Consider the following 56,772-nt stretch of genomic DNA (forward strand, 5'->3'; position numbering starts at 1 on the left):
CCGGCGGCCCGGCCGCCAACCGGTCCAGGATCGCCCGGGCCGAGGGAGGCGCGGCGAGCAGCGTCCGCCGGAGCTTCGCCGGGTCCGCGCAGAGCGCGGCCGTGCGCGGGTCCAGCTCCGCGGCCGGCCGGCCCAGCCCGGCGGGGTACGGAGCCACCTCGTCGACCGCGGCCACCACCTGGAGCGCGTGCTCCGGGCCGTACAGCAGGAAGAGCGCGCGTAGCCGGCCGACAGCGGCCCGGACGGCCGTCGGCGCCGGGGGCCGGGGCCCTGCGGTCGCCATGGCGAGCACGGCCTCGGTGGCCGTGGTGCGCTCGTCCGGGTTCCGGGTCAGCCGGGCGGCGTCGAGGATCTGAAGGGTGAACTGGTCCAGCCCGTCCAGCGCGCGGGCCACCGAGACCCGGGACTGGGCCCGGATGGCCAGGGCGGAGATGTCGGCCGGCACGGGCACGACGAGGTCCGGCCGCAGCTGAAGGAGCGCGGCCAGCGACTCATCGGGCAGCGACCGCAGATGGTCGGCGAGTGAGGTGGTCATCGTCTTACCACGCTAGCCCGGCACCGGGCCGTCGCGCCCCTCGGACGTCCGCCCGGCCGGGAGTCGCCTGTACGTTTCTCGGCATGCCCGCACTGACCGTCGGATTCGACCTCGATATGACGCTGGTGGACTCCCGCCCTGGCATCGCCGCGACCTACCGGGCTCTGACCGCCAGGACCGGCGTGCCGGTGGACGCCGATCTGGCGGTGTCCCGGCTGGGTCCGCCCCTGCGCACCGAGATCGCGCACTGGTTTCCGCCGGAGCAGGTCGAGTCGGCCGTGCACGTGTACCGCGAGCTGTACCCGGCGTACGCGATCACCCCGACGGTGCCGCTGCCCGGCGCGCGGGCGGCGATCGACGCGATCCGTGCTCGGGGCGGTCGGGTGCTGGTCGTTACGTCCAAGATCGGCCGGCTTGCCCGGCTGCACCTGGACCACCTCGGCCTCACGGTCGACGAGCTGGCCGGCGACCTGTTCGCCGAGGAGAAGGCGACCGCCCTGCGGGAGCACGGTGCGACGCACTATGTCGGGGATCACGTGGCGGACATGGTGGCGGCTAGGGTGGCCGGGGTGCCCGGAATCGGCGTCGCGACCGGGCCGTGCTCCCCGGACGAGCTGCGCGCCTCCGGGGCGGAAGTGGTGTTGGACGACCTCACCGGATTCCCAGCGGCGCTCGACGGCATGATCCAGCTAGCCTTGGAGCAGTAGCGGCTCAAGTGAAGCAGGGGTTTTCAGGTGCCTACGGGTCGAGTGAAGTGGTACGACACGGCCAAGGGATACGGCTTCGTCACGAGTGACGAGGGCGGCGACGTGTTCCTGCCCAAGGGCGCGCTGCCGGCGGGCGTCACCGACCTCAAGGGTGGTCAGCGGGTCGACTTCAGCGTGGTCGACAGCCGCCGGGGCGCGCAGGCCATGGGCGTCAAGCTGCTGGACGCGCCGCCGTCGATGGCGGAGCTGCGGCGCCGGCCGGCCGAGGAACTGCACGGCCTCGTCGAGGACATGATCAAGGTGCTGGAGGCGAAGGTCCAGCCGGACCTGCGCCGGGGCCGGTATCCGGACAAGAAGGCCGCGCAGAAGATCGCTCAGCTGGTCCACGCGGTCGCGCGTGAGCTGGAGGTCTGAGGCACCAGCCCGGCGTCGACGGCCCGGTCGAGCAGCGCCGTGACCGCGGCGAGACCGGCCTCGCCCAGGTCGGCGGTGAACTCGTTGACGTAGAGGCCGATGTGCCGGTCCACCACGTCGAGTTCCATCTCTTGGGCGTGCGCGAGCACGTACTCCCGGCTGGCCGCCGGGTCCGCCCAGGCCTGCCGGACCGACTCGCGGACCCAGCCGGCCGCGGCCTCCGGGTCCACCGCGCCGCGCCGGGCCAGGATCGCGCCGAGGGGGATGGGCAGGCCGGTGTCAGCCTCCCACCATTCGCCGAGGTCGACCAGCGCGGTCAGACCGTGCCGGTGGTAGGTGAACCGGGCCTCGTGGATGACCAGCCCGGCGTCGTAGCGGCCGGCCGCGACGCCCGGCATGATCTCGTGGAACGGAACCACCTCGATCCGGGCCGGCGGCCGCCCCGCCGACCAGAGCCGGAACAACAGGTACGCGGTGGTCCGGTCGCCCGGCACCGCCACCGTGGCGCCGGCCAGGTCGGTGCGGTCCGGCCCGCCGGTGCGGTCGCCCCGGGTGAGCACCAGCGGCCCGCACCCGCGGCCGAGGGCACCGCCGCAGGGCATCAGGTGGTAGTCGTCGAGCAGCCACGGCAACGCCGCGAAGCTCACCTTCACCAGGTCGAACGCGCCCCGCTCGGCCGCCGTGTTGGTGACGTCCACGTCGGCGTACGTCACCTCGACGGGCGGCGCGCCCGGCACCCGGCCGTGCACCAGAGCGTGGAAGACGAACGTGTCGTTGGGGCAGGGCGAGATCGCCAGGGAGAGCGCCACGCCCCCACGTTAGCCCTGCCCCCGCACTCTCACCCGCGCCCACCCCGCCCACTGTGACCCGCGCACCCCGGCGGGGTGCGGACGGTCACGTCGGACTCCCTTTGGAGCTGATGTCGTAAACGATTCAGGTGCAGGTCATCTTTCTTCGACCCGCTACGAGCGGGACACGGCCACCGGCCACCGGCCACCGGCTCGTGGCGATGTCGCAAACGGTTCAGCTCGAAAGGAACCGCGGGAGGCATCGTCCACCGGCCCGATGGGTTTTCCACAGCGTCATCCACAGCTTCACCCGGGGTGTTGATGATCCGCCGGGCCGCCCGGGAGCATCTGCCTGTGACAGAGGCGACCCATGCGACCGAGTCAACCGACGCGACCGAGTCAACCGACGGGCACGAGGCGGGTGACGCCACCGATCTCACCACCGGCGGCGGCGAGGTGGACCTCGGCAGGATGCTCCGAGCCCTCCGCCGCCGGGCCGACCTGAGTCAGCGGGAGCTGGCCGAGAAAGCCGGGGTTCCGCAGGCGACGCTGGCCCGCATCGAGTCGGGGCGAGCAGCCAATCCCCGGTTCCGGACGGTGGAGCGGCTGGTCCGGGCGGCGGGTGGGGAGGTGGCGATTGACCCGTCATCGCCGACTTCCGTTCCCACCGGGCCGGTGCCGCTGGTCCCGCATGACGACATGCGGGACGAGGCGGGTCGGCGGTACCCGGCGCACCTGGACGTCTGGCCGGTCCACGAGCCCCGGGACTGGCCGGGTGCCTGGTGGGCGGAGTGGTACCGGCTGCCGCCCGAACGGTATCCGCTCCCGTTGCCACCGGCCGCGTACGAGCTGAACCGGCGCTACCGGGACAACCGGCGCTGGTGCGAGGAGGTGCGCCGGACAGCCCGGGTACGCCGGGTCATCGACGCCGACCTGGCGGACACCTGCTGGCGGTTCGTCGCCGAACTGCCCAGCGGGGAGCTCGTCGGTGAGCTGCGGGCCCACGAGCGGAGCCCTCACCTCGACTACGGCGAGTGGTACCCGGGTCAGCCGGAGCGGGAGATGGTTCTCGACGGGGTGCTCGTCTCTGCCCGGCACCGACGGCTGGGGCTCGGGCGTCGGCTGGTGACGGCACTGGTCACCGAGATGCGCCAGGCGGGGATCGACGCGGCGGTCGCGCTCGCCGAGAACTACGGGATCGAGCTGCTGCTCGCCTGCGGTTTCGAGATTGAGGCCCGCCGTCCGGCCGCCCTGCGGCTGAGCCCCGATCAGCGGCGTTGCCGATAACCTCCCGCCCGGGGTCAGCGCAGCGCCTGGGCCGCCGTGGTCAGGGCGGTGAGGGCCTCGCGTAGCCGCCAGGCATCCCGGTCACGGGGGCCGATCGGGTTGGAGATGGTGCGCAGCTCGGCGAAGGGCACCCCGGCCTGCGCCGCGGCCACCGCCACCCCGTACCCCTCCATGGCCTCGGCGACCGCCCCCGGATGCCGACGGCGCAGCTCCTCGGTGCTGGCGGCGGTGCCGGTGACCGTGCTGACGGTGAGCACCGGGCCGGTCGTGGCGGACGGCAGGGCCACCCGCAGCGCCGCCAGCAGCCGCGGATCGGCCGGCACCACACTGCCGCCGCCGAGCAGCGCGGGCGGCATGCCCAGCTCGTCGACGGGGATGAAGCCGTCCGGTGACTCGGCACCCAGGTCGGCGGCGATGCTGGCGGTGCCGAGCACGGTGCCGCCGACCGCGACCCGCCCGACGAAGCCGCCGGCCACGCCGGCGCTGACCACCGCGCGGTACGGGCGCCCGGCCGCCTCGGCCAGCGCCAGCAGTCGGGCGGTGGCGGCGCCGGCCACGGCCGGGCCCACCCCGACCGGGGCCACGGTGACGGTGGCGTCGGTAAGCCCCGCGCGGACCGCGTCCGCCTCGGCCGGCACCGCGGTCACCACCAGCAGGCCGTCGGTCACGACAGCGGCCCGGGGGACTCCCGGCGGGTCTCGTCGTCCGCGCCGCTACCCGGTCCGCCGACCGCTGAGGAGGGGCGGTAGATGTGGTAGCCCGGTGGGGCGAGCCCCGGGTCGTCGTACTGCGGCAAGCCGGCCTGGGTCGGTGCCGGCGAGGTGGGCGCCGGGTCCCCGGATTCGTCCGTCGACTCGTCCCCGGCCAGCTCGTCGTCGCCCAGCGGCCGGCCGGCCAGCTTCTCGCCGCGCAGCCGTGCCGCGACCAGCACACCCCGGGCCGCAGCCAGGACGCCCACCCCCGCGGCGACCGCGATGCCGGTGCGACCGTCGAACGGGACCAGCCCGAGCCCGCCGCCGGCCACGAAGGCGAGCATCAGCACCGTCTCCGAGTGAGCGAAGGAGCTGGCCCGCAGCCGCTCCGGGATGCGCTCCTGGATCGAGGCGTCCACGGCGAGCTTGGCCACCCCACTGACCAGCGCGGTGACCAGGCAGAGCAGGGCCACCATCGGCAGTGAGAAGCGGATGACGGTGAGCACGGCCACCCCGGCCACGATGATCATGCTGCTGGACTGGATGGCGGTCGGCCGGTGGATGCGCAGACCGGTGCCGACGGCGGTGGCCAGGAAGCTGCCGACCGCCAGCGCGCCGCCGACCAGCCCCAGCGCCCACTCGGCGCCCAGGTCCCGGCCGAACACCACCGTCGTCAGGTCGCCCTTCTTGATGGCGAAGGCGAGGAACAGCAGCAGGAAGCCGTAGATCGCGCGCAGGGTCGCGGAGCCGATCAGGGTGGCGATCACCAGCCGGCCGGCGGGTCGGCCCCGGCCCAGCGGGCGGTCGCCCCTGCGGCGGCCCAGCGCGCGCAGCGGCCGTGGGACCCGTTCCGGTGGCTCCGAATCCGCCTTCGGAGGCAGGCGCAGCGAGATCACCATGCCGATCAGGAAGATCACCGACGCGACCCGCAGCGGCCACTGCGGCCCGAACCAGAACGCCGCCAGCCCGATCGGGGCCACCAGCGCGCCCGCCACCGTGCCGTAGACGCTGGCCCGCGCGCCCACCTGAGAGAGGCCGAGCCCCTCCGGCAGGAGCCGGGGCACCGCCGCCGACCGGGCCACGCCGTACGCCCGGGACAACGCGAGCACCCCGAACGCGGCCGGATACAGCCCGAAGCCGTGGATGTAGTCGGAGATCAACCAGGCCAGGAACGCTCGGCCGAGCATGGTGGCGGCCAGGGCGTACCGCCGGCCGTGCCGGAAGTGGTCCAGCAGCGGGCCCACCACGGGGGCGAGCATCGCGAACGGCACCATGGTCACCAGCAGGTAGAGCGCGACCTTGCTGCGGGCCTCGCCCAGCGGCACGTTGAAGAAGATCGTCCCGGCCAAGCCGATGGCGATCAGCGTGTCCCCTGCGCAGGACACCGCGTGCAGGTCGAACAGGCGGACCATGCCGACCTCGCCGCCGGCGCCCCTGGCCCGGGCCCGGCCGGCCCGGCGCGTCACCCAGCGGCCGCTGCCCACCGAACCACGCAACAGCAGCCGGATGGTGCGGATGCCGGTGCCGACGGTGCGCCCGAGGACGGAACGCCCGGAGCGGGAGTACGACGGCATGTGCACCATCCTCGCCCATCTGATCCAGGTACGCCGCAGCACCGCGGTGAAAGGTTCCCCGGGAGTCCCTGTCACCCCTGTCGGGCGCATGGGGAACAATGGTGAGGTGACCAGGCCCGCATCCACCCGCGCAGCCCGTCTCGACCAGGTCTGCGCCGCTGCCGTCGAGGTGGCCCGCGCCGGCATCACCGAGGTGGACGCCGACGACGTCGGCGACCACCTGCAGGTCGTTGCCGAAGGCGACCGGCTGGTCACCCACTACTTTGAATGCCGACTCGCCGGCTACCGCGGCTGGCGCTGGGCCGTCACCGTCACCCGGGTGCCGCGCAGCCGCACGGTGACCATCTGCGAGACGGTGCTGCTGCCCGGCCCCGACGCGCTGCTCGCGCCCGGTTGGTTGCCCTGGCAGGAGCGGCTCAAGCCCGGCGACCTCGGCCCGGGTGACCTGCTGCCGACCCCGCCGGACGACGAGCGGCTGGCCCCCGCCTACCTGCTCTCCGACGACCCGGCGGTCGAGGAGACGGCCTGGGAGCTGGGCCTCGGTCGGGCCCGGGTGCTCTCCCGGGAGGGCCGCGCCGACGCGGCGCAGCGTTGGTACGACGGCGACCACGGCCCGGCCGCGGCGATCTCCGCCGCTGCCCCGGCCGCCGCTCGCTGCGGCACCTGCGGCTTCTACCTGCCACTGGCCGGCGCGATGCGGCAGGCCTTCGGCGCGTGCGGCAACTTCTACGCCCCCGACGACGGCCGGGTGGTGAGCGCCGACCACGGCTGCGGCGCCCACTCCGAGACGCTGATCGAGGCGACCGAGACCGCGGTGGAGGAGCTGCCCACGGTCTACGACGACAGCGCGGTGGAGGCCATGTCGGTGAGTCGCGCCCCGGGTTCGGTGGAGGCCGCCGAGCCGGCGGAGCCGTACGGGCACCCCTGACGGTTCAACACCCGGTGTGCCGGTGCGTCCGGCAGGGTCAGTTCGCTCGACGGCGGCGTCGGTTGGCGTCGTGCCGCATCATCACGGCGAGGCCGGGGAAGCCCCACAGGAATCCGGCCAGGCAGGTCCAGAGCCAGTTCTCGTGATCGTGCTCGGTCAGCCAACCCCGGAAAAAGATCAACAGGACCAGTCCGGCCACTGCCCACCCGATCAGCCCGGCGACGGCGAACGGCACCATCGGCGGGTCCAGCGGCGCGGGCCGCGGAGGCTGCTCGTTCGGCACCCGGCAAGCGTACGCGATCTACTTCCCCTGCCCGCCGGTGATCTGGGACGATGCGCGCGACAACTGGAAGATCACCTGCGAGGACCTGATGGCAGTAACGCCGCCCGAGAACGGCACACCACCCGACCCCGCTCATCCGCGTAACGGCTTCGACCGGTTCTTCGAGATCTCCGCCCGTGGCTCGACGTTGAGCCGCGAGGTACGCGGTGGCCTGGCGACCTTCTTCACGATGGCGTACATCGTGGTGCTCAACCCGCTGATCCTGGGCGGCGCCGTCGATGGCGACGGCCAGACCCTCCCGATCCCCGCGCTGGCCGCGGCGACCGCGCTGGTCGCCGGCCTGATGACGATCCTGATGGGTGTGGTGGGCCGGTTCCCGCTGGCGCTCGCCGCCGGTCTGGGCGTGAACGCGCTGGTGGCGTACGAGATCGCACCGGAGATGACCTGGGCCGACGCGATGGGCCTGGTGGTGATCGAAGGTCTGATCATCGCAGTGCTGGTGCTGACCGGCCTGCGGACCGCGGTGTTCCGCTCGGTGCCCACCCAGATGAAGACCGCGATCGGGGTGGGCATCGGCCTCTTCCTGACCATCATCGGTCTGGTGGACGCCGGCTTCGTCCGGCGGATTCCGGACGCCGCCAACACCACCGTCCCGGTCGGCCTGGGCATCGGCGGCAAGCTGGTGAGCTGGCCGATGCTGGTCTTCGTGGTGGGTCTGCTGCTCACCCTGGTGCTGGTGGTCCGCCGGGTGAAGGGCGCGATCCTGATCGGCATCCTCGCCTCGACCGTGCTGGCCGTGATCGTGGAGGCGATCGGCAACATCGGCCCGTCCTTCGTCAACGGTCAGCCCAACCCCAAGGGCTGGTCGCTGAACGTGCCCGAGCTGCCGAAGACGGTGGTGGACCTGCCGGACCTGTCGTTGCTCGGCAAGTTCAACGTGCTGGACTCATGGGGCCGGGCCGGCTGGCTGGTCGTGCTGATGTTCGTCTTCACCCTGCTGATCACGGACTTCTTCGACACCATGGGCACGATGGTGGCGGTCGGCCAGGAGGGCGGCCTGCTCGACGAGCGGGGCACCCCGCCTAAGGCCAAGGAGATCCTGCTGGTCGACTCGATCGCCGCTGCGGCCGGCGGCGCGGCCAGCACCTCCAGCAACACGTCGTACATCGAGAGCGCCGCCGGTGTCGCGGAGGGCGCCCGGACCGGCGCGGCCAACCTGGTCACCGGCGTGCTCTTCCTGCTGGCGATGTTCCTGGCGCCGCTGGTGGTGGTCGTGCCGTTCGAGGCGGCCTCGACGGCCCTGGTGGTGGTCGGCTTCCTGATGATGACCGCGGTGCGGACGATCGACTGGTCCGACTACGAGATCGCCATCCCGGCGTTCCTCACGATCGTGCTGATGCCGTTCACCTACTCGATCTCCAACGGGATCGGCGCCGGCCTGATCACCTTCGTGGTGGTCAAGCTGGCCAGGGGTAAGGCCCGGGAGATCCACCCGCTGCTGTACGGGGTCGCCGCGCTGTTCGTGCTGTACTTCCTGCGCGGGCCGATCGAGTCCCTGGTGCTCTGACGCACGTCCGGGCGGGGGGATCCGAACCGGATTCCCCCGCCGGAAACAGCACGAACGTCCTCGTGAGCCTGGTCATATCGGATGTCGTTAGCCAGGCTCATTAGTTAAGCTAACTATCGTGACGGAGCGGACGGTGACGGCGGAACGCGTGCCACCGGCGCAACTGGCTCCCCAGTTGCGTGATGCGATCACCCGACTCAACCGGCGGGTCCGCCAGGCCCGACCGGTCGGCGACCTCACGGTCACCCAGGTCTCCGCGCTCACCAGCCTGCGGCTGGCGGGCGCGCTGACGCCCCGGGAACTGGCCGACGTGGAGCGGGTGCAGCCACCGACGATGACCAAGATCGTCGCGAAGTTGGAGGACCGCGGCCTCGTGCAGCGGACCCCCCATCCGACCGACGGACGGCAGGTCATCCTCGCGGCGACCGAAGGAGGGCAGGTCGTGCTCGACCAGTTCGAGCGGGCCCGCGATGAGTGGCTGGCCCACCGGCTGGCCGCGCTCGACGAGGACGAACGGGAGACCCTGCAGAGGGCCGCTCAGCTTCTTCAGCAGCTCGCTCGCGCCTGAGCCGCGCCCGCGCCACCGGGCCGTGCCGTCACCTGTCGATGACGCGTACGTCCCGGAGGAGGCGCACCAAGAGTGCGGGCCAAGTTGAGCACGATGTTCCAGTCCCTGCAGGTTCGCAACTACCGGCTATTCGCATCCGGCCAGCTGATCAAGCTGATCGGCGTCTGGATGATGTTCATCGCCCAGGACTGGCTCGTTCTCGAGCTCTCCGACAACTCGGCCACCGCGCTCGGCGTGGTCACCGCGCTCCAGTTCACCCCCGTGCTGCTGCTCACGCTGCTCTCCGGCCGGCTCGCCGACCGGTACGACAAGCGGGTGCTGCTCTTCGTCGCCAACGCCTTCTGGACCGTGCTGGCGCTCGGCATGTCCCTGCTGGTCCTCACCGACCTGGTGCAGCTCTGGCACGTGTTCGCCTTCGCCGCGCTGCTCGGCACTGCCAACGCCGTGGAAACCCCGGTCCGCCAGGCGTTCGTCTCCGAGCTGGTCGGCACGCCACTGCTGCCCAACGCGCTGTCGCTGAACGCGGCCGTGTTCAATTCCGCCCGGATCGTCGGCCCGGCCGTCGCGGGCCTGGCCATCGCCGCCTTCGACGTGGGGCCGGTCTTCCTCTTCACCGCGCTCAGCTCGATCGCGCCGTTGGTCAACGTGGTGCGGATGCGGACGGCCGAGCTGCACCGCGACGCCCTGCTGCCGCGGGACGAGCGGGCCTCCGCCCGGGTGGTCGACGGGCTGCGGTACGTGTGGCGCCGTCCGGACCTCCTGCTGCCGATGGCGGTGATGTCGGTGATCGGCATGTCGCTGTTCAACTTCCAGCTCACCTTGGCCGCGCTGGCCAAGACGGTCTTCCACACCGGTGCCGCCTCCTTCGGCCTGTTCAGCACCGCGCTGGCGGTCGGCGCGCTGGGCGGCGCGCTCAGCGGCACCGGCCGGCGTAGCCGCCCGTCGGTCTGGCTGGTGCTCGGTGCCGCGATCGGTTGCGCCAGCTTCGGCACCCTGGTCGGCTTCGCGTCGACGTACTGGCTGGTCGTGACCCTGCTGGTGCCGACCGGCTTCTTCATGGTCTTCTTCGCCCAGGCCGCCAACCAGCGGGTCCAGTTGGGCGTGGACGCGGCCTTCCGGGGCCGGGTGATGGCCCTGTGGGTCCTGGTGTTCCTGGGCACCAACCCGGTCGGCGCGCCGTTGATCGGCTGGGTCGCCGAGCACTTCGGCGCCGGCGCCAGCATCTGGATGGGCGGGCTGATCTCGCTGGCCACCGCGCTGATCGCGCTCACCTGGCAGCTGCGCCGCTCCGGCGCCCGGCTGCGCTTCCGGGTGCTGCCGATGCCCCGCTTCTACGTAACCTCCACCGACTGCTGAGGTGTAAGGAAGGGCCCCTTTTTATCGGATTTTGCATAACAAGGGGCCCTTCCTAACTGCCGTCGCGCCGGGCCCGAGCCGGGTGCGTCGTGTTGAGCGGATGGCGCGGATGCGGCCAATTCGGTGGCGGGCCGGCACGACGGGGCTTAGCGTCGATACGTGGACGTCGGACGCGCGCTCATGCTGGCCTTGGCGTTCCTCGCCGTGGCCAGCCTGCCGGCGGCCTTCGCCCTGCTCTTCTGCGCCGACGAGATCCTGGATCGGGTGGTCTGCGGCTGGTCCGAGTGGCGTGACCGTCGACGGGAACGACGGACCATCGCCCGTCTCGACCGCGCCATCGAGGCCGACGCCCTGACCCGGGACATCGACCTCAGCGAGTTCGACCGGACCGACCGGCGGCCCCTGGAACAGCTGGCCGCCGACCTGCGGCGCCTCGGCGGCCAGCGAATCGGCGGCACCGGCCGATCGATGGTCTGGCACGGCGCGGTGGTCCAGGCGTACGACGACCGGCTCCGACTGGCCTGCCGCGCCCTCGGCATCACCGAACACCTCGCCGAACTGAGCGGCGTCGACCAGGAGATCGAGCGAGTCCGGGTGGAAGGTGTGCTGCACGCCGCCGGGCTGGCTCTGCCGGCGGCCCGAGCCGGGCACCGGCAGCGGCACCGCTGAGCGGTCGACTGTTGCGGCTCTTCGTCGCGGTCTATCCGCCCATCGAGGCGGTCACCCACCTCGGCGCGCAGGTCGCCAGGCTGCGGATCGGGGCGGCAGCAGCCGCCGGTACCAACGTCCGGCTCGCCGACCCGGCCCACCTGCACCTCACCCTGGCCTTCCTCGGTGACGTCGAGGCGGCCCGGCTGGTCGAGGTGGAGAGCGCGCTCGGGCTGGCGGCCGAGTGGTTCCGCGACGTCCGGGACATTTCGCCCCGGTTGAGCCTCGGCGGGGGCGGCCGGTTCGGCCAGGGGCGGTTCACCGTGCTCTGGGTGGACCTGCGGGGGGACGTCGAGGCGCTGCACGTGCTGGCGCGACTGATCCGGTCCCGGCTGCGGCACGCCCGGCTGCCGCACGACGACAAGCCGTTCCGCCCACACCTGACCGTCGCTCGGCCCGGCGACCGGGTGGACCCGGCCGACGTTGAGGCCGACCGGGCCACCCTGGACGACTATCAGGGTCCGCTGTGGGCGGCGACCGAACTGCTGCTGGTGCGCAGCCACGTCGGCCCCCAGCCACGCTACGACCGGCTCGCCGCCTGGCCACTCTGACTCGGCTCGCAACCGGCGGTGGCGCCACCGCCACCCCGCCGAAGCGCCGCACGATGACCGGACAGCCGACGATCACCAGATCCACGCCTCCGGGCCGGGGCCGCCGCGCCACCCTGCCACGGGGCACGTCGAGTGCCTCGCGCTGACGGGTGGCGAACCGCCACCCGCCAACGCGAAGCGTCAGGAGGACTCGCGCGCGGCCGGACCGCTGCCGAAGAGCACGTCGTCCCAGCTCGGCAGCCGCTTGCGCGGCTTGCCGTTGGCATCGGTGGACTCGCCGCCGGCAGCCGCAGCGGCGCCCGTCCGGCGGGGCCGCAGCACCGCCAGCGACGGCACGGCCGGCACCTCCTTGGGCGCGTCCGAGTCGTCGTCGAACGCCGACCCCTGGCCGCCGCCGAGCAACGCCGCTGCACCACCACCGACCGGCCGCTGCCGGGGCGCGTCCGACCCGGCCAGGGCAGCCGGGGTACGCGGCTCCAGGCCGCGGCCCGACGATGCGCCGAGCGGGCGGTCCAGCGAGGCGAGCAGCGCGTCCCGCCCGGCCCGGATCGGGTCCCTGCCAGGACGCGGATGCTCGGAGGCTGCCGGCAACCCGTGCCCACCGCGACCCGGCTCGCCGCGCGACGGACCGGGCAGTGCGTGCCCGCCCCGCTCCGGCGCCGGCTCCTGGCCGAGGATCGGCGTGGGCCGCTCGGCACACAGGTACTGCGCCATGTCGTCGTGCGGGGTGACCGCCTGCCGGGTCTTGTCGAGATCCCAGATCGCCTGCGCGGTGGCCTTGCCGGACGGCCAGGTGGCGATGATCCGCCAGGTGCCGTCGTCGCGGCGGTACGCGTCCCAGGAGATCTTCTCGGTGTCGATGCCGTGCTGGCTCAGCCGGCCGTTGACCACCTCGGCCAGCGGAGTCGGCTTCTCCGCGCCCTTGAGCCGGGTGCGGCGAGCGTGCTGGGCGAGCATCGCCCGCTCCTGGAGCACCGGCCCGGCGTAGCGCAGGACCCGGTCGACCGGCACGCCGGCGATCCGTGCGACATCCTCGGCGGACTCACCGGAGCGGATGCGGGCCTGAATGTCCCGGGGAGACAGTGAGGGAATCGGGTCGGCGGCCGTCGGCGCGACCGCGAGCGGCGGAGCACCCGGCTCCGCGTGCAAAGCGCCGGCGATCCGCTCGTCGATCGGCAGGGCGAGCAGCCGCCCGACCTCGTCGGCGAGAACCAGAGCATGGCCGTCCTCGGAGAGGGCGACGAAGCGTACTGGGCGCATAGCGTTGCCTCCGTCCCGCTTCGCTGGCCGCACGCCACGAGTCGGCCACCCAGGCGTCTCGGACCACCGTACGCGCATCTGTCTCGAGGTGGGGGAAGCGACACCCCGCATGTCGCGACTGAGCTGCAACGATGATCACGGTCGGTGTCCGCCGAAGCCCCGACGGACACCGACCGTGACGATCCTCAGAGGCGCTCGACCACGTAGTCGATGGACGCGGTCAACGCCTCGACGTCGGCCGGCTCGATGGCCGGGAACAGCGCCACCCGCAGCTGGTTGCGACCGAGCTTGCGGTACGGCTCGGTGTCCACGATGCCGTTGGCGCGCAGTGCCTTGGCGACGGCGGTGGCGTCCACCCCGTCGGCGAGGTCGATGGTGGCGACCACGTTGGACCGCAGCGCCGGGTCGCTGACGAACGGGGTGGCCACGGTGGACTGTTCCGCCCAGCCGTACACCGTCGCGGCGCTCTCCGCGGTGCGCTTCGCGGCCCAGGCCAGCCCGCCCTGCGCGTTCATCCAGTCGGTTTGCTCGGCGGCCAGGAAGATGGTGGCCAGCGCCGGGGTGTTGTAGGTCTGCTGCAGCCGCGAGTTGTCGATCGCGGTGACCAGGTCGAGGAAGGCCGGGATGTACCGCCCGGAGGCCTTGATCTCGGCGGCCCGGTCCAGCGCGGCCGGCGACATCAGGGCGAGCCAGAGGCCGCCGTCGGAGCCGAAGCACTTCTGCGGCGCGAAGTAGTAGACGTCGGTCTCGCCGACGTTGACCTCCAGGCCGCCGGCGCCGGACGTGGCATCGACCAGCAGGAGCGCGCCCTCGTCCGCCCCGGCAACCCGGCTGATCGGCACGGCCACGCCGGTCGAGGTCTCGTTCTGCGGCGTCGCGTAGGCGTCCACGCCGGCCTCGGCGACCAGGGTCGGCGCGCTGCCGGCGTCGGCCTTGCGGATGGTCGGCTCGCCCAGGAACGGGGCGTCCTTGACCGACTTGGCGAACTTGGCGCCGAACTCGCCGAAGCTGGCGAACTGCGCCCGGTCGCGGATCAGGCCGAAGGTGGCGACCTCCCAGAACGCGGTGGTGCCGCCGTTGCCGATCACCACCTCGTAGCCCTCGGGCAGCGAGAAGAACTCGGCGATACCGGCGCGCAGCCGGGCCACCTGGTCGCGGACCGTCTTCTGCCGGTGTGAGGTGCCCAGGTAGCTGGTGGCCACCTCGGCGAGGGCGGACACGGCCGCCGGACGGACCTTGGACGGGCCGCAGCCGAAGCGTCCGTCGGCGGGCTTGATCTCGTCGGGAATCCGGATGAGCGGTGCGTCAGCCACGGTATTGAAGGTCCTTCCGCATGGGCGAGGGCGGGGCCCGGTGCGGACCGGCGGCGGGCGCGTACGTGGGCGCACGGCGGGCCGGGATCCGTACCGGCGATCCGGCGACACTGCCGGCCCCCATCCTCGCACCCTGCCCGGGCGGTGGAAGTCGGGGTCCCGAGGGCCGGCCTGAGTCCTTCGCCACACCCGGGATCCTCGGCCCGACCGCGGTTAGGAAGGGCCCCTTCCTATACACGAGACGTTAAGAAGGTGCCCTTCCTTACCGGTCAGACGCCGTGGGGGATGGCGCTCCAGCCTTCGACCTCGCTGGGCTTGCGGCTGGCCGGGCCGACGTAGCGGGCCGAGGGGCGGACCAGCCGCTGCAGGCGCTTCTGCTCCAGGATGTGCGCGCTCCAGCCGCCCATCCGGGCGCAGGTGAACATCGAGGTGAACATGTGCGCCGGCACCTCGGCGAAGTCCAGCACGACGGCCGACCAGAACTCGACGTTGGTCGCCAGCACCCGGTCCGGGCGGCGGGCCTGCAACTCGGCCAGGGCCGCCTTCTCCAGCGCCTCGGCGATCTCGAAGCGCGGCGCGCCCAGCTCCTTGGCGGTACGCCGCAGCACTCGGGCACGCGGGTCCTCCGCCCGGTAGACCCGGTGGCCGAAGCCCATCAGCCGCTCGCCGCGGTCCAGTACGCCCTTGACGTAGCCCTCGGCGTCCCCGCTGCGCTCCACCGCCTCCAGCATGCTGAGCACCCGGGACGGGGCGCCGCCGTGCAGCGGGCCGGAGAGGGCGCCGATGCCGGAGGAGATGCAGGCCGCCGCGTCCGCCCCGGTGGAGGCGACGATGCGGGCGGTGAAGGTGGAGGCGTTCAGGCCGTGTTCGGCGGCCGAGATGAAGTACGCGTCGACGGCCTTGACGTGCCGCGGGTCGGGCTCGCCCCGCCAGCGCTTCATGAACCGCTCGACGATGGTCTGCGCCTTGTCGATCTCCTTCTGCGGCACCGCCGGCAGGCCGAGGCCCCGGGCGGACTGGGCGACGAAGGAGAGCGCGGTCACCGAGACCCGGGCGAGGTCCTCGCGGGCCTGCTCGTCGGAGATGTCCAGCAGCTGGCTCAGCCCCCAGTACGGGGCCAGCATGGCGACCGCGGACTGCACGTCCACCCGGATGTCGCCGGAGTGCACCGGCACCGGGAACGGCTCCGCCGGCGGCAGGCCCGGCCCGAACCGGCCGTCGACCAGCAGTGCCCACACGTTGCCGAACGAGACCTGGCCGATCAGATCCTCGATGTCGACCCCGCGATAGCGCAGCGCGCCACCCTCACGGTCAGGTTCGGCGATCTCGGTCTCGAAGGCGACAACGCCCTCCAGTCCGGGTTTGAAATCGGCCATGTCGCTCTCCTGGATCTGGTGGGTGCGCCCGGTCAGCCCATCCGGCCCGGTCGGCCGAGCGCCTCAGGCGACTCTCAGGGATGTGTTCGGAACATCTTGCCTGCTGAGTAACCGGATACGCGACCCACTGCCACTGTGCTGCACACGACATCCCCGGACGCGCATTTCCCGCGCCGCTCGGTGAGACTGGGCGGTGCGTGCTGGCCAGCGCGGGAGGGCGCCGGCGGGGCCGCCGAGAAGGAGTGCGAACGTGACGGGCGACACACCCGCCCCGGCTGCGATGCGTAACGAGTACGCCGCGGACCTGGGCCTGACCGAGGCTGACCTGGCCGCCGACTGGCACACCCAGTTCGACCGCTGGTTCGCCGACGCGGTGGCCTTCGGGCTACCCGAACCCAACGCGATGGTGGTGGGCACCGCCGACGCCGCCGGCCGGCCGAGCGGGCGGACGGTGCTGCTGAAGGGTTACGACCCGGACGGCTTCGTCTTCTTCACCAACCACCTCTCGCGCAAGGGCATCGAGGCGTCCGCCAACCCGTACGCCAGCCTGGTCTTCCCGTGGTTCCCGATGCAGCGTCAGGTGGTGGTCACCGGGCGGATCGTCCCGGTCGACCGGGCGGTGACCGAGGCGTACTTCGCCAGCCGCCCGCGCGGCTCCCGACTGGGCGCCTGGGCCAGCCCACAGTCGCAGGTCGTGCCGGACCGGGCGGCGCTGGAGGAGAGCTACCGGGCGGCGGCCGAGCGGTTCGACGGCGAGCCCGTGATCCCGACCCCGCCGCACTGGGGCGGGCTGCGGGTCCGGCCCGACACGGTGGAGTTCTGGCAGGGCCGGGCCGGTCGGTTGCACGACCGGCTGCGCTTCCGCCGTACCGACGACGGCGCGCCCGACGACCGCCCGAGCGGCGAGGGCGAGAGCTGGACCGTCGAGCGGTTGGCGCCGTGACGGAGGTGCAGGAGACCCGGCCGCGCGGAGCGCGCCGCTGGGCGATCGACGTGCGTCCGCTTCGCGTGCCGGCGTACCGGCGGCTCTGGCTCGGCAACACCGTGGCCATGTTCGGCTTCCAGTTCACCGCCGTCGCGGTGCCGGTGGAGATGTATGCGCTGACCAAGGACTCGTTCTGGGTCGGGCTGCTGGGCGTGGCGGCGTTCGTGCCGCTGCTGGTCTTCGGGCTCTGGGGTGGCGCGGTCGCCGACGCCCGCGATCGCCGGGTGGTGCTGCTCGGCGGGTCGGTGCTGCTCTGGGCGTCGACCCTCGGGCTGCTGGTCCAGGCGCTGCTGGACGTGGGCAGCCCGCTGTTGCTGCTGGCGCTGATGGCGGTGCAGTCGGTGGCGTTCGCGATCAGCTCGCCGGCCCGCAGCGCGATGCTGCCCCGGCTGGTTCCCGACGGCCTGGTTCCGGCCGCCAGCACCCTGAACTACACCACCTTCACCGCCGCCTCGGTGGCCGGTCCGCTCGCCGCCGGCCTGATCCTCGCCTCCTCGCCGAACACCGCGGTGGTCCTGCCGATCGCGTACGGGGTGGACGCGGTGCTGTTCACCGCCATGCTCTGGGCCGCGCTGCGCCTGCCCTCGCTGCCCCCCGAGCCGACCGCCGACGGCGAGCCCCGCCGCGCCGGCCTGGCCAGCGTGATCGACGGGTTCCGCTACCTGGCCACCACGCCGGTGCTGCTGCTCTCCTTCGGGGTGGACCTGATCGCGATGATCCTGGCCATGCCGCGGGCGCTCTTCCCGGAGATCGCCCACGAGCGGTTCGGTGGCGGTGGCGCGGTCGGGCTGCTCTACGCCGCCATCGCGATCGGGTCGATGATCGGTGGGCTCACCTCCGGCTGGATCGGTCGGCTCCGCCGGCAGGGGCTCGGCCTGGTGGTCGCGGTGGTCGCCTGGGGACTCGCGATCGCCGCGGCCGGGCTCGCTCACCAGCTCTGGCTGATGGTCCTGCTCCTCGCCGTGGCCGGTGCCGCCGACCTGGTCAGCGCGGTGCTGCGCCAGTCCATGCTGCTGGTGTACGCACCGGACCGGATGCGCGGCCGGCTCCAGGGCGTCAACACGGTGGTGGTGGCCGGTGGCCCGCGCCTGGGCGACCTGCGGGCCGGCACGATGGCCGCCGGGTTCGGCGGCGGGGTCGCGTGGGTGGCCGGCGGGCTCGCCTCGGCGGTGCTCGTGGTCGTGCTGGCGGCCGCCTTCCCGGCGCTGCTGCGCTACCGGGCGGCGGCATCGAGCGGCGACCGGACGTGACCGGTTAGGGTCGCCGGCATGGACAGCCCCGACCAGCGCCCCTTCTCCGGCGCCCAGTGGACCATCTCCGCCGCCGGCCACGAGGCCGTCATCGTGGAGGTGGGCGGCGGGCTGCGGACGTACCGGCACGACGGTGTCGACCTGCTCGACGGGTACCGGGCCGACGAGGTCTGCCCCGGTTGCGCCGGGCAGGTGCTGGCGCCCTGGCCGAACCGGATCCGCGACGGCCGCTACTCGTTCGGGGACCGGACGCACCAGCTCCCGCTGAGCGAGCCGGAGCGGCACGTCGCCATCCACGGGCTGGTCAACTGGGTGCCGTGGCGGCTGCTGGAGCAGTCGCCGGACGCGGTGACGGTCGGCTACGACCTGCCGCCGCAGCCCGGCTATCCCTGGCCGCTGCGGCTGATCAGCCGGTGGAGCGTCGGCCCGGGTGGGCTGCGCGCCGAGCACGAGGTGACCAACACCGGCGGTGAGGTGGCGCCGTTCGGCTTCTCGGTGCACCCGTACCTGCAACTGCCGGGCGTCGCGGTGGACGACCTGATCATGCGGCTGCCGACGCGTACCCGGCTGCTGGTGGACGGGCGGCTGCTGCCGGTCGGCGCGACCCCGGTGGCGGGCACCGAGTACGACTGGACCAGCCCGCGCCGGATCGGCCGTGCCCAGTTGGACCTCTGTTTCGGCCAGGTGATCGCCGACGCCGACGGCGGCTCGTCGGTGAGCCTGGCCGCGCCGGACGGCTCGTCCGGGGTGAGCATCTGGGCGGACCGGGAGTTCGGCTGGTGGCAGGTGTTCACCGGTGACGCGCTCACCGGTGAACGGCATCGCCGCTCGGTGGCGATCGAGCCGATGACGTGCCCGCCGGACGCGTTCCGCTCGGGCAAGGACGTGCTCATGCTCAAGCCCGGCACGACCTGGCGGGGCGCCTGGGGCATCCGCCCCGGGGCCTGAGCCGGGCCGGCGGGGAGAGCGGGATGGAGTTCGCCGAGGTCGTCCGGCGCCGGCGGATGGTGCGCAACTACGACCCGGACCGCCCGGTCCCGCCCGACGTGGTGGACCGGCTGCTCGACCACGCGGTACGTGCCCCGTCGGCCGGGTTCGCGCAGGGCTGGGGCTTTCTGGTGCTGGAGGAGGCGGCCGACCGGGAGCGGTTCTGGGCCGCCACCACACCGGACGGTGGCGGGCGGGAGCGCTGGCTGGCCGGGATGCGCCGGGCGCCGCTGATCGTGGTGCCGCACGCCAACGAGTCGGTCTACCTCCAGCGGTACGCGGAGCCGGACAAGGGCTGGACGGACCGGTCCACCGATCGCTGGCCGGTTCCCTACTGGTACGTGGACACCGGGTTCGCCGCGCTGCTGATGTTGCTCACCGCGGTGGACGAGGGACTGGGGGCGTGTTTCTTCGGCATCCCGCCGCAACGGTTGTCCGCGTACCGGGACGCGTTCGGCGTGCCGACGGACTATCGACCCATCGGTGCCGTCACAATCGGTTACCGCGCGCCCGACCATCGGTCACCGTCGCTGCGCCGAGGGCGTCGTCCGGTGGACGAGGTGGTGCGGCGTGGCCGGTGGAGTTGAGTGCGGCGTCCCGTTCGTCCGGTTGAGGACCGGACGAGCGGTAGCGAAACTGACATCAGGGAGCAGAACGTGGTGTGCGCTGGGCGGCTAGGCTGGCACGCGTCATCGGTGCCGCACCGCGCGGTGCCCGCCGCGACCCGGCTCGGCGCCGTCGGTCGGCTCGGCCACGGGGAGGGGAGCGTGCCGTCGTGATCTTCAGAGCGGTCCGGGACGGGCGTCCCTATCCGGAGCACAACCTGACGCTCAAGCAGTGGGCGGAGATCCCGCCGCGACCCCTGCGCCTGGACCAGTTGATCACCACCAAGCGTGAGCTGGCGCTCGACAAGCTCCTCGCCGAGGACTCCACCTTCTACGGCGACCTCTTCCCGCACGTGGTGCAGTGGAACGGCGGGCTCTACCTGGAGGACGGCCTGCACCGGGCCCTGCGCGCCGCCCTGCAGCAGCGCAACCAGATCCACGCCCGGGTGCTGGTGCTCTCCGGGCCGATCGAATGACGCGTCCGCTCCCACCGGCGTGAGTCTTCGTTAAGGTGGCGTCCATGACCGCTCCACTGGACCTGCTCGACCTGGACCCGTCGCTCACCGAGGAGGAGCGGCAGATCCGCGACGTCGTCCGCCAGCTCGTCGACGACCGGGTACGCCCGCACGTCGCCGACTGGTACGAGGAGGGTCGGGTGCCGGCCCGCGAGCTGGCCCGGGAGTTCGGCAAGCTCGGGCTGCTCGGCATGCACCTGACCGGGTACGGCTGCGCCGGCGCCTCCGCGGTCGCGTACGGGCTGGCCTGCCAGGAACTGGAGGCCGGCGACTCCGGCCTCCGCTCACTGGTCTCCGTGCAGGGATCCCTGGCCATGTACGCCATCTGGCGCTACGGCAGCGAGGAGCAGAAGCAGCGCTGGCTGCCGTCGATGGCGACCGGCGAGGCGATCGGGTGCTTCGGCCTGACCGAGCCCGACCACGGCTCCGACCCGGCGTCGATGGCCAGCAGGGCCCGCCGCGACGGCGACGACTGGGTGCTCACCGGCGGCAAGATGTGGATCACCAACGCGCCGATCGCCGACGTCGCGGTGATCTGGGCGCGCACCGACGCCGGCGTGCGAGGTTTCGCCGTACCCATGGACACGCCCGGTGTCACGGCCCGCGAGATCCGCCGCAAGATGTCGCTGCGCGCGTCGGTGACCGGCGAGATCGTGCTCGACGATGTCCGGCTCCCGGCGGACGCCCAAATGCCCGAGGCGGTCGGGCTCAAGGCCCCGCTGAGCTGCCTCACCGAAGCCCGGTACGGCATCGTCTGGGGCGCGGTCGGCGCCGCCCGGGACTGCCTGGAGACCGCATTGGCGTACGCCACCACCCGCACCCAGTTCGGTCGCCCGCTGGCCGGCTTCCAGCTCACCCAGGCCAAGCTCGCGGACATGGCCGTCGAACTGGTGAAGGGGCAACTGCTCGCGCTGCACCTGGGCCGGCTCGCCGACACCGGCCGGCTGCGTCCCGAGCAGGTCAGCGTGGGCAAGCTGAACAACGTGCGGGAGGCCCTGGCCATCGCCCGGCAGTGCCGCACCATCCTCGGCGCCAACGGCGTCTCCGGGGAGTACCCGGTGATGCGGCACGCGAACAACCTGGAGAGCGTGCTGACGTACGAGGGCACCTCGGAGATTCACCAGCTGGTCGTCGGACAGCGGCTCACCGGGCTCTCCGCCTTCGCCTGACCTGCCCGTTTACGCTTTCCGGCCGCTCAACGCGCGGCTGTCGTACGGGGGCCGTACCGTCAATGACAGACGACGTGTCTGACGAGGACGGTGAGCGTGATGGTCCGCGACGCTGGCATCAACGAGCCCACGAGGGAGTTCCCCGGTTATCCGACCGGCGACGACCTCAAGGAGCGGTCGGCCGCCACACCCGAGCCGACAGCGGACACACCGGGCGGCTCCGGCGGCCCGACGACCGGTGGCGCCGGTGGGCCCGTCCGCGGCCTGCTCGTGCTGCTCGGGGCCGCCGCGCTGGCCGTGGTGGTGCTGCTCGGCGTGCAGGCGACCGGCATCCTGCCGGAGTTCCGCAACCCGTTCGCCAAGGAACGGACCGATCGCAGCCAGCCGCCGCTGCTGAAGTCGATCCAGGACCTCAGCCGCTACGTGGCCGCCGAGGGCAACTTCCAGGTCGTGGTCGACACCCAGAACGACCGGCGCAACGTTCCGGACTTCCTGCTCAACGAGCGCACCCTGTTCGTCGGCGCGGGCAGTGTCGAGGCGTACGTCGACTTCGGCAAGATCGGTGAGGGCGCTGTCGTCGAGTCCGCCGACGGCACCTCGGTCGAGATCAAGCTGCCCGCGCCACAGCTCGGCGAGACCAACCTCGACCTGGAAAAGAGCTATGTCTTCGCCGAGCAGCGCGGTCTGCTCAACCGGCTCGGTGACCTGGTCGGAAACGACCCCAACCGGCAGCAGCAGGTCTACCAGCTCGCCGAGGAACGGATCACCGCCGCCGCCCGGGACAGCGGGCTCTCCGCCCGGGCCGAGGAGAACACCCGCAAGATGCTGGAGGGGCTGCTGCGCTCCCTCGGCTACCAGCAGGTCACGGTCATCTACATCGCCCCCTGACCACCCACCCGCACGTCGAAGCGCCTGCCCCGACGACAGTCAGGGCGGGCGCTCTCGTTTCTGGGCTCCCCGCGCCTCCGCCGCGCCGCGCCTCACTTGGGGCACCGCGCCTGACGCGCGGCGCCCCGTCCGGCGCGAGATCCGCACAACTTCAGCGATGTTGCTGCCTCCGGCGGTCCTGAGGCAGCAACTTCCCTGAAGTTGCTGCCTCGGCCGGGGGCCTCGGGTGGGGTGCGGGATGCGGGGTGCGGGTCAGTGCCCGGCGGAGGCGAGGTAGCGGTCCTCGTTAGGCATGAGGAACCAGAGGACCAGGTAGACGATCACCTGGGTGCCGGGCAGCAGCAGCGACAGCAGGAACAGCAGCCGGACCATCCCGGCGGACATGCCGAACCGCTGACCGAGGCCGGCGCAGACACCAGCGATCATGCGCCCCTGGCGGGGCCGGACCAGTTTGCGACTCATCGTCGTACTCCCACTCTGCGGCGGTACGCCGCGTCTGCAATCCACGGTAGAAAGGGATGGCCAGCTCGTCGTCGGTCCCGAGAACGATCGGCGAGCCGTGGACCCGTAGGTGCATTACCCGGGTCACCCCTCCCCGACGCCTTCGCCGCGCGGGAGCAGGCCGGCGGGCGGGCGGGCGGGTGGGAGATCGTGCGTGATCTCCGGGCAGGTGGGCGGACCGCCGGACGGACGGAGGGCGCGGACGCCGACGCGCCGACGCCGACGCGCGGGCGCCGACGCCGACGCGGGGCGCGGGCGCGGCGGGGAGGTGGCGCCGCGGCGGCGGGCAGGTGTCCACGTCGCGGCGGCCGGGTGGGCCGTGAACTGGGCGGGTAGGCTCGCTGGTCGGGCACCCACACACCGGGTGACCGGCGGCCACCCGACCGGGCGGCCACGAGCGGGGCCGCCTGACCGGTGGCCACGACCGGGCCGGATCCCCCACCACGGGACGACGGCGAGGAAGCGCAGCCATGATCAGTGTTTTCGATCTCTTCAGCGTCGGCATCGGGCCGTCCAGCTCGCACACGGTGGGGCCGATGCGGGCCGCCCGCACCTTCGTGGCCGGGCTCAAGGCCGACGGGCTGCTCACCGACACCGCGCGGGTGCAGGCCGAACTGTTCGGCTCGCTCGGCGCCACCGGGCACGGCCACGGCAGCGACCGGGCGGTGCTGCTCGGGCTGGCCGGCGAGGCGCCGGAGACGGTCGACACGGACACCGTCGGCCCCCGGGTCGAGCGCATCCGGGCGGAGCGGCGGATCAGCCTGCTGGACGCGCACGAGATCGACTTCGACCCGGACCGGGATCTGACGCTGCACCGCCGCCGGTCGCTGCCGTACCACCCGAACGGGATGACCTTCGCGGCGTACGACGGGACCGGCGCCGAGGTGCGCAGCCGCACCTACTACTCGGTTGGTGGCGGCTTCGTGGTGGACGAGGCGGCGGCCGGTGCGGACCGGATCAAGCCGGACAGCACACGGGTGCGGTATCCCTTCCTGACCGGGGCGGAGCTGCTGGAGGTGACCACCGCCACCGGCCTCTCGATCAGCGAGGTGATGCTGGCCAACGAGCGCTCCTGGCGCAGCGAGGCGGAGATCCGGGCCGACCTGCTGGAGATCTGGCGGGTGATGCGGGAGTGCGTGGAGCGTGGCTGCGAGCGGGACGGCGTACTCCCTGGTGGGTTGAAGGTCCGGCGGCGCGCGGCGGAGCTGCGGCGCAGCCTGGAGGCGGACACGGCGACCACCGATCCGCTGCGCGCGATGGACTGGGTGACGCTGTTCGCCCTGGCGGTGAACGAGGAGAACGCCGCCGGCGGCCGGGTGGTCACCGCGCCGACCAACGGCGCGGCGGGGATCATCCCGGCGGTGCTGCACTACTACACCCGGTTCGTGCCGGGTGCCTCCGACGACGGCGTGGTGCGGTTCCTGCTGGCAGCCGGTGCGATCGGCGTGCTGTTCAAGGAGAACGCCTCGATCTCCGGCGCGGAGGTCGGCTGCCAGGGTGAGGTGGGCTCGGCCTGCTCGATGGCCGCGGCGGGCCTCGCCGAGGCGCTCGGCGGCACCCCGCAGCAGGTGGAGAACGCCGCCGAGATCGGGATGGAGCACAACCTCGGCTTGACCTGCGACCCGGTGGGTGGCCTGGTACAGATCCCCTGCATCGAGCGGAACGCGGTGGCTAGCATCAAGGCGATCACGGCCGCCCGGCTGGCGCTGCGCGGCGACGGTGTGCACGCGGTGTCGCTGGACAAGGTCATCAAGACGATGCGGGAGACGGGCGCCGACATGAAGGTCAAGTACAAGGAGACGGCGCGGGGCGGCCTGGCCGTCAACGTGATCGAGTGCTGATCTGGCCGACTCGGGGCATTCGTTCACCGACTGCTAACCTGTCGTCCGTTTCAGGAGGCGGGAGGCAGCGGTGACCTCTGGCGTCGCGGCGTTGTGGTCGCACCGCAACTCGCTGCGCATCCTGGTCAGGCGGGACCTGGCGGTCAAGTACCAGCAGTCGGTGCTGGGCTACCTCTGGTCGTTGATCGAGCCGCTCGGCATGGGCGCCATCTACTGGTTCGTCTTCGGCGTGCTCTACTCGCGGGACACCGGGCGGCACCTCGGCGAGGCGGCCGGGTCGTATCCGCTGTTCCTGGTCACGGGGATCTTCGCCTGGATGTGGACCAGCTCGGCGCTGAGCGAGGCCACCAACGCGCTGACCGGTCAGTCCCGGCTGATCACCACGATGAACGTGCCGCGCCAGGTCTTCCCGATCGGCCGGGTCACCGGCCGGTTCGCCGAGTACGCGGCCGGTCTGCCGATCCTGATCGCCATCGCGGTGATCTACGCGGTGCACGGGCGGATCCGCCCCGGCTGGTCGCTGCTCTCCCTGCCGCTCGCGGTGGCCGTCCAGGCGGTCCTGCTGATCGGCCTGGCCCTGTTGCTGTCCGCGTGGAACGTGCTGATGCGCGACGTGGAGCGGTTCATGCGGCTGATCATCCGGGTGCTCTTCTACGCCACTCCGATCATCTACCCGCTCAGCCTGGTCCAGGAATCCGGCCTGCCGGGCTGGCTGAAGGTGGCGTACGAGCTGAACCCGCTGGTCGGGATCTTCCAGCTGCACCACGCGATCTGGTACCCGGACGAGTTCCCCGGCGCCCGCCTGCTCGCGACCACGGTCGTCGGCAGCCTGCTGGTGCTGACCGCCGGCTGGTGGTCGTTCCGCCGGTTGGAACCCGCCGTGCTCAAGGAACTCTGAATGGCCGCGCCGATCATCGAGGCGGACGGCCTGGGCATCCGGTTCGTCCGCAACCGCCGCCGGCAACTGCGGCTGCGGGAGTTGTTCATCCACCGGGGCGGGCGGGGTGCCCTGCCCGGCCAGTTCTGGCCGCTGCGCGACGTGTCGTTCACCGTCGAGCCGGGCGAGACGGTCGGCGTGATCGGCCGCAACGGCACCGGTAAGAGCACCCTGCTGCGGTTGATCGCCGGAGTGCTCATTCCGGACGAGGGCAGCATCCGGGTGCACGGCGCGGTGGCCCCGCTGCTGGAGCTCTCGGCCGGTTTCTCCAACGACCTGACCGGGCGGGAGAACCTGCACCTGGTCGGTGGACTGCACGGCTTGTCGACGGGCTATCTGAAGCGGCACTTCGACGAGATCGTCGAGTTCGCCGGTGAGCAGGTGGAACGGGCCATCGACACGTCGGTGCGGCACTACTCGTCGGGGATGAAGGTGCGGCTCGGCTTCGCGATCATCTCGCATCTGCCGCACCCGGTTCTGCTGATGGACGAGGTGACCGCGGTCGGGGACGCGGAGTTCCGCAAGAAGTGTTACGCGACGATTGATCGTCTGCTCGGGGAGGGGCGCACGCTGGTGCTGGTGTCACACAACGAAAAGGACCTGACCCGGTTCTGTCGTCGGGGGTTGTACCTCGACGCGGGCCGGTTGATGCTCGACGGCACCATCGCCGAGGCGCTCGACGCTTACCACGCCGCGGTCCCGCGGTGACGCTCGCGATCGTGCTCGCCGCCGGGGCGCCCGCGGCGAGCCTGACCACCGCGACCGGCGAGCCGCTGGCCGACCGGCTCGCCGCCCAGCTGCGTCGGGCCGGGGCGGACGAGGTGCGCTTCGTCGCCGGGTTGGACGAGTTGGCCGCGCTGGCTGACACCGCCACCGGCCCGCTGCTGGTCACCGGCACCGACCTGGTCGCGCACACCGCCGTGCTGCGACACCTGGCCACCAGCCCGGTGGGGCCGACGGTGGCGCTGGTGCTCGGTGACCCGCCGGTGCCGGGGCGGACCGCGGTGCGCGAGGAACGTGGCCAGGTGGTCGACGCCGGCGCGGTGGAGGCCCTGGACGGCGACGCCACCGGCGTGTTCGGCGGCGCGCTGCGGGTCGGCGTGAGTGACCTGCCGACGCTGGCCGCCGCCGCGCGGGCCGCCGCGGTCGGCATGCTGCCGGTCGCCACGCCCCTCGGCCCGGCCGGGGATGTCGCCCCGTTCGCGCCCGCCGACGGCGCCGGGCCGGCCGGGCGTCTCGCGTCGGTCCCGGCCGGCGGCCCCGGGTCCGCCGTGGACCGGCTCGTCGCGGGTCTCGCCGCGCTCGGCACCCTGATCTTCGCCCAGCGGGTACGTCTGCTCGTCGCGCACCGGGTCGACGACGCGGCCGGGCTGGCCGCCGCGGAGGCGGCGGTGACCGCGGTCGACGAGGACCGGGCCGAGTTGCGGCTGGCGGTGAAGGAGAAGGACGACTTCTTCTCCACCTACTTCGTCAGCACCTGGTCGCCGTACGTGGTGCGGGTGGCGGCCCGGCTCCGCCTCACCCCGACCGGGGTGACGGTGATCTCGGTGCTCTTCGCGCTGGCCGCCGCGGTGCTGTTCGGCGTCGGCGGGCGGCCCGCGCTGGTCAGCGGCGCGGTGCTGCTCTACCTCGGGTTCGTGCTGGACTGCGTGGACGGCCAGTTGGCCCGCTACACCCGGCATTTCAGCGCCTGGGGTGGCTGGCTGGACACGATGGCCGACCGGGCCAAGGAGTACCTGGTCTACGCCGGGCTGGGTTTCGGTGTGAGCCACGCCGGGCTGGGCAACGGCTGGGCGCTGGCGATCGCCGCGATCACGTTGCAGACCGTCCGGCACATGACCGACACCTGGTACGGGGTGCTGCACGACGAGGCGGCCCGCCGGCCCCGAACGGCGACGGGTGCCAGCTGCGGGATCGGAGACCGGTTGAACGCCGCGTCGACCCGGGTGCAGGCGGACACCGGCTCGCTGTCGTACTGGCTGAAGCGGACCGTGGTCTTTCCGATCGGTGAGCGGTGGGCGCTGATCGCGCTGACCGTGGCGCTGTTCAACCCGCTGGTCAGTCTGATCGCGGTGCTGGTGTGGGGTGTGCTGGCGTTCGCGTACACCGGGGCGCTGCGTACGCTGCGGGCCCGCTGGATGTGGGTGCCGGTGCTGGACGCGGTCGATGCCACGCTGCACCGCGACGACGGCCCGCTGGCCCGCCGGCTGCCGGTGGTCCGCCAGATGGGGCCGCTCACCCTGGCGGTGATCGCCGCGCTCGGCTCGGCGGTGCTGCTGGTCGCGGCGCTGCTGGGCGACGCGCCCGACGGGCTGCGCTGGGCGGTGCCGGTGGCGTTGCTGGTGCTGCTGGTCGGTGGCCTGGGCGCCGGGGCCGCGCACAACGGTCCGCTGGACTGGCTGGTGCCCGCCGCGCTGCGAGCCGCCGAGTACCTGTTCGCGATCGCGGTCGGGGTGGTCGGCGGCGCGCCGGGGTGGTTGATCTTCGGCTACGTCTTCGTGCTCACCGTGCACCACTACGACCTGACCGCCCGGCTGGAGAAGCGCCAGGCGGCGCCTCCGTTGCACCCGGCCACGCTGGGCTGGGAGGGGCGTTCGGTGCTGCTGGCCCTCGCGGCGATTGCCGGAATCGTGAGTATCGGCATGGCTACACTCGGTACGTACCTTCTCGTGGTTTTCGTGGCAAGCGTCGTCCTGGCCTGGTTCGTGCGTCCGGCTCCTGGCGCGCGGGCGTCGGCCGCGCCCGTGGGAGGTGGCGCGCCGCGCTGACGGAGGGACGGCCGGATGGCCCTGATCAGTTTCGTGGTGCCGGCCTTCCGGGTGCAGGGATACCTGCGCGAGTGCCTGGACTCGATCCTCGACCAGCCGGAGACCGACCTCGAGGTGATCGCGGTCGACGACTGCTCGCCGGACTCCAGCGGCGAGATCATCGACGAGTACGCGGCCCGCGACCAGCGGGTCCGGTCGGTCCGCCTGCCGGAGAACGTCGGCCTCGGTCCGGCCCGCAACGTCGGGCTGGACCGGGCCGTCGGGGAGTACGTCTGGTTCCTCGACGGCGACGACTGGCTGGCGGCGGAGTGCCTGCCGGAGGTCGCCGAGCGGTTGCGCGCGACCCGGCCGGATGTGCTGCTGGTCGACCACGTCCGGACGCACTGGAACGACACCGCCACGCGCAGCGCGATGGCGGAGGTGTTCCCGGAGTCGCCCGGCGCGGCCACCTTCCGGCTGCGGGACCGGCCGGAGGCGATGCGGCTGCTGCACACCGTGTGGAACCGGCTGGTACGCCGGGAGTTCCTCGTCGACCTAAGGCTGCGCTTCGAGACCGGCTGGTACGAGGACGTCTCGTTCAGCTACCCGGTGCTGATGGCGGCGCAGCGGATCGGCGTACTGGACCGGGTCTGCGTCAACTACCGGCAGCGCCGGGCCGGCGCGATCACCCGGACCCGGGGTGACCGGCACTTCGAGGTGTTCCCGCAGTGGCACCGGGTCTTCCACCTCATGGACACCTGGGGGCCGGCGGTCGACGACCTGCGGCCGGCGGTCTTCGAGCGGATGATCTGGCACTACCTGACCGTGCTCGGCAACGGCCAGCGGATCGCCCCGGAGCTGCGGCCCGGCTTCTTCGCGCAGATCACCGCCGACTACGCGCGCTGGCTGCCGGACGGCGGGTACCCGGCGCCGACCGGGGTCGAAGGGATCAAGCACCGGCTGGTCGCCACCGGCCGCTGGCGGACGTTCAGCGCGTTGCGGGCAGCGAGCCGGGCCCGCGACACCGCTCGCCGGCAGGCTCGTACCGCCCGCCGCCGGGTCGGGCCGGCCGTCCGGCGCGGCGCCCGACTGACCCGCGACGGACTGCTGCGCGAGTTCTACCGGGCGGAGCTGCGCCGGCCGGTGGATCCGACGCTCGCGGTGTACGCGGCCTACTGGTACCGGGGGTACGCCTGCAACCCGGCGGCGATCTACGAGGTGGCCCGCCGGCTGGCTCCCGGAGTGCGTGGGGTGTGGATCGTGCGCCGGGACCGGGTGGACACCGTGCCGGCCGGAGCGGAGTACGTGGTCGCCGGCACCCCGGCCTACTACCGGGCGCTGGCCCGGGCCCGGTGGCTCGTCAACAACGTCAACTTCCCGGACTTCGTCCGCAAGCGGCCGGAGCAGGTGCACGTGCAGACCCACCACGGCACGCCCGTCAAGGTGATGGGGCTGGACCAGCAGCGCTACCCGATCGGCGCCGGCGCGATGGACTTCGCCGGGCTGCTGCGCCGGGTGGACCGCTGGGACTACAGCGTCAGCGCGAACAGCTTTTCCACCCAGATGTGGGACCGGGCGTACCCGGCCTCGTACACCACCTTGGAGGTGGGCTACCCGCGCAACGACCGACTGGTCAACGCCGGCCGCGACGAGGTGCGCCGGCTGCGCGCCGAGTTCGGCCTCGGCCCCGACGAGCAGGTGGTGCTGTACGCCCCGACGCACCGCGAGCACCTGCCCGGCTACCGGCCACCGTTCGACCCGGACCGGTTCGTCGAGGCGCTGGGTGACTCCGTCCGACTGCTGATGCGCAGCCACTACTTCCACGACCGTGAAAGGAAGGGCACCTTCTCAACGTCTGCGGTAGAGGAAGGGCCCCTTCCTAACAGCCCGTCCAGGCGCGAGCGAATCCGCGACGTCAGCGGCCACCAGCGGGTGGAGGACCTCTACCTGGTGGCCGACGTGCTGGTCAGCGACTACTCCTCGGCGATGTTCGACTACGCGGTCCTGGACCGGCCGATCGTGCTCTACGCCCCGGACTGGGAGGCGTACCGGCTGGCCCGGGGCGTCTACTTCGACGTCATGGCGGAGCCGCCGGGCGCGGTGGCCACCACGTTCGCCGACCTGCTCGACCTGTTCCGCACCGACGCGGTGCGCTCGGACGCGGCGACCAAGGCCCGCGCGCATTTCCGGGGCCGGTTCTGCGCACTGGACGACGGGCGCGCGGCGGAGCGGGTGGTACGCCGGGTGTTCCTGGGTGAGCCGGACGAGAGGGCCCCGCGCTGCTGATCGTGCCAACTTGTGTCGCTTAATGGCAGCGTCATCGATCGAACATGAGACGTTCACCCGATGTGCTGATTCAATGATCCTGGTCACAGTCTTCTGGGGTTCGGTCGACGAGCTGGGGGAGGAGACGGTGACCACCGTCGCGCTCAAGGATGTCACCAAGGTCTTCAAGGACGGCACGCTGGCCGTCGACACCATCAACCTGGACGTGAACGACGGCGAGTTCATGGTGTTGCTCGGCCCGTCCGGCTGCGGCAAGTCCACCGTGCTGCGGATGATCGCAGGGTTGGAGGATCCGACCCAGGGCGCGGTGCTGCTCGACGGCGAGCTCGCGAACGACCTGCCGCCGCGGGAGCGGAAGATCGCCATGGTCTTCCAGGACTTCGCTCTCTATCCGCACATGACGGTGGGTGACAACATCGCCTTCCCGCTGCGCCTGGCCGGGGTGGAGCCGATTCCGCGGGGTGAGCGGGTCACCGACGTGGCCAGCGCGCTGGGCATCGGCGACGTGCTCGCCCGCAAGCCGGGTCAGCTCTCCGGCGGGCAACGGCAGCGCGTCGCGATGGGGCGGGCCATCGTCCGCCGACCCGGGCTGTTCCTGATGGACGAGCCGCTCTCCAACCTGGACAGCGGGCTGCGTGCGGAGCTGCGTGCGGAGATCTCGGGCCTCACCCGGGAGCTGGGCGTCACCACCGTCTACGTCACCCACGACCAGGCCGAGGCGCTCACCATGGCCGACCGGGTGGCGATCATGCGCCGTGGGGTGCTCCAGGACGTGGGCACCCCCACCCAGGTGTACGGCCGGCCAGCGACGCTCTACGTGGCCGCCTTCCTGGGCAGCCCGCGGATGAACCTGCTCGAGGCCTCGGTCTACGTGCATCTGGACCGGTACGTCACGCTCAACCTCGGCGAGCAGTCGCTCTACCTGCCCTGGGACGACATCCGCAGCCGGGCCGTCGCGCACTACCACGGCGAGCGGATCGTGGTCGGCATGCGGGCTGAGGCGCTCACCCCGGTCTCCCCGGACAGCCCCGGCGACGTGCTGCGCGGCCGGATCCGCTACCTGGAGCACCACGGGCACGAGTCGCTGGCGTTCCTCGACATCGGGGCGACCGCGATCGTGGTCGACGAGATGGGCGCGCGGCTGGACAACCCGCCGATGGGCCAGCGCGGCCTGCGCCGGTTCAGCTCGGTGATGCAACGCCTCACCGGCAAGGCCGTGGAGGCGGACGATGCCGCCGGTGGCACCCGGACGAGCGTGCTCCCCGACCCGGGTCGGCACCACCGCCGCCCGGCGGAGCTCGCGGTCCGGTTGGCGCCGTACCCGGCGGTCGCCGCAGGTCACCCGCTCGCCGTGGCGGTCCGGATGGACGCGCTGCACTTCTTCGACGAGCGCGGGGGCCGGATCGACGTGGGGTGGCGCTGACACCACGCCGGAGCGGGGTAGCGGGGGCGTCGCCCGGTGTCCTACCGTCTGCGCACCCAGTCCACTGTGAAAGACCACCGAGAGGGGTGCACCCGTGTCGGGTGACCGTCCCAGCCCGCTCGTCATCGAGCGCATCCTCCGCGACCGGCGGGGCATCTGGCAGCAGATCGTTGCCGAGCGTGACCTGAACGCGTTGACCGTGCGCATGCTGGCCAGCTCAGCCATCGCGCTCGCCTGCTACGGGGCGGTGCTGGGTGCCTTCCACAGCCCGCTGATGGCGCTGACCTCCGCGCTGAAGCTGCCGCTGCTGTTCCTGGTCACGCTGGCCATCTGCCTGCCCACGCTCTACCTGTTCAACCTGGTCTTCGGTGCCCGCCTCTCGGTGCGCCAGTCACTGGCGCTGGTGATGGTGGCGATCACGGTCACCTCGATGCTCGCCGTGGCGTTCGCGCCGATCAGCCTCTTCTTCCTGATCACCGCGCCCGACTACGGCTTCTTCAAGCTGCTCAACGTGGCGATCCTGACCCTGTCGGCGCTGGTCGGGCTGCGCTTCCTGACCGGCGGGATGCAGGTGCTCAACGATCACGGCCTGCTCGCCCCGGAGGCGCCCCAGGCCCAGGCCCAGGCCGTGCCGGCCGCCGTGCCCGCCGGTGCGGTGCCGGCCGCCGTGCCCGCTGGCCAGGTCGCCGAGCCGGTCGCCGTGCCGGCCGGAGCCGCGCCGGCCGGGTCGGCCGGTACGGTCCCGAACGGCGCCGCCCCCGACGCCGCCCCGCAGGTCCCGACGCAGGTCCCCGCCCAGTGGAGCGGGCAGCCGGCCGGCGGGTTCCCGCCCGGGATGCTGCCGCCCGGTTACCCGCAGCCGCACCGCCCGTGGGCCAACCCACCGGTACGGCGCGGCGAGCCGACGCAGCGGCCGGCCAGCATGACCCTGCTCTACATCTGGATCCTGCTCTTCGGCTTCGTCGGCACCCAGCTGGCCTGGACTTTGCGTCCGTTCTTCGGTGACCCGGGTCAGGACTTCGCCTTCTTCCGCAGCATCGACGGCAACTTCTACGCGGAGATCCTGCGGACGATCGCCAACCTCTGACGGCGCCCCTTGTCGATCACGCGAACGTGGTGGGGTAGCGCCGGAACCCTGTCCGCCGAGTCATTCCGACCTTGCCCCGGCAAGTTACCCGCAAGTAGCATCGGGGCATGACCATCGACTCCCGCCAGGTGGCGGCCGGCATGCTGGAAGCGGTGCCGTTCGCCCGTACGCTCGGCTTCGAATTCGTCGAGGTGGCATCCGAGGCGGAGGGTGGGGTGCGGGCGGTCGTCCGGCTTCCCGACTCGCCGGCCACCCACAACCACGTCGGCGGCCCGCACGCCGGGGCCATGTTCACCCTGGGTGAGACGGCCTCCGGCGCGGTGGTGCTGGCCGCCTTCGGGGAGCTGCTGGACCGGGCCGTGCCACTCGCCGTTCGCGCCGAGATCGCCTACCGCAAGTTGGCACGGGGCCCGGTGCTGGCCACCGCGCGGCTCGGTCGGCCGGCTCTTGAGGTGATCGGCGAGCTCGAGTCCGGCAGGCGGCCCGAGTTCCCCGTCCAGGTGGAGATCACCACCGAGGACGGCACGCCCACCTCGGCGATGACCGTGGTCTGGACGCTGCGGCCGAATTGAGCCGCGCCCGCGGCGGCAGAAACGGGGTTTGCCGACCCGGACAGATGGTTAGATTCGTAACGTGCTGGGCCTACCTGCTCACGTGACCGCCTGTCTCTTCGACCTGGACGGTGTGCTGACGCAGACTGCCCTGGTGCACAACGCCGCCTGGACGGAGACGTTCGACGAGTTCCTGCGGCAGCGCGCCACAGCCACCGGCGAACCGTTCCAGCCGTTCGACCCCGGCCCGGACTACAACCGCTACGTCGACGGCCGTCCCCGCGCCGATGGCGTCCGGTCGTTTCTGGCCTCCCGCGGGATCGTGCTGCCCGAGGGCAGCCCGGACGACCCGCCGGACGCGGACACGGTCAACGGGGTCGGCAACCGCAAGAACGTCCTGCTGCTGCAGCGCCTGCGCAGCTTTGGCGTCGAGGTCTACCCGGGCTCGGTGCGCTACCTTGAGGCGGCGACCACCGCCGGGCTGCGCCGAGCTGTGGTGACCGCGAGCGCCAACGGGCACGAGGTGGTCGTCGCCGCCGGGCTCGACCCGCTGCTGGAGGCGCGCGTCGACGGGCTGGTGGCCCGGGCTCAGGGCCTGCGCGGCAAGCCGCACCCCGACACCTTCCTCGCCGGGGCCCGGCTGCTCGGCGTCGACCCGGCGCAGGCCGCCGTCTTCGAGGACGCGCTCTCCGGGGTGGCCGCCGGCCGGGCCGGCGGCTTCGGGTACGTGGTCGGCGTCGACCGGGTCGGGCAGGCCGACGAGCTGCGCACCCACGGTGCCGACGTCGTGGTCACCGACCTCGCCGACCTGCTCGACGCGGGTGACGCCGACCCACCGCCACCGCCTGTCGCCCGCACTCCGACCGGAGAGCGGGGTCCGGCGTGATCCGGGAACGGGCCTATCCGGTCGACCCCTGGCACGTCCGGGAGACCCGGCTGGACATGGACGTGCTGGCTCAGTCGGAATCCGTTTTCGCGCTCTCCAACGGGCACGTCGGGCTGCGCGGCAACCTCGACGAGGGCGAGCCGCACGGCTTGCCCGGCACGTACCTCAACTCGTTCTACGAGCTGCGTCCGCTGCCGTACGCGGAGGCCGGCTACGGCTTCCCCGAGTCCGGGCAGACCATCGTCAACGTCACGAACGGCAAGCTGATCCGGCTGCTGGTCGACGACGAACCGCTCGACGTGCGCTACGGCGAGCTGCTCGCCCACGAACGGATCCTCGACATGCGTGCCGGCACCCTGCACCGGGAGCTGCACTGGCGCTCGCCGGCCGGCCGGGAGGTCAAGGTCCGCAGCACCCGACTGGTGTCGTTCACCCAGCGGTCGGTCGCCGCCATCAGCTACGAGGTGGAGGCCGTCCACGGCCCGCTCCGGCTGATCGTGCAGTCCGAGCTGGTCGCCAACGAGACGCTGCCCGCGCAGAGCAAGGACCCCAGGGTCGCGGCGGTGCTGGAGTCGCCGTTGCAGGCCGAGGAGGAGCTGACCACCCCGGACGGTGGGCAGCTGATCCACCGGACCAAGGTCTCCGGCCTGCGGGTGGCCGCCGCGATGGAGCACGAGGTGCACGGCCCGGACCGAACCACCATCGAGTCCGAGGGGTACGAGGACTGGGTCCGCACCACCATCGCCTGTGTGCTCAAGCCCGGCCAGAGACTGCGGGTGGTCAAGTACCTGACGTACGGCTGGTCGAGCCGGCGTTCGCTCCCCGCGCTGCGCGACCAGGTAGGCGCGGCGCTGGCCGGGGCGCGACTGGACGGCTGGGACGGGCTCTGCCGCGAGCAGCGTGCCTACCTTGACGAGTTCTGGGACGCGGCCGACGTGCGGGTCGAGGGGGACCCGGAGGTGCAGCAGGCCGTCCGTTTCGGCCTCTTCCATGTGCTCCAGGCCGGCGCCCGGGCCGAGCGTCGGCCGATCTCGGCGAAGGGGCTGACCGGTCCCGGCTACGACGGGCACGCGTTCTGGGACACCGAGATGTTCGTCCTGCCGGTGCTCACCTACACCCAGCCGAGCGCCGTGCGCAACGCGCTGCACTGGCGTCACAGCACCCTGGATCTGGCCCGGGAACGGGCCAAAACGCTCAACTTCAAGGGCGCCGCCTTTCCCTGGCGGACCATCGAGGGTCCGGAGTCCTCCGGATACTGGCCCGCCGGTACCGCGGCCTTCCACATCGCCGCCGACGTCGCCGACGCGCTGCGCCGCTACGTGCTGGTCACCGGGGACACCGATCTGGAACGGGAGATCGGGCTGGAGCTGCTGGTGGAGACCGCCCGGCTGTGGCGCTCGATCGGCCACCACGACCGGCACGGGCGTTTCCACCTCGACGGAGTCACCGGCCCCGACGAGTACACCGCGATCAAGAACGACAACGTCTACACCAACCTGATGGCGCAGCGGAACCTGCTCGCCGCCGCCGACGTGGTGATGCGCTACCGGGATGAGGCGTTCCACCTCGGAGTCACCGACGAGGAGGCGGCGAGCTGGCGGGACGCCGCCACCTCGATGCACGTCCCGTACGACGACGAGCTCGAGGTCCACAAGCAGGTGGAGGGGTTCACCCGGCTCCAGGAGTGGGACTTCGCGTACACGCCAGCGGAGAAGTACCCGCTGCTGCTGCACTACCCGTACTTCGACCTGTACCGCAAGCAAGTGGTCAAGCAGGCCGACCTGGTCCTGGCCATGCACTGGCGGGGGGACGCGTTCACCGCTGAGCAGAAAGTGCGCAACTTTCTCTACTACGAGCGCCGCACCGTACGCGACTCGTCACTGTCGGCCTGCACCCAGTCCGTGCTCGCCGCCGAGGTCGGCCATCCCGAGCTGGCGCACAGCTACCTGCGCGAGGCCGCGCTGATGGACCTGCACGACCTCAACGAGAACACTCGGGACGGCGTGCACATGGCCTCGCTGGCCGGCGCGTGGCTCGCCCTGGTCTGTGGGCTCGGCGGCTTGCGGGACCACGATGGTCGTCTGTCGTTCGCACCCCGGCTCTCCAGCCGACTCAGCCGTCTGGAGTTCTCGCTCCAGTGGCGCGGGCTGGCGTTGCGGGTGGACGTCCGGCCGCACCAGACGACGTACTCGCTGCGCCACGGCGGCCCGGACGACGTGGTCGAGCTGCGCCACCACGACCAGGTGCTGCGGGTCACCTGCGACGAGCCGGTGACCGTGCCGGTGCCGCCGGCCGATCCGTCCGGGCCGCAGCCGGAGCAGCCGCCGGGTCGATCGCCACTGCTGCGGCTGCCCGAGCACGAGCAGTGACGGCCGGGGCGGGATCGGTCCCGCCCCAGCCGTCGAATCTCAGGATGGGCCGCCGACCGTCGAGCGCCGGGTCAGCCCCCGGGCCGTCGGATCAGTGGACCCGGCCGGTGCGTCAGACGGGCTCGCCGGTGGAAGGGCGCCCCAACGCGTCCCTGGGCGCCATCGCCCGGGGATCTTCGGAGGTTCGTGCCTGCGCGGCCTCGTCCCCCCAGTCCCGGCTTCGCTCGGCGTCCTGTTCCCGCCGGTTCCGCTCGTCCATCTGCTGCTGCCGCGACGTCTGCTGCTGGGCCATGACGATCCTCGCGATCCGTCGGGGCGCGATCTGCGCCGACACGGTCTGCGGTCGCCCCTCGCCTACCCGACGGCCCACCCGGCAAACACCACCCGCAGTCGGCCCTGACCGCGCAGCCCGTGTGGCCGCTGGCAGCCGGCGGCGTCCCTTGGCCGCGTCCGCCGACCGGCCACGACGGCGGTGCGTGCGACGCGACGGGTTGGGTAACCGCAGCACAGGCGAGTACAGGAAGGTGGGGCATGGACGAGCAACGCAGCACGGTGACCATCCCGGTCGGGGACGCCCAACTCCCCGCGGACCTGATGCTGCCCGCGCGGCCGGTCGGCGTGGTGCTCTTCGCGCACGGCAGCGGCAGCTCGCGGCACAGCCCGCGCAACGTGGCGGTCGCCCGGACGCTGAACGGTCGCGGCCTCGGCACGGTACTGGTGGACCTGCTCACCCCGGCCGAGGACGAGGTGGACGCGCGCACCGCGGAACTGCGGTTCGACATCGGGCTGCTGGCAAGCCGGCTGGCCGGGATCGTCGACTGGTTGGCGGCCGAGCGCCCCGCCGGTGACGCGCCGATCGGCCTCTTCGGGGCAAGCACGGGTGCCGCCGCCGCCCTGGTCGCGGCGGCGTCCCGGGCGGACCGGGTGGGCGCGGTGGTGTCCCGGGGCGGTCGGCCCGACCTGGCCGGCGCGGCTCTGGCCCAGGTGCGTACGCCGACGTTGCTGCTGGTCGGCGGTTTGGACGAGGAGGTGATCGCGCTCAACGAGCAGGCGCTGGCCGAGCTGAGGGACGTCGGCGAGCTGCGGGTGGTGCCCGGTGCCACCCACCTCTTCGAGGAGCCCGGCACCCTCGACCAGGTCGCCGACCATGCCGGCACCTGGTTCGCCACTCACCTCAACCGCACGACCGCCCCGTCGCGTCGATCATGAGGTTGACGGGGCATCCGACACCCCCGCAGGAGTAGGGGTCAAGTGGTGGCGTTGAACGGTGTCGATGATGCGCCAGAGGACGGCGGTGATCGGGACACTGACGAAGGCGCCGGCGATGCCCGCGATCAGGGTGCCGGCGGTGACCGCCACCAGGATCACCGCCGGGTGCAGCCGGACCTGCCGCTTCATGACCAGGGGCTCCAGCAGGTTGCCTTCGATCTGCTGCACGGCGATCACCGCGGCGAGGGTGAGCAACGCCGTGGTGGGCCCGTTGGCGGCCAGCGCCACCAGCACCGCCACCGCGCCGGCCACCGTCGCGCCGATGATCGGCACGAAACCGCCGATGAAGGTGATCAACGCCAGCGGCAGGGCGAGCGGCACTCGCAACACCACCAGGGCCAGGCCGATGCCGATCGCGTCGATCGCGGCGATCAGCATGGTGCCGCGGCTGTAAGCGCCCAACGTCCGCCAGCCGGCCCGGCCGGCCTCGGCCACGACGGGCCGGTTCGGGCCGGTCATCCGGGACAGCACCCAGTGCCACATCGAGCGGCCGTCCTTGAGCAGGAAGAAGAGCAGCACCAGGGCGAGCAGCGCGGAGCCCAGCACCTCGGTCACGGTCCGGGCGCCGGCCACCGGGTCCGGGGAGCTTCCGCTCAGCCCCTGCCGGGCCTGGTCGACCAGTCGGTCCAGCTGGGCGTCGGTGACAGGCAGGGTGGACGTGATGAAGTCCCGGCTGCGGTCCAGCCCCTGGGTCAGCTCCTGGCTGAGTTGGTCGAACTGGCTCGCGGTCAGGTTCCACACCAGCGCGCCGACCCCCACCAGGATGCCGAGCAGCAGCAGGACGGTGAGCAGCGCGGCCAGCGCCGCGGGCAGCCGCAACCGGCGCAGCCGGAGCAGCATCGGGTCGAGCAGCGCGGTGAGGAAGATGGTGGCGGCCAGCGCGATGGCCAACGGCGCCAGCAGCACGGCGATCCGGCCCAGCAGGTAGAGCCCGGCGGCGACCACCACCAGGCAGGCGCTCCACAGCACCGCGGTCCGGACCAGCCAGGGCAGCGCCGCCCACGCCTGGCGCGGCCCGGGGCCGCCCGTTGTCGCCCCGGTGCCCGTCCCGGGCTCGTCTGCCACCATGTCGGTCCTCCTCGATGTCGCGAGGTCGGTACCCGACTCGGCGTGCGCCGACACCCGTACCGCTCCAACGGTGGGCGATCGGCCGGCGTGGCGGGCGCCCCAGGAGCCTCCTGACCAGCCCGTGCGGCCCGGACCAACCGGTTTGTGCTGCCCGGCCCAGGGAACGCTGACGGGAGTGACCAGAGTGGAGGAGGAGCGCCGTGGGTGACTTCATGGACAAGGCCAAGGACGTCGCGGACAAGCACGACAAGCAGGTCGACCAGGGGCTGGACAAGGCCGGCGACATGGCCGACAAGCGCACCGGCGGGAAGTACGACGAGCAGATCGACAAGGGCGTTGAGCAGGCTCAGGCGCGTACCGGCGAGGGCGACCAGGTCCGCTGACGCACCGGATCGTCCTCCGGGTCGCCGTGCACGCGGCGGCCCGGGCCGTCCTTGGCCGGACCCGGCGTCGGCGTCCGCCCCGGACCGGCGCCCGCCCCCGATGGTCGAGAGGTGGGCGCCCGGCGATGGGTCAGTGCTGGTGCTTCTCGCGCAGCTCGCTCATCGAGGTCGGCCGGCCGCTCAGCGCGTCGCGCAGCCGGTCCACCAGGCCGGTGCCGGGAGCGAGCAGCTTGTTCGCCGGCGGGTGGTCCGGCGCGCGCGGGTGCGGGCGGGTCGGTGCGATCTCCTTGACCGCCGTCACCTTGTCGGCCAGCTCAATCAGCTCCTCCCGGGCGGTCGCCGCGCGCAGTCGGGGGAAGAGCTCGTTCTCCTCGTCCCGTACGTGGTGTCGGATGGTGCTGGTCAGGTGGGCGAGCAGCTCGTCAAAGCGGGGGTCGGACGGGTCGACGGACTCCAGCTCCTTCATCGTCCGCTCGGCGTCGGCGTGTTCGGAGATCTCGTGTTCGGCGATCTCGTCGCCGTCGGGTAGCACCTTGCGTGCGGTCGGATAGACGTACGCCTCCTCGGCCACCGAGTGGCGGACGAGCTCGGCGATCACCACGTCGACGAGCTGGCGACGGTACTCGGGGGTGCCCTGCCGGGTTTCCAGTTCGACGAAGAGTGTCTCGACCTCACGGTGGTCGGCGACCAGGATGTCGACGACATCCTGGTCCTCGTTGGTCTGCGGGTTGGTCATCTCACGGCCCCTTACCGGTTGCGGATCGGTGGGTGTGTGCGGCCTGGTACCCCGCAACCATTCGACAAACCCACACCCGCCGATGGATTCACCTGCGATGTCGCGACTGTCGGCGATTGCGGCTGGTGCTGGTGGGGCAGATGGGAGCGATTGTCGCCCTGACGTCGGGGTAACCGTCGCCATGGCCGATGACCGCCCACCAGTCCAGAGCGACCGGTCGCGGCTCAACGAGGCTGCCGAGCGGAGCGGCCAGGCTGTCGAGCGGGTACGGCACCGCGGCGGGCAGGCCGGCCGGATCCGAGCCCGGCAGTGGGAGATCACCCTGGTGATCGCCATCCAGGCCGGACTGGCTGCGGCGCTCGCCGCCCTGATCGCCCAACACCTGCTCGGCCCCGGAGCGCACGTCTTCGCCCCCGCCGCCGCCGTCGGTACGATCGCCACCGCCATCGGGCAACGGGCCCGCCGCACCTTCGAGCTGCTGGGCGGGGTGGGAATCGGTATCACCATCGGCGACACGCTGCGCTTCCTGCTCGGCTCTGGTCCGTGGCAGACCGGCGCGGTGGTCGCCCTGGCCATCGCCAGCGCGTTGCTGGTTGCCGGCCGAGGCGGTGCTCTGGTCGGTCAGGCCGGCGGTACCGCCGTGCTGATCGCCACGTTGGCCCCGATGGATCGCGGCCTGGAGCTGCCCCGGATCTTCGACGCACTGGTCGGCGGAGTGGTCGGCCTGGTGGTGGTCGCGCTGCTGTTGCCGATCAATCCGTTGCGTGTGCTCGACCGGGCCGTGGCGCCGATCGTCACGGCCCTCGGAGAGCAGCTCGCCGAACTGGCACAGGCGCTGCGGGAGCGCGACGCCGACCGGGCGGTGCGGATCCTGGAGCGGCTGCGCGGCACGGAAGGCGACCTGGGTCGGCTGCACGAGTCGCTCAGCGGGGCGGAGGAGGTGGTGACGATCGCGCCGGCCCGCTGGCACCGGCGTCAGCAGTTCCGCCAGTACGCCCGCGGCGCGGAGCACCTGGAGCGGTTGACGCTGGACAGCCGGGCGCTGGCCCGCTGGTCGGCGACCGCCCTCCAGTACGACGAGCCGATCCCGGAGGAGTTGCCGGAGGCGGTGGCCCGGTTGGGTCAGGCCGTGACGGAGATGCGCTCCGAGTGCCGGCTCGGCAGAGACCCCGAGCGCACCCGCGAGCTGATCGAGCAGTGCGCTGACCTGGCCGGCCGAGCCGCCGCGACCGGAGTGCAATCGTTCGCCGACGCGCTCATCACAGACCTGCGCACCATGTGCAGCGACCTGCTCCGGGCCGCCGGCTCTGAGCCGGACGACGCCAACCGGATGGTGCGCAAGGCGGCCGGCGCCGGCGAGGCGGCGATCCACCCGCCCGCGCGGCGACGCCTGCACAGGGCCCGGCCGACCCGGGCGGCCCGGGCCCGACGGCGGTCGCACCTCGCCTCCCGCAACCGTGACAATGAGCGGGCCGGCCTCCCCGACAGGGGGAGACCGGCCCGGTGAACGGCAGGGTCAGGAGGAGTAGCCCCGCTCGGCGATCCAGTTGGCGACCTTCGGCAGGCTCATCCAGTACTCGCCCAGCGCCGGGTCGGCCGGGTCGGCGATCCGGATCATGTCCCCACCGTCGCGGTAGCCAACGAGGGCCAGGTAGTGGCCGCCCTCGTACGAGTGCGGGTTGCCGTCGGTGTCCACGGTCGTGCCCTTGATGTTGGCCACCACCGGACGGCCGGCGTCCACCGCGGCCAGCACGTCCCGGCGCAGCTGCTCGACCTGCTCGGGGCGGGCCACCGAGTCACGGATCTCCGTGGTCCGGTACTTGCCGCCGGTCAGCTCGTTGAGCACGCGGGTGGTGTCCAGGGCCGAGGGGGTGCCCGCCTCGGTGGTGCCGAGCAGCTTGGCCACCTCGTCCTGCGAGAGCGCCTTGCCCTGTGCGGACAGGGCGATGCGGGTGGCGGCCGGCCCGCAGTAGTAGAAGTTCGGCTGGGCCTGATAGTCGATGCCGAGGATCCGCTCGGCGGAACGGTCGCTCTGGCTCGCCGTGGTCGGTGCGCCCTGCACCGGGGCGGCCTGCGCGGACACGGCGGGGCCGAGGGCACAACCGCAGGCGACCAGCATGCCGGCGACGGACAGACCGCTCTTCTGGACGATCGGATTCATGGTCGAGTCTCCGTTCGGGGGTTGGCGCCTCCGAGTCGCGGAGGGCGGCAGCACCGGGAATGGCGCTCGGCTCAGCAGGGGCGACGACCCGTGGCCGTCTCGGCCAGGCCGTACCGGGGATGTAACGGCCCTGCTCCGGCGGGCATTCCGCCGCCGGCTGCCCGGCACGGCCGTCGCGTACGGGTGCATCGGCTGCCGGTCGGGCGGGATCCCGGGGGCGTCATGCCGTCGCGCACGACTCACCGCCACCCGGAGGTGACGCGGAGCGGTAAACGGTCTTCAGGGCATGAAACGGTCATCGGGCGGCTTTGCGCAGACCGACGAGGAATGACTGATCAGATTCGGCGGTTCAGAGGCTGCCCAGCAGGCCGGTCACGGTGATCTCGATGACCACCCGCTCCGGATTGGGGCGCGGGGTCCGATACCGCTCGGCATAGCGGCGCTCCGCCTCCGCGACAGCGGCCCGGTCCGAGCGGAGCACCGCCCGACCCTCGATGGTCAGCCAGCGCCGGCCGTCCACGTGGCAGACGGCCACCGGGATGCCCGCCGCGCCTGCGGCAGCCACGTGCCGGGCCTTGCGAGATGTGGCGGAGGTGATCACCCGGGCCAGCCCGGCCGCCGGGTCGAGGGTGACCCCGACCGGCACCACGTGCGGGGTGCCGTCGGCGCGCACGGTGGTCAGCGTCGCGAGGTGCCGTTCCCCGCAGAACGCGGCAACGCGCTCGTCGCGTACGTCCAATCGGTGATCGCCCGCCATGACCGTCCGTCCCCCGTCTGCCGACCCGGCCACGATCATGGCACGGAGCGGCGGACCCGGTCCGGGTCCGGTGGCGAGTCCGGTTGCCCGGGCAGCCGGCGGCCGGCCGCCCGGCGCTGGTGCACCAGCCGGGTCAGGTAGATCAACGCGCCCGCCAGAACGCCCATGTCGTCCAGGTAGATCGGGTCCGGAAGCAGGTCGACCGGGAAGATCGTGTAGATCAGCGCCCCGTAGAAGGCGACCTTGCCGCCCGCGCCGAGCCCGGTCAGCAGCCGTCGGGTCCGCACCACCCGCACCGCCAGCACCACCGCGCCGACCAGTGTGGCGATCGCCAGAATGCCGGCGATCACCACGAGGACCCACGCCTGTCGGGACATGCCGTCACGCTAGCCCACCGAAGCCCACAAGGCCCGCTGACGGGGACCGGCACGCGGCCCGATCCGGTCGTCCGGCCCGGAACGTTCCGCCGGGCGGCGGGTCACGTCGTGGCGAGCGGTCAGAACGCGGGTACCGCCGCGCGGCCGCGGGCGACCACCTGGTTCTCCCGGGTCTGCCCGACCGACGGGACAACCTCGCTCAGCGGCAGCACCGAGGCCGACTCCGCAACCCGCCGCCCGGTGGCCGCGTGGGCCTCCTCCCGTAGGCTGCGCGCCGCCGCCACGGTGAGCTCGGCGGCGCGCCACGCAGCCTGCTCCCGCTTCCCCGCAGCGGTGTGCCGGGCCGCCAGATTGTCCCGGATCGCCCGCTGCAACACCAGCTCCTGCTCGACCGGGTGCAGCCGCGGGTCCCAGCCGTCGCGGTGCGCGAAGACGTCACTGAGCTGCTCCACCGACAACTCCCGCCGCCAGTACGCGTCCAGCGCTGCCCGGTGCAGGTAGCGCTCGCGGTCGACGTACTCGGCCGGGGTCCGGGCGGTGTGCGGCAGCGGCATCGCGGCGGCGGCGCTGAGTCGCCGGACGGCCGCCGCGGCGGTCTCGTAGGCCTGCCAGGCGGACTCGACCTCCTCCTGCGCGGCGACCCACTCCGCCCGGCGGCGCTGGGCGGTGGTGGTGGCCCGCTCGGCGGCCACCGCGACCTCCTGCGCGTAGCGACTCTGCTCCCGTTCCTCCTGCGCCTGCTCGAGCTGGCTGGGCATGGCCGCGCGGCGGATCCGAGCACCCGGATCGAAGCGGAGCCGGCCGGGCCGCACCAGCAGGGCGGCGACGGTGACAGCGACCACCCCGAGCAGGCTCAGCCAGATGGCGGCGGCCCGGGGCACGTCGGGCAGGACAGCGGAGAGGACGGTCTGCATGATCAGCACCTCACGGTCGAACGACGGGTATCGACGGGTGGCAGCGGACGGGTGTTTCGACAGCATCGGCGTCGGTGCAGGGACCGCCGCCGGTGCGGCCGACGCCAGGTGGTCGCGATCGACGGCCGGACCGCGCCTCGGGCGTCACCGCTGGCGGTGCCCGCTCGGCTGGTCACCATCCGGTGATCTCCAGCCGGTGCGGCGACGTGTCACGCCGATGCCGGCATCGGAAGCGCCTGGAGGATGAGCCGGACCGGGCCGCCCGGATCGCCGGGCCGGTGGTCGGCCGAGGTCAGCGAGTGGGCGGGCCGCGCAGGAGCGGGATACCACGCCCGGGCTCATCGGCCGGCGCGTGCTCCGGACCCGCAGTGACCGGGCCGGTCGTCGCGGCGGTGTCGACAGTGCTGACGGGCCGGGACGCGGCCGGCTGGCCGGCCCGCTGGGTGGCCGGGACGGCATCGGGTCGGAGCGATTCCACGCGGCTGCTCACGACGCTGGGGCGCAGCTGCGTCGGTGCCGGGGGCGGGGTCGCGGCGAGGGCGCCGCCGAGGCCGACCGCGAGCACCAGCGCGGTGACCGCCAGTCGGGTCAGCTCCCGCAGTGACCGCAGCACGGCCCAGCGGGCTGGGCGGACGGACGCTGCGGAGGACACCCGACCAACCTAACGCCCGCCCCGCCGCGGTGCAGCTCGGCAACGGCCCGTTCGGGCGTGACCGTCGCCACGATGCGCACTGTGGACGGAGGTGTCGGGCACCCGAAACGGCGGTGATCCCCGCCGGATCGGGTCCGGCAGGGGTCACCACGGCACGTGCGTGCGGCACCGCCGACAGGCAGGGTGCCGGTAGCGGACGGGAGTCAGTCGGCGGTGCCGAGCACCGACGGCGGAGCCTCTCCGCCGTCCCCCCACACCATCTCGTCCTCCGTCAGCCAGGTCATCCGCTCGTCGGACTCGTCGGACTCCGGCCGGCCGTGCCCGCCGAGCACGCCCGGGCGGTTGGCTCCACTGCCGCCTGCCGCGCCCTGCCGACCGGCTGCCGCCGAGCGGCCGGTGGACTCGGCGGCGCGGCGACCGTCCATGCTGCGCCCGACTCCGCTGGCGGCGCGGTTCTCGGCCGCCGCCGCACCACCGGTCGCTCGGACCGGGGTGGTGGGCGTGCTGCCCGAACCGGCGAGGGCGGCGGTGCGCAGCACCCCGCCGGCCGGTGCCCCACCCTGCCCTCCGAAGAGCAGACCCGGCCCGGCGCCGGCGCTGGCGGCCGCGGTGGTCGGCCCGGACAGGCCGGCCAGCCCGGCGGCGCCGCCGGCCAGCAGCGCACCGCCGACCACCGGTTCAGCACCGGCGAGGGAGGTGGTGAAGCCACCCTCGCCGCCGCCCGGGCCGGTGGCAACGGCCGGCGTGCCGCCGGTGGCAGCGCCGTCCTGGCCGGTGCCGGACCCGTCGCCGGCGACCGGGGGCGGCGCAACGCCGTCGGGCGTCGCGATGGTCGCGCCACCGGTGTGCGCGGTGCTCTGGGTGGCGGTGGGCGCGGCGCTCGGCGTGGTGGTGGCCGGGACGCTGCGTGGCGTCGGCGTGTCGTCGCTGGTGGTCTTGGGCGTGTCCGGGTGGGGCGGGGGCGGGTTGACCACCCGGTCGTAGGCGGAGAGGTCGTAACCGGCGGCCAGCTCGGCCACCACGTTGACCATCCGCTGGTGGGCCTTCTCCTGCTCTTGCTTGTCCTGCTGGTGACCCATGATGCCCCCGACGACCGCGCCGGGCAGGCCGAAGGCGGCGCCCTTGAGCGCCCCGGAGACCGCCTTGTCGTTGTCGTCGGTCTCGTCTGGGCTCTCGGCCTGCTTGTGCGCGGTGCGCAACTGGCCGGCCATCATGGTCAGGGCCTGCTTGACGCCGGCCATCCCGTCGCCGAGCGCCTCGGCGTGGTCGACGATCAGCATCAGCCGCCGCTGGAACTCCCGGCCTGCCGAGCCCGTCCACGTGTTGCCGAGCTTCTCGAGGTCACCGCTCAGCTCCCGGCCGAGCCCGTCGAGGATGCCCTTGAGAGCAGCCCACTGCGCGGCCACGCCGTCGATCTGCTCAGGCTTGCCGGCCATCACGGCGTCGTACAGCTGCTGGTGGCTGTTGCCCTGGTAGCGCTGGGTGTACTCAGACACGCCCGTCCCCCTTCGGCTGCAACGCCCGGTCGACGCCGGTCAGCGCGGCGCTGATGTCGGTGGCGTTGGCCGCGTTACGCGCCTCGGCGGTGCGGTAGTTGGTCAGGATCATGCTCGTCGCCTGCTGCGCGGCCTGCACCGCATGCCGGAGCCGCTCGGCCTGGTCGACATAGGACTGATGGACCTCGCTGTAGCGGCGCGCGTTGTGGGTGGCGTCGGTGAACGAGCCCAACGCCGGGGGGCTGCACTGCATCTCGGTGTTGAGCTTGCGCAGCACCGACTCGGCCTGACCCAGCCGCGCAGCCAGGTGCTTGTGGAAGTCCTCAAGGGACAGCAGGTCGACTTCCGTACGCCCGGTCATGGCAACATCCCCGTCGTTCTGGTTGACAACCGTCAGCGACCTCAGGTTAGTCCACCAGTGCGATCCGGTGCGACCCGTCCGGGCCGCTCAGTCGTCGGCTCCGATCGATGCCGTGGGCACGCCACCGCCCGTCCCGCCGGTCCCCGGAGTGCCGCTGGCCGAGGTGGACGGCGTCGGCGCCGGTGCCGACGTGTCCGACGGTGCGCCGCCGGGCGAGAAGTAGGTCGTCGCGTCCTCCCGGCTCAGGGTGGGCCCGGTCGGGATCAGTGCGAGCAGCGAGCCGGGCACCGCCAGTGGGGTGACCCCGCCGTAGCCGAGCACGGCCAGCGTCTCGCCCGACCCGAGCGGGTACCGGACGCCCTGCGGGCTGATCAGGTAGACCGTCGACCCGGCGGCACCGGATCCACTGGTCCCGGCGCCGGGCGCGGCCTGGGCGAGCACCCCCTTGCCGCCGGGCAGCAGCACGGCCTCGGCCGTGCGCACCGCGTCCCGGCCGGTCTGCCGCGCCGGCACCGGGCCCGGCTCGCTCGCGGTCAGCTCGGCCGGTGCCCGGTCGAAGACCTCCACGGTGGTGGTCGGCGGACCGCCCGCGCTGCCCGCCCGGTACGTCGCGCAGAGCAGCGTCTGCCCGGACCGGGCCGGGTACAGGGTGGGCAACGTCTGCGGCAGCCCCTCCTCGTCCACCCGCTGGTCCGTGAAGAGCCGGCCAACCTGATCCGGCGTGATGTCGGTGATCTGACCGCCTCCGCTGATCAGAAGCAGGGCGGTGATCTCAGAAATTGAGACGAGCCCCTCCCGGGCGAGCACGTAGTGCTGCCCGGCCGCCCGGAAGACCTGACCGATGTTGGCCGGCTTACCGGCCACGTTCAACCCGCTGCGGTCGCCCTGGCCGGACAGTGACGGCTTACGCAACGGCGGCCCGGCCGGTACGGCGTTGAGCAGTTGCTGCCCGACCGGCAGCGCTGCCGTCCCGGTCATCCGCAGCGCCGCGATCGCCTGGTCGCCGCCGAGCACCTGGAGGCGGGCGTTGCCGGTGAGCAGGTGCCGCTGACCGTCCACGGTGACCAGCACCGCGCGGTCGCCCAGTGGGGTGCCGCCGGGCAGCGCCCGATCGATGACCACCCGGGTGGTGGAGTGGCGCGGGTCGGCCGGGTCGGGCACGTCGCAGACCGACCACGGCAGGCCGGTCAGCGACTTGCGGTCCGGCAAGGCGTCCGGGGCGCCGACGATGCCCACCGTGCGGCCGCGCGGCCGGTCCCGCAGCGACGCCTGGGACATCGTGCGCACCGCGGGATCCGCCTCGTTCAGGATCAATCGAGCCGACGTGTAGTTGAGCGTCGGGTGCAGCTGCCCCTGCACGAACACGTACGTCGCGCCGGTCTCCCGCTCGATGACCAGCGTGTTCTCTTCCAGCGGCGCGGTGTTTCCGGTCAACTGGCCGTAGGCGCCGACCCCGCCGAGCACCACGGCCGCGGCGATCACACTGCCGAAGACGGCCATGCCGAGCCGTCGCATGGGCAGGTTCGTGGTCTCCGGATCGCCCGACAGCAACGCGGAGACGATCCGGCGGGTGACGAAGCGGTACGCCTGCACCTGATCGCGGCGGGTCCGCATGACTTACCTCCGGCGGGGTGGATCCGCGACGATCAGGGTCGGGGTGCCGTCGCGGGCTTCCCTACGATAAGGGGCCGACGGCGGGTCCTTGGGACCACCGCCCGTGGCCGGCGCCGGACCGACCCGGCGTGGAGCCGTACCGTGCAGGAGGGACAGTCACCGATGACGCAGGTCCAGGCGCGACCCGCCCGAGTGGCCACGAACCCGTCCGACGTCCCGGCGCGGGCGACGCCGCCGGCCGACCGTCCCGGCCGGGGACGGGTCGGCCCGGTGCTGGTCGGGCAGCTCGTCGTGCTGGAGTTGTGCGCGGTCGCCGTCTGGGTCGCCGGGGCCGGGCCCAGCTGGCTGCTCGCCGCGGTGGGCACGGCGGCGGCGCTGATCGTTCTGGCCGTGTTCGCCCGCCGGGGTGGCCGCTGGTGGTTCGAGGACCTGCTGCTGCGTCGGCGGCTGCGGCGGCGCGGCGAACGCGCGGCGGCGGCGCTGGCCGGCGGCGCGGCGTCGGACCCGCGCCTGGCCGCGCTCGCCCCCGAGTTGAGCGTCATCGAGCTGACCGACCGGGGCACCCGGCTGGGCATCGGGCAGGACGACCAGGGCTGGTTCGCAGCGGTAGCGCTGCAGCCCACCACCGGCGCGGTGGTCGGTTCGGTGGAGGCGTCGACGGTCGACCAGGCGCTGCGGGTGCTCGCGGACTTCGCCGCACCGGTCTCCCGGGCTCAGGTCGTCGCGCACACCCTGGTCTGGTACCCGGCGCCGGGTGCGCCACCGGCGGCGCACCGGACCGTGTGGGTCGCACTGCGGCTCACCGTCCGCGACGCGCGGGTCGAGGCGGTGAGCCGCGGCGGCGGGCTGCCCGGCGTACACCGGACGCTGGCCGCCGGGATCGGCCGGCTGGGCAAGGCGCTGACCGCCGCCGGGCTGGCCCACCGGCCACTGGGCCGTGACGAGTTGCGCGCCGCCGTGGTCTCGGCCGCCGGGCTGGACCTGGTGCCGGAGCCACCGGCGGAAACCTGGCAGGGGCTGCGCGGCGGCGGTTGGACGCATCGCTGTCTGGCGCTGCGGGGCCGGTCGGACACCCCGCTCGGCCCGCTGGTGGACGCGATCACCGCGACCTCCGCCCCGTCGCACACGGTGGCCGCGGCGGTGTCGCCGGACGGTCGGTTGGCGGCGCCGCTGCTGCGTGTCGCGGCGATGGACAACCACGTCGAGGCGCTGGTCAAGGTCGTCCGGGACATCGCGCAGCGGGCTGGCACGCCGGCCCGCCCGGTGGACGGGCAGCACGGCCCGGGCGTCTACGCCAGCGCGCCGGTGGCCGCTGCGCTGGGCGCCTCCGTCCGTCCGCAACCGCGCTGACCGCCCGCCCGCCGACCAGCCGTCCGGCTCGCTGGTCCGCGGGCGGGCAAGCCTTCGGTCAGGGCCGCAGGTTGACGATCCAGTCGTACAGGCCGCACACCCAGACGGCGAGCGGAACCAGCGCGATGATCAGCATGATCTCGACGATGTCGAGCAGTCGGCCCCAGACCGGGGAGATGGGCTTGCCGGCCACGGTCAGCCCGTAGATCAGGCTGATCACCGCGGCGAGCAGCAGCCCGCCGAGGATCAGGCCGAGTCGGACCGGCAGGGACCCGCTGGCGAAGGTGGCCGCAGCGGTCAGGCCGAGCCCGACGGTGCCGGTGAGCAGCACCGGGGTGCGCTGGGCCCGACCCAGGAGCGGACGGGCCCGCAGCAGCGAGAGCAGGGCCAGCACCAGGCAGAGCAGCACCGCCGGGAGGCGTCCGTCCAGGGCCAGCACCAGCTGCGCGCCGAGCACCAGCAGCGACACCGTCCACAGCAGACCGGTGAGAAACTCGTCGGCGCGCTCGCTCTGCTGGAGCACCTGCCGGCCGTCGACCGACTCGCTGTCGGTCTTCAGGTCCTCCGGACCGGTCGGGATCGACGGCACCGGCAGCCGGGCCAGCCGGTAGGCCACCATCGGCAGCGCCGGCACCACGCCGAACGCGACTGCCGCCACCACCGCCGCCGAGCCCGACGCATCCATGTCGAACGCCAGGCAGAGCAGCGCGCCCAGACCGATCGCGGCGCCCACGCCGAGCGCAGCGAAGAAGAGCGGGTAGCGGTCGCCGACGGCCAGCGAGGCGACCGCCGCGGTGATCACCACGGCGTTGGCCGCGAGCAGGACGTGCGGGCTGGCCAGGTCCGTCAGCGGTCGATCGCCGGCGAGCAGCAGCAGGCCGCCGGTGCCGGCGTGCACCAGACCCACGATGGCCAGCACGGCGCCGGTCCTGCTGTCACCGGCGGCCCGGGACAGCACCGCCGCGCCGACCAGCAGCGCCACCGCCACCAGCAGGGCGGCCAGAGCGCCGGGCAGGTGCGGCGGGCCGGCGAAGAGCGCCGCCAGCGCGCCGGCGCCGAGCGCCGCCGCGGCGAACAACACCGCGAAGGACCGGGTCGCGCCGACCTGCCAGGCGCCCGGGCGCTGGTTGGTGGCGGTGGCGACCGCGTCCACGACGTCGTCGAAGACGACCTCCGGGGCGGCGGCGGACCGGGGGTTGAAGTAGAGCACCTCGCCGTCGCGGACGCCGAGCTGCCCGGCGGTACGCCCACCGTCCAGGGGCGCACCGCCCAACCGGGACAGTGCCCACCCGCCGTGCCGCACCCCCTCGTCCGCCAGGTCCTCCCCGGCGTAGCGGAGCAGGGTGGGGAGCAGGTCGGCCATCGGCACGTCCGACGGCAGGGCCAGATCCATCCGGGTACGGGGAGCCACGATGGTGATCCGGCTCAGACCACCGGTCGCCGTCTTCGTTGCCACAGTGGCCTCCTGGTGTCCTTCTACGATCAGCTGGCCCGCGGTGCCGCGCGGTGCGGGTCCACCGCGCCCACGGGAGATTACCTACGATGGCGGGCACGTACGATGCCCACCCGCGGACTTCGGTCCGCGACGGCAGGTCGTTGAGGCCGCTTCTGGGGAGGAGACAGCCGTGAGCACGGTGGTGTTCCGCCGGCTCCCGCGTCAGCCGGGGCCGGCCTTGCCGCGCGGTGAGGTGCTGCTGGAGTCCCCACCCGAGCTGCCCGAGCCGACGCCCCGCGGGATGGGGCAGCTACTCATGATCCTGCCGATGGTCTGCGGCGTCGGTGCGATGGCCTTCCTCTACGCCGGCCGGGGCGGCGGCATGATGACGTACGTCGCCGGCGGCCTGTTCGGCGTCTCGATGCTCGGGATGGCGATCGGGTCGCTGAGCAACGGTGGCAACGACAAGGCAGAGCTGAACGCCGATCGCCGCGACTACATGCGCTACCTCGCCCAGATGCGCAAGCGCACCCGGCGCGCGGCGGGGCAGCAGCGGGCGGCGATGGCCTGGCGGCACCCAGAGCCCGACGCGCTCTGGTCGATCGCCGCGTCCCGGCGGCTCTGGGAGCGCCGGATCACCGAGGACGACTTCGGCGAGACCCGGATCGCGCTCGGCCCTCAGCGGCTGGCGGTGGAGATCGTCCCGCCGGAGACGAAGCCGGTCGAGGACCTGGAGCCGATGAGCGCCATCGCGCTGCGCCGCTTCGTCCGGGCCCACTCGACCGTGCCCGAACTGCCGACCGCGCTGTCGGTGCGTGCGTTCAGCCGGGTGGTGCTGCGCGGCGACCGGGAGCCGGTGCTCGACCTGGCCCGGGCGGCGTTGGGCCAGCTGGCCACCTTCCACGCCCCGGACGACCTGGTGATCGCGGTGGTCGCCGCGCCCGACCGGCAGTCGGCCTGGGGTTGGGTCAAGTGGCTGCCGCACGCCCACCACAGTGGGCGCACGGACGCCGCCGGCGCCCGGAGGCTGGTCTTCGCCAGCCTGGCCGAGGCCGAGGAATCACTGGCCGGGGAGTTGGCCGGGCGCCCCCGGTTCGCGCCCGAGGCCAAGCCGCTGACCACCGCGCCGCACGTCGTCGTGGTGGTCGACGGCGGTGAGATCGCGCCGACCTGCCAGCTGGTGGGTCAGGGGCTGCTCGGCGCCACGCTGATCGACCTGTCCGGGACGGTGCCGCGCGACGCCGGGCGCTGGCTGCTCTGCCTCGACGTGGGCGACGGGAGCAACCTCGAGCTGGTCCGGGGCAGCTCGTCGTCGCGGCTGGGTCGACCCGACCGGCTCAGCGCCGACGCCGCCGAGGGGCTGGCCCGGCAGATCGCTCCCTACCGGCTCTCCCAGCAGCAGGCCAGCAACGAGGAGCCGCTGGCCCGCAGCATGGAGCTACCGGACCTGCTCGGCGTGGGCGACGCCGCGGCCGTGGACGTGCACCAGACCTGGCGTCCGCGCGGTCACCGGGACCGGCTGCGCATCCCGCTCGGCGTCGGTCCGGACGGCAACGTGGTCGAGCTGGACTTCAAGGAGTCGGCGCACGAGGGCATGGGCCCGCACGGTCTGGTGATCGGCGCGACCGGGTCCGGCAAGAGCGAGCTGCTCCGTACGGTGGTGGCCGCGCTGGCGGTGACGCACTCGTCGGAGGAGCTGAACTTCGTCCTGGTGGACTTCAAGGGTGGCGCGACGTTCGCCTCACTGGAGGCGCTGCCGCACACCAGCGCCGTGATCACCAACCTGGCCGACGAGCTGCCGCTGGTCGACCGGATGCGCGACGCGCTCGCGGGCGAGATGGTGCGCCGACAGGAGCTGCTGCGGGCGGCCGGCAACTACGTCTCCCGCTTCGAGTACGAGAAGGCCCGGGCGGCCGGCGAACCGCTGGCGCCGATGCCCAGCCTGCTGATCATCTGTGACGAGTTCAGCGAGCTGCTCGCCGCCAAGCCCGACTTCATCGACCTGTTCGTGATGATCGGCCGGCTGGGCCGCTCGCTCGGCGTCCACCTGCTGCTGGCCAGCCAGCGGCTGGAGGAGGGCAAGCTGCGCGGCCTGGACACCCACCTGTCGTACCGGATCGGTCTGCGCACCTTCTCCGCAGTGGAGAGCCGGATCGTGCTCGGCGTGCCGGACGCGTACGAGCTGCCGAACGCGCCGGGCCATGGCTACCTGAAGACGGACACCAGCACGATGCTGCGGTTCCGGGCCGCGTACGTGTCGGGGCCGTACCGGGCGCCGGGGCAGCAGCCGTCCGCGTCACAGGCCCTGGTGCAGCGCCGGATCGTGCCGTACGGCGTCGACTTCATGCCGGCGCAGACCCCGCAGCTGCCGGTGGACACCGCGCCGGAGCCGGAGCAGCCGGCCGACGGCAAGGCCGTGGCGATGCTCGACGTGCTGATCGACCAGCTCAAGGGCCGGGGCCGGCCGGCGCACCAGGTGTGGCTGCCGCCACTGGCCGACCCGCCGAGCCTCGGTGAGCTGCTCGGCCAGCTTGCCGTCGACCCGACGTACGGGCTGTGCACCGCGTCCTGGCCGGGCCGTGGACGGCTCACCGTGCCGGTCGGCGTGGTGGACCGCCCGTACGAGCAGCGCCGTGACCCGATGATGGTGGAGCTGGCCGGCGCCGGCGGCAACGTGGTGATCGTCGGCCGCTCACTCAGCGGCAAGAGCACGATGCTGCGCTCGCTGCTCGCCTCGCTGGCGCTCACGCACACCCCGCGCGAGGTGCAGTTCTTCTGTCTGGACTTCGGCGGTGGCGCGCTGCGCAGCCTGGAGCGGCTGCCGCACATGGCCGGCGTGGCCGGCCGGCGGGACGTCGAGGCGGTGCGCCGTACGGTGGCCGAGGTGGTCGCCGTCCTGGACGACCGGGAGACGCGCTTCGCCCAGCACGGCATCGACTCGGTGGCGAGTTACCGCCGCCGCCGGGCCGCCGGCGAGTTCGCCGACGACCCGTTCGGCGACGTGTTCCTGGTGGTGGACGGCTGGAACACGCTGCGCCAGGAGTACGAGGAGCTGGAGCAGACGATCACCACGCTGGCCAACCGGGGCCTCGGTTTCGGCGTGCACGTGGTGCTCACCGCGGTGCGGTGGGCGGAGATCCGGATCAACATGCGGGACCTGCTCGGCACCAAGCTGGAGCTGCGCCTGGGTGACGCGTCGGAGTCCGAGATCGACCGCCGCGCGGCGATGAACGTGCCGGAGAAGGCACCCGGTCGCGGCCTGACCCGCGACAAGCTGCACTTCCTCACCGCCATCTCGCGGATCGACGGCCGCCGGGACATCGAGGACCTGAGCGAGGCGTCGATCGCCCTGGCCGGGCACGTGGCGGCCAACTGGCCGGGCCGGCCGGCGCCGAAGGTGCGGCTGCTGCCGCGCCGGCTGCCCGTGGCCGAGCTGGCCCGGATCATCGACCGGTCGGCGCCCGGCCTGCCGATCGGCGTCAACGAGTCGGCGCTCGCGCCGGTCTACCTGGACCTGGCCAACGAGCCGCACCTGACGGTCTTCGGCGACGCCGAGTGCGGCAAGACCAACCTGCTGCGGCTGATCGCCCGGGGCATCACCGAGCGGTACACGCCCGCGCAGGCCCGGCTGGTGATCGCCGATTACCGGCGTGGGCTGCTGGGCGCGGTGGAGGGCGACCACCTGTTGGACTACGCCCCGTCCAACCAGGCGTTCGCCCAGGGCCTCGGCTCGATCCGCAGCGCGCTGACCAACCGGTTGCCCGGCCCGGACGTCACCACCGCCCAGCTGCGTGACCGTAGCTGGTGGAAGGGTCCGGACCTGTACATCCTGGTGGACGACTACGACCTGGTGGCGTCCGGAGGCAGCAATCCGCTCAGCGCCCTGCAGGAGCTGCTGCCGCAGGCCCGCGACATCGGCCTGCACCTGATCATCACGCGTCGGGTCGGCGGGGTGTCCCGGGCGCTCTACGAGCCGGTGCTGCAACGGCTGCGCGAGCTGGACTCACCCGGCCTGCTGATGTCCGGCAACCGGGAGGAGGGTGCGGTCTTCGGCACGTTGCGACCGAGCCCGCAGCCACCCGGCCGGGGCACTCTCGTCCGCCGTCGGGACGGCCAGCAGCTGATCCAGACCGCCTGGTCCGAGCCGTCGTGACGAGGGTCGGCCCGGGCCGGGTCGTTCCGGTCGACGGCAGTGGGCTGTCCTCCACCACCGTCGCCGGCGGCTTCCGGGGCGACGAGCGGCTCGCGGCCGTGTCGGATTTCCGTCCCGGTCGGGCCGCCGCGGGCACGGACCCCGACATCGGGGGTCTCAGCACCGACCAGGCCACGGGAGGTTCGGCCGACCACTGACCACCGGGACGGCGGCGGCGATGCCGCAGGTGCTGGTGGTCAGCGTGGCGATGCACGTCCGGTCATACTCCAGAACCGCGTGACCCGATTCACCACTATCCATCGAAGGCGGCCGGTCAGGGCTGCGCGGGCTGGACTGGTTCCGCTACGGTCTTCACTGGAGTGTCCGTCGGTGGGGTGTTGCTGCCTTGCCGCGGGGGAGGGGCGCGGCAAAGCCGCCGCCACAACATGACGGAAGGGTGTGAAGCATGGCGTTCGAGGTCGAAGCTGCGACTCTGCATACCGCCGCGAGTGACGTGCGGTCCACGCGCAGCGAGGTCGACGGCGAGCTGAAGAAGCTGTGGAACGTAGTCGACGACCTGGCCATGGCGTGGAAGGGTCAGGCGTCCACTGGCTTCCAGTCGCTCATGCAGCGCTGGAACGAGGACACCGTCAACCTGCTGACGGCGATGGACAGCATCGCTGACCTGCTCGACAAGTCGGGTACGACGCACCAGGTCAACGACGAAGAGCAGCAGCAGATGCTGGACAAGTTCCACTCTGCTCTCAACCCGTGATCCGTAGTTAGCAGAGGAGGAAATCGTGACGATCAAGGTTGACTACGCGGTCCTCGAGAGCAGCAACCAGCAGATGCAGGCCATCTCGAAGACCATCGACGAAAAGCTGGACACGCTGCGGTCGATGCTGTCCAAGCTCCAGTGGGACGGCGAGGACCGGGCGGCCTACGAGCAGCACCAGGCGAAGTGGGACTCGTCGGTCCGGGACATCAACCGGATCCTGAATGAGATCGGCGGCGCCGTCGGCATCGCCCGCGAGAACTACGTCTCCACCGAGATGAGCAACGCCAAGGTGTGGGGCTGAGACAATCACCGGTGCGGCTCCGGTCCGGTTCGACCGGACCGGAGCCGCATTGCG

Annotated in this window: 55 protein-coding genes (1 of these 55 only partly in view); 34 read left to right on the forward strand and 21 right to left on the reverse strand. The window is 72.7% G+C overall.

All coding sequences use genetic code 11. The annotated features are described in order from the left end of the window. Positions 1–535, reverse strand: the beginning of a protein-coding gene (locus tag KBX63_RS12155; protein ID WP_210911109.1) for a helicase-associated domain-containing protein. It extends 1,952 nt beyond the left edge of the window; 535 of the gene's 2,487 nt are visible here — the first part of the coding sequence; it begins with the start codon at positions 533–535; the stop codon falls past the left edge of the window. Between the two features lie 83 nt (positions 536–618). Between KBX63_RS12155 and KBX63_RS12160 the strand changes: the two genes are divergently transcribed. Further along, a complete protein-coding gene (locus KBX63_RS12160; protein ID WP_210911110.1) occupies positions 619–1,242 on the forward strand; it encodes an HAD family hydrolase in 624 nt (207 codons plus the stop codon). Positions 1,243–1,269: 27 nt separating this feature from the next. Further along, on the forward strand, positions 1,270–1,656 hold the full coding sequence (locus KBX63_RS12165; RefSeq protein ID WP_074316242.1) for a cold-shock protein: 387 nt from the start codon (positions 1,270–1,272) through the stop codon (positions 1,654–1,656). On the opposite strand, the gene KBX63_RS12170 is transcribed toward KBX63_RS12165, so the two are convergent. Further along, positions 1,617–2,465, reverse strand: coding sequence for a 1,4-dihydroxy-6-naphthoate synthase (locus tag KBX63_RS12170; RefSeq protein ID WP_210911111.1), 849 nt, complete (start codon positions 2,463–2,465; stop codon positions 1,617–1,619). The two genes, KBX63_RS12165 and KBX63_RS12170, sit on opposite strands and share 40 nt — an antisense overlap. A gap of 333 nt (positions 2,466–2,798) precedes the next feature. On the opposite strand from KBX63_RS12170, the gene KBX63_RS12175 reads away from it, so the two are divergent. Then, on the forward strand, positions 2,799–3,731 hold the full coding sequence (locus KBX63_RS12175; RefSeq protein WP_307871696.1) for a helix-turn-helix transcriptional regulator: 933 nt from the start codon (positions 2,799–2,801) through the stop codon (positions 3,729–3,731). 14 nt (positions 3,732–3,745) lie between these two features. Here the strand turns inward: KBX63_RS12175 and KBX63_RS12180 are convergent, their stop codons facing one another. Then, positions 3,746–4,399, reverse strand: a complete 654-nt coding sequence (locus KBX63_RS12180) for a futalosine hydrolase (RefSeq protein WP_210911112.1) — start codon at positions 4,397–4,399, stop codon at positions 3,746–3,748. Then, positions 4,396–5,997 (reverse strand): MFS transporter, encoded by a 1,602-nt coding sequence (locus tag KBX63_RS12185; protein ID WP_210911113.1) that lies wholly within the window; start codon positions 5,995–5,997, stop codon positions 4,396–4,398. The genes KBX63_RS12180 and KBX63_RS12185 overlap by 4 nt, the downstream gene beginning before the upstream one ends. Here KBX63_RS12185 and KBX63_RS12190 point away from each other — a divergent pair. After that, a complete protein-coding gene (locus KBX63_RS12190) occupies positions 5,996–6,925 on the forward strand; it encodes a DUF3027 domain-containing protein (RefSeq protein WP_210911240.1) in 930 nt (309 codons plus the stop codon). The two genes, KBX63_RS12185 and KBX63_RS12190, sit on opposite strands and share 2 nt — an antisense overlap. Before the next feature lie 37 nt (positions 6,926–6,962). Here KBX63_RS12190 and KBX63_RS12195 read toward each other — a convergent pair whose 3' ends face one another. Further along, positions 6,963–7,208 carry a DUF2530 domain-containing protein gene (locus tag KBX63_RS12195; protein ID WP_210911114.1) on the reverse strand — a complete coding sequence of 82 codons (246 nt, stop codon included), beginning with the start codon at positions 7,206–7,208 and terminating at the stop codon, positions 6,963–6,965. An 88-nt stretch (positions 7,209–7,296) separates the two neighbouring features. Between KBX63_RS12195 and KBX63_RS12200 the strand changes: the two genes are divergently transcribed. From KBX63_RS12200 to thpR, 5 genes are all read left to right on the forward strand, one after another. Beyond that, positions 7,297–8,775: an NCS2 family permease gene (locus tag KBX63_RS12200; protein WP_210911241.1), complete on the forward strand. Its 1,479-nt coding sequence runs from the start codon at positions 7,297–7,299 to the stop codon at positions 8,773–8,775. A 118-nt stretch (positions 8,776–8,893) separates the two neighbouring features. Continuing rightward, positions 8,894–9,343 (forward strand): MarR family winged helix-turn-helix transcriptional regulator, encoded by a 450-nt coding sequence (locus tag KBX63_RS12205; protein WP_210911115.1) that lies wholly within the window; start codon positions 8,894–8,896, stop codon positions 9,341–9,343. Between the two features lie 72 nt (positions 9,344–9,415). Further along, the gene (locus KBX63_RS12210) at positions 9,416–10,699 is read left to right on the forward strand and encodes an MFS transporter (protein WP_210911116.1); all 1,284 of its coding nucleotides are present in this window, start codon (positions 9,416–9,418) and stop codon (positions 10,697–10,699) included. Between the two features lie 159 nt (positions 10,700–10,858). Then, positions 10,859–11,368, forward strand: a complete 510-nt coding sequence (locus KBX63_RS12215) for a hypothetical protein (RefSeq protein WP_210911117.1) — start codon at positions 10,859–10,861, stop codon at positions 11,366–11,368. 11 nt (positions 11,369–11,379) lie between these two features. Then, positions 11,380–11,958: an RNA 2',3'-cyclic phosphodiesterase gene (gene thpR / locus KBX63_RS12220; protein ID WP_210911118.1), complete on the forward strand. Its 579-nt coding sequence runs from the start codon at positions 11,380–11,382 to the stop codon at positions 11,956–11,958. Positions 11,959–12,138: 180 nt separating this feature from the next. On the opposite strand, the gene sepH is transcribed toward thpR, so the two are convergent. The 3 genes from sepH to KBX63_RS12235 all read right to left on the reverse strand — a co-directional run bounded on the left by sepH (position 12,139) and on the right by KBX63_RS12235 (position 15,907). Continuing rightward, positions 12,139–13,218 carry a septation protein SepH gene (gene sepH / locus KBX63_RS12225; protein ID WP_210911119.1) on the reverse strand — a complete coding sequence of 360 codons (1,080 nt, stop codon included), beginning with the start codon at positions 13,216–13,218 and terminating at the stop codon, positions 12,139–12,141. Between the two features lie 185 nt (positions 13,219–13,403). Beyond that, positions 13,404–14,531: a phosphoserine transaminase gene (gene serC / locus KBX63_RS12230; RefSeq protein ID WP_210911120.1), complete on the reverse strand. Its 1,128-nt coding sequence runs from the start codon at positions 14,529–14,531 to the stop codon at positions 13,404–13,406. Between the two features lie 269 nt (positions 14,532–14,800). Next, entirely contained in the window at positions 14,801–15,907 is a 1,107-nt protein-coding gene (locus KBX63_RS12235) for a citrate synthase 2 (protein ID WP_210911121.1), read from the reverse strand. 280 nt (positions 15,908–16,187) lie between these two features. Between KBX63_RS12235 and pdxH the strand changes: the two genes are divergently transcribed. The 7 genes from pdxH (at position 16,188) to KBX63_RS12270 (ending at position 22,306) form a co-directional block, all read left to right on the forward strand. After that, positions 16,188–16,850 (forward strand): pyridoxamine 5'-phosphate oxidase, encoded by a 663-nt coding sequence (gene pdxH, locus KBX63_RS12240; RefSeq protein WP_210911242.1) that lies wholly within the window; start codon positions 16,188–16,190, stop codon positions 16,848–16,850. Beyond that, positions 16,847–18,142: an MFS transporter gene (locus KBX63_RS12245; protein WP_210911122.1), complete on the forward strand. Its 1,296-nt coding sequence runs from the start codon at positions 16,847–16,849 to the stop codon at positions 18,140–18,142. The genes pdxH and KBX63_RS12245 overlap by 4 nt, the downstream gene beginning before the upstream one ends. An 18-nt stretch (positions 18,143–18,160) precedes the next feature. After that, a complete protein-coding gene (locus tag KBX63_RS12250; protein ID WP_210911123.1) occupies positions 18,161–19,090 on the forward strand; it encodes an aldose 1-epimerase family protein in 930 nt (309 codons plus the stop codon). Positions 19,091–19,113: 23 nt separating this feature from the next. Beyond that, positions 19,114–19,716: a nitroreductase family protein gene (locus KBX63_RS12255; protein WP_210911124.1), complete on the forward strand. Its 603-nt coding sequence runs from the start codon at positions 19,114–19,116 to the stop codon at positions 19,714–19,716. A gap of 188 nt (positions 19,717–19,904) precedes the next feature. Beyond that, the gene (locus KBX63_RS12260; RefSeq protein ID WP_089002310.1) at positions 19,905–20,210 is read left to right on the forward strand and encodes a type II toxin-antitoxin system VapB family antitoxin; all 306 of its coding nucleotides are present in this window, start codon (positions 19,905–19,907) and stop codon (positions 20,208–20,210) included. Between the two features lie 44 nt (positions 20,211–20,254). Next, the gene (locus tag KBX63_RS12265) at positions 20,255–21,418 is read left to right on the forward strand and encodes an acyl-CoA dehydrogenase family protein (RefSeq protein WP_210911125.1); all 1,164 of its coding nucleotides are present in this window, start codon (positions 20,255–20,257) and stop codon (positions 21,416–21,418) included. A 99-nt stretch (positions 21,419–21,517) separates the two neighbouring features. Beyond that, entirely contained in the window at positions 21,518–22,306 is a 789-nt protein-coding gene (locus KBX63_RS12270) for a DUF4230 domain-containing protein (protein WP_210911126.1), read from the forward strand. A gap of 252 nt (positions 22,307–22,558) precedes the next feature. On the opposite strand, the gene KBX63_RS12275 is transcribed toward KBX63_RS12270, so the two are convergent. Beyond that, a complete protein-coding gene (locus KBX63_RS12275; RefSeq protein ID WP_210911127.1) occupies positions 22,559–22,768 on the reverse strand; it encodes a PspC domain-containing protein in 210 nt (69 codons plus the stop codon). Between the two features lie 509 nt (positions 22,769–23,277). Between KBX63_RS12275 and KBX63_RS12280 the strand changes: the two genes are divergently transcribed. From KBX63_RS12280 to KBX63_RS12325, 10 genes are all read left to right on the forward strand, one after another. Beyond that, the gene (locus KBX63_RS12280; protein WP_210911128.1) at positions 23,278–24,648 is read left to right on the forward strand and encodes an L-serine ammonia-lyase; all 1,371 of its coding nucleotides are present in this window, start codon (positions 23,278–23,280) and stop codon (positions 24,646–24,648) included. 70 nt (positions 24,649–24,718) lie between these two features. Then, positions 24,719–25,546: an ABC transporter permease gene (locus tag KBX63_RS12285; protein ID WP_210911129.1), complete on the forward strand. Its 828-nt coding sequence runs from the start codon at positions 24,719–24,721 to the stop codon at positions 25,544–25,546. Next, a complete protein-coding gene (locus tag KBX63_RS12290) occupies positions 25,547–26,293 on the forward strand; it encodes an ABC transporter ATP-binding protein (RefSeq protein ID WP_210911130.1) in 747 nt (248 codons plus the stop codon). It begins immediately after the preceding gene. Then, entirely contained in the window at positions 26,290–28,353 is a 2,064-nt protein-coding gene (locus KBX63_RS12295; RefSeq protein WP_210911131.1) for a DUF5941 domain-containing protein, read from the forward strand. The genes KBX63_RS12290 and KBX63_RS12295 overlap by 4 nt, the downstream gene beginning before the upstream one ends. Positions 28,354–28,368: 15 nt before the next feature. Then, positions 28,369–30,618 (forward strand): bifunctional glycosyltransferase family 2 protein/CDP-glycerol:glycerophosphate glycerophosphotransferase, encoded by a 2,250-nt coding sequence (locus KBX63_RS12300; protein ID WP_210911132.1) that lies wholly within the window; start codon positions 28,369–28,371, stop codon positions 30,616–30,618. Positions 30,619–30,691: 73 nt separating this feature from the next. Next, complete coding sequence (locus KBX63_RS12305) at positions 30,692–32,041, forward strand: ABC transporter ATP-binding protein (RefSeq protein ID WP_247662172.1); 1,350 nt, start codon at positions 30,692–30,694, stop codon at positions 32,039–32,041. Positions 32,042–32,135: 94 nt separating this feature from the next. Continuing rightward, complete coding sequence (locus KBX63_RS12310) at positions 32,136–33,128, forward strand: hypothetical protein (RefSeq protein WP_210911133.1); 993 nt, start codon at positions 32,136–32,138, stop codon at positions 33,126–33,128. Positions 33,129–33,235: 107 nt separating this feature from the next. Continuing rightward, positions 33,236–33,700: a DUF4442 domain-containing protein gene (locus KBX63_RS12315; protein ID WP_210911134.1), complete on the forward strand. Its 465-nt coding sequence runs from the start codon at positions 33,236–33,238 to the stop codon at positions 33,698–33,700. Between the two features lie 61 nt (positions 33,701–33,761). Continuing rightward, positions 33,762–34,565, forward strand: a complete 804-nt coding sequence (locus KBX63_RS12320) for an HAD family phosphatase (protein WP_210911135.1) — start codon at positions 33,762–33,764, stop codon at positions 34,563–34,565. After that, positions 34,562–36,934: a glycoside hydrolase family 65 protein gene (locus tag KBX63_RS12325; protein ID WP_210911136.1), complete on the forward strand. Its 2,373-nt coding sequence runs from the start codon at positions 34,562–34,564 to the stop codon at positions 36,932–36,934. Before KBX63_RS12320 ends, KBX63_RS12325 begins: the two co-directional genes overlap by 4 nt. A gap of 112 nt (positions 36,935–37,046) precedes the next feature. Here the strand turns inward: KBX63_RS12325 and KBX63_RS12330 are convergent, their stop codons facing one another. After that, positions 37,047–37,226, reverse strand: a complete 180-nt coding sequence (locus KBX63_RS12330; protein WP_210911137.1) for a hypothetical protein — start codon at positions 37,224–37,226, stop codon at positions 37,047–37,049. Positions 37,227–37,465: 239 nt separating this feature from the next. Here KBX63_RS12330 and KBX63_RS12335 point away from each other — a divergent pair, with 239 nt between their 5' ends. After that, positions 37,466–38,143 carry a dienelactone hydrolase family protein gene (locus KBX63_RS12335; protein WP_210911138.1) on the forward strand — a complete coding sequence of 226 codons (678 nt, stop codon included), beginning with the start codon at positions 37,466–37,468 and terminating at the stop codon, positions 38,141–38,143. Here the strand turns inward: KBX63_RS12335 and KBX63_RS12340 are convergent. Further along, entirely contained in the window at positions 38,138–39,271 is a 1,134-nt protein-coding gene (locus KBX63_RS12340; RefSeq protein WP_210911139.1) for an AI-2E family transporter, read from the reverse strand. The two genes, KBX63_RS12335 and KBX63_RS12340, sit on opposite strands and share 6 nt — an antisense overlap. 212 nt (positions 39,272–39,483) lie before the next feature. Here KBX63_RS12340 and KBX63_RS12345 point away from each other — a divergent pair, with 212 nt between their 5' ends. After that, the gene (locus KBX63_RS12345; RefSeq protein ID WP_247662232.1) at positions 39,484–39,654 is read left to right on the forward strand and encodes an antitoxin; all 171 of its coding nucleotides are present in this window, start codon (positions 39,484–39,486) and stop codon (positions 39,652–39,654) included. A gap of 130 nt (positions 39,655–39,784) precedes the next feature. Here the strand turns inward: KBX63_RS12345 and KBX63_RS12350 are convergent, their stop codons facing one another. After that, a complete protein-coding gene (locus KBX63_RS12350) occupies positions 39,785–40,390 on the reverse strand; it encodes a hemerythrin domain-containing protein (RefSeq protein WP_210911141.1) in 606 nt (201 codons plus the stop codon). A gap of 181 nt (positions 40,391–40,571) precedes the next feature. On the opposite strand from KBX63_RS12350, the gene KBX63_RS12355 reads away from it, so the two are divergent. Next, positions 40,572–41,897: an FUSC family protein gene (locus KBX63_RS12355; protein WP_210911142.1), complete on the forward strand. Its 1,326-nt coding sequence runs from the start codon at positions 40,572–40,574 to the stop codon at positions 41,895–41,897. Positions 41,898–41,906: 9 nt separating this feature from the next. On the opposite strand, the gene KBX63_RS12360 is transcribed toward KBX63_RS12355, so the two are convergent. From KBX63_RS12360 to eccB, 8 genes are all read right to left on the reverse strand, one after another. After that, a complete protein-coding gene (locus KBX63_RS12360) occupies positions 41,907–42,551 on the reverse strand; it encodes a C39 family peptidase (protein ID WP_210911143.1) in 645 nt (214 codons plus the stop codon). A gap of 349 nt (positions 42,552–42,900) precedes the next feature. Beyond that, a complete protein-coding gene (locus tag KBX63_RS12365) occupies positions 42,901–43,308 on the reverse strand; it encodes a pyridoxamine 5'-phosphate oxidase family protein (protein ID WP_210911144.1) in 408 nt (135 codons plus the stop codon). Positions 43,309–43,343: 35 nt separating this feature from the next. Beyond that, positions 43,344–43,685 carry a YkvA family protein gene (locus KBX63_RS12370; RefSeq protein WP_210911145.1) on the reverse strand — a complete coding sequence of 114 codons (342 nt, stop codon included), beginning with the start codon at positions 43,683–43,685 and terminating at the stop codon, positions 43,344–43,346. 119 nt (positions 43,686–43,804) lie between these two features. After that, positions 43,805–44,599: a hypothetical protein gene (locus KBX63_RS12375; protein ID WP_210911146.1), complete on the reverse strand. Its 795-nt coding sequence runs from the start codon at positions 44,597–44,599 to the stop codon at positions 43,805–43,807. Positions 44,600–44,891: 292 nt separating this feature from the next. Next, positions 44,892–45,251, reverse strand: coding sequence for a hypothetical protein (locus KBX63_RS12380; protein WP_210911147.1), 360 nt, complete (start codon positions 45,249–45,251; stop codon positions 44,892–44,894). Positions 45,252–45,454: 203 nt separating this feature from the next. Then, positions 45,455–46,747: a WXG100 family type VII secretion target gene (locus KBX63_RS12385; protein ID WP_210911148.1), complete on the reverse strand. Its 1,293-nt coding sequence runs from the start codon at positions 46,745–46,747 to the stop codon at positions 45,455–45,457. Beyond that, positions 46,740–47,108, reverse strand: coding sequence for a hypothetical protein (locus KBX63_RS12390; protein ID WP_210911149.1), 369 nt, complete (start codon positions 47,106–47,108; stop codon positions 46,740–46,742). Before KBX63_RS12390 ends, KBX63_RS12385 begins: the two co-directional genes overlap by 8 nt. Before the next feature lie 87 nt (positions 47,109–47,195). Beyond that, positions 47,196–48,722 carry a type VII secretion protein EccB gene (gene eccB / locus KBX63_RS12395; protein ID WP_210911150.1) on the reverse strand — a complete coding sequence of 509 codons (1,527 nt, stop codon included), beginning with the start codon at positions 48,720–48,722 and terminating at the stop codon, positions 47,196–47,198. Positions 48,723–48,884: 162 nt separating this feature from the next. Here eccB and KBX63_RS12400 point away from each other — a divergent pair, with 162 nt between their 5' ends. Beyond that, positions 48,885–50,072 carry a type VII secretion protein EccE gene (locus tag KBX63_RS12400; RefSeq protein WP_210911151.1) on the forward strand — a complete coding sequence of 396 codons (1,188 nt, stop codon included), beginning with the start codon at positions 48,885–48,887 and terminating at the stop codon, positions 50,070–50,072. A 58-nt stretch (positions 50,073–50,130) separates the two neighbouring features. Here the strand turns inward: KBX63_RS12400 and eccD are convergent, their stop codons facing one another. Further along, a complete protein-coding gene (gene eccD / locus KBX63_RS12405; RefSeq protein ID WP_210911152.1) occupies positions 50,131–51,528 on the reverse strand; it encodes a type VII secretion integral membrane protein EccD in 1,398 nt (465 codons plus the stop codon). A 169-nt stretch (positions 51,529–51,697) separates the two neighbouring features. Here eccD and eccCa point away from each other — a divergent pair, with 169 nt between their 5' ends. The 4 genes from eccCa to KBX63_RS12425 all read left to right on the forward strand — a co-directional run bounded on the left by eccCa (position 51,698) and on the right by KBX63_RS12425 (position 56,718). Further along, positions 51,698–55,660, forward strand: a complete 3,963-nt coding sequence (gene eccCa, locus KBX63_RS12410) for a type VII secretion protein EccCa (protein ID WP_210911153.1) — start codon at positions 51,698–51,700, stop codon at positions 55,658–55,660. Further along, entirely contained in the window at positions 55,657–55,857 is a 201-nt protein-coding gene (locus KBX63_RS12415) for a hypothetical protein (protein WP_210911154.1), read from the forward strand. Before eccCa ends, KBX63_RS12415 begins: the two co-directional genes overlap by 4 nt. Before the next feature lie 248 nt (positions 55,858–56,105). Then, entirely contained in the window at positions 56,106–56,414 is a 309-nt protein-coding gene (locus tag KBX63_RS12420) for a WXG100 family type VII secretion target (RefSeq protein WP_074316322.1), read from the forward strand. A 25-nt stretch (positions 56,415–56,439) separates the two neighbouring features. Beyond that, the gene (locus tag KBX63_RS12425; RefSeq protein WP_074316323.1) at positions 56,440–56,718 is read left to right on the forward strand and encodes a WXG100 family type VII secretion target; all 279 of its coding nucleotides are present in this window, start codon (positions 56,440–56,442) and stop codon (positions 56,716–56,718) included. The last annotated feature ends 54 nt before the right edge of the window (positions 56,719–56,772 follow it).

This window comes from Micromonospora sp. U21 (genome assembly GCF_018070045.1).
GTDB lineage: Bacteria > Actinomycetota > Actinomycetes > Mycobacteriales > Micromonosporaceae > Micromonospora.

Excerpts from the sequence above, each read along its gene's own strand:
- KBX63_RS12390 (WP_210911149.1), bottom strand. The coding sequence starts at position 47,108 with ATGACCGGGCGTACGGAAGTCGACCTGCTGTCCCTTGAGGACTTCCAC.
- KBX63_RS12360 (WP_210911143.1), bottom strand. The coding sequence starts at position 42,551 with ATGAATCCGATCGTCCAGAAGAGCGGTCTGTCCGTCGCCGGCATGCTG.
- KBX63_RS12400 (WP_210911151.1), top strand. The coding sequence starts at position 48,885 with ATGACGCAGGTCCAGGCGCGACCCGCCCGAGTGGCCACGAACCCGTCC.
- KBX63_RS12315 (WP_210911134.1), top strand. The coding sequence starts at position 33,236 with ATGACCATCGACTCCCGCCAGGTGGCGGCCGGCATGCTGGAAGCGGTG.
- KBX63_RS12330 (WP_210911137.1), bottom strand. The coding sequence starts at position 37,226 with ATGGCCCAGCAGCAGACGTCGCGGCAGCAGCAGATGGACGAGCGGAAC.
- KBX63_RS12370 (WP_210911145.1), bottom strand. The coding sequence starts at position 43,685 with ATGTCCCGACAGGCGTGGGTCCTCGTGGTGATCGCCGGCATTCTGGCG.
- KBX63_RS12420 (WP_074316322.1), top strand. The coding sequence starts at position 56,106 with ATGGCGTTCGAGGTCGAAGCTGCGACTCTGCATACCGCCGCGAGTGAC.
- KBX63_RS12200 (WP_210911241.1), top strand. The coding sequence starts at position 7,297 with ATGGCAGTAACGCCGCCCGAGAACGGCACACCACCCGACCCCGCTCAT.
- KBX63_RS12355 (WP_210911142.1), top strand. The coding sequence starts at position 40,572 with ATGGCCGATGACCGCCCACCAGTCCAGAGCGACCGGTCGCGGCTCAAC.
- KBX63_RS12160 (WP_210911110.1), top strand. The coding sequence starts at position 619 with ATGCCCGCACTGACCGTCGGATTCGACCTCGATATGACGCTGGTGGAC.
- KBX63_RS12190 (WP_210911240.1), top strand. The coding sequence starts at position 5,996 with ATGTGCACCATCCTCGCCCATCTGATCCAGGTACGCCGCAGCACCGCG.
- eccB (WP_210911150.1), bottom strand. The coding sequence starts at position 48,722 with ATGCGGACCCGCCGCGATCAGGTGCAGGCGTACCGCTTCGTCACCCGC.
- KBX63_RS12270 (WP_210911126.1), top strand. The coding sequence starts at position 21,518 with ATGGTCCGCGACGCTGGCATCAACGAGCCCACGAGGGAGTTCCCCGGT.
- KBX63_RS12265 (WP_210911125.1), top strand. The coding sequence starts at position 20,255 with ATGACCGCTCCACTGGACCTGCTCGACCTGGACCCGTCGCTCACCGAG.
- KBX63_RS12280 (WP_210911128.1), top strand. The coding sequence starts at position 23,278 with ATGATCAGTGTTTTCGATCTCTTCAGCGTCGGCATCGGGCCGTCCAGC.
- KBX63_RS12235 (WP_210911121.1), bottom strand. The coding sequence starts at position 15,907 with ATGGCCGATTTCAAACCCGGACTGGAGGGCGTTGTCGCCTTCGAGACC.
- KBX63_RS12375 (WP_210911146.1), bottom strand. The coding sequence starts at position 44,599 with ATGCAGACCGTCCTCTCCGCTGTCCTGCCCGACGTGCCCCGGGCCGCC.
- KBX63_RS12290 (WP_210911130.1), top strand. The coding sequence starts at position 25,547 with ATGGCCGCGCCGATCATCGAGGCGGACGGCCTGGGCATCCGGTTCGTC.
- KBX63_RS12335 (WP_210911138.1), top strand. The coding sequence starts at position 37,466 with ATGGACGAGCAACGCAGCACGGTGACCATCCCGGTCGGGGACGCCCAA.
- KBX63_RS12340 (WP_210911139.1), bottom strand. The coding sequence starts at position 39,271 with ATGGTGGCAGACGAGCCCGGGACGGGCACCGGGGCGACAACGGGCGGC.
- KBX63_RS12350 (WP_210911141.1), bottom strand. The coding sequence starts at position 40,390 with ATGACCAACCCGCAGACCAACGAGGACCAGGATGTCGTCGACATCCTG.
- KBX63_RS12345 (WP_247662232.1), top strand. The coding sequence starts at position 39,484 with ATGGACAAGGCCAAGGACGTCGCGGACAAGCACGACAAGCAGGTCGAC.
- KBX63_RS12255 (WP_210911124.1), top strand. The coding sequence starts at position 19,114 with ATGGAGTTCGCCGAGGTCGTCCGGCGCCGGCGGATGGTGCGCAACTAC.
- KBX63_RS12305 (WP_247662172.1), top strand. The coding sequence starts at position 30,692 with ATGATCCTGGTCACAGTCTTCTGGGGTTCGGTCGACGAGCTGGGGGAG.
- KBX63_RS12185 (WP_210911113.1), bottom strand. The coding sequence starts at position 5,997 with ATGCCGTCGTACTCCCGCTCCGGGCGTTCCGTCCTCGGGCGCACCGTC.
- KBX63_RS12300 (WP_210911132.1), top strand. The coding sequence starts at position 28,369 with ATGGCCCTGATCAGTTTCGTGGTGCCGGCCTTCCGGGTGCAGGGATAC.
- pdxH (WP_210911242.1), top strand. The coding sequence starts at position 16,188 with ATGCGTAACGAGTACGCCGCGGACCTGGGCCTGACCGAGGCTGACCTG.
- KBX63_RS12250 (WP_210911123.1), top strand. The coding sequence starts at position 18,161 with ATGGACAGCCCCGACCAGCGCCCCTTCTCCGGCGCCCAGTGGACCATC.
- KBX63_RS12365 (WP_210911144.1), bottom strand. The coding sequence starts at position 43,308 with ATGGCGGGCGATCACCGATTGGACGTACGCGACGAGCGCGTTGCCGCG.
- sepH (WP_210911119.1), bottom strand. The coding sequence starts at position 13,218 with ATGCGCCCAGTACGCTTCGTCGCCCTCTCCGAGGACGGCCATGCTCTG.
- KBX63_RS12275 (WP_210911127.1), bottom strand. The coding sequence starts at position 22,768 with ATGAGTCGCAAACTGGTCCGGCCCCGCCAGGGGCGCATGATCGCTGGT.